We start from the raw sequence: 57,671 nt of genomic DNA on the forward strand, positions 1-57,671 counted from the left end.
GAAAGCACCGGTCTTGAAAACCGGCATACGTTAATAGCGTATCTAGGGTTCAAATCCCTATCTCTCCGCCACTTTTAAAAAAACCGCTGTTCTTACAGCGGTTTTTTTGTATCTGCTGTTTTTTAACCGCTGTTATCGAAACTTCTAATTGATTTTTCTCTAGCTCTTTCTCCAAGTTTTTGCGTACCTACTTTGGGTTTAGTTTACGCAGTAATACCTTCAATCGAAGACATTTCCATACGTCTCATTTGGGCTTCAAATAGAGCTTTCTTAAGTCTCAACGTGGGATGCTTAAACGCATTTTGATAGAGTTCCAGTCTAAATACTGCGGATGCACTTGGAGAAAAAATGAAGCTACTTTACTGGTTAGATGAATGGCAAGCTCTTACTCAACAAGAACAAGAGATGGCTTTACCTATCTCTGGCTACGATTTACTTGATGATGTGTTTGTGAAGTATGAACTCGTCGATCTTAACAAGCCATTGTTGTTTACATTTTCTCCTTCCGGTACTGATGTGCAGGTACAAGATTTAACTCCGGATTTTTCTCCTTGGGGCTACGAGCTCGGAATACAACAACAAGTAAACATTATTGCCTTTCAACATTTAGGACAAAGTAATTGGTTCCGTAGTCGGAATTTGATTTTCTTTCTGGAGCAGCTATCTGAGTTGCTTCATCCCTTCAAATGTCGTTTGGGTTATGGGCAAAGTCGAGGTGGCTTTGCAATTGGCGCGTTCGCTAACTTGCTGAAACTAGAACATCTTTTGTTGTTTTATCCTGTTAGCACTAAAAATAAAGCGTTAGTGCCTTGGGATGATCGGCCGAGTACTGAGCTTGCTCAGCAGTTTGCTTGGGAAAGCGGCTACCATGATCGAGATTTGGGCAATGCCAAAGGTTATATTATTTATGACCCATCCAATCGCATTGATCGTCTTCATGCTGAACGTTATCCAGAGCTTACCCATTTAAAAGTCGTCGGTATGGGACACGGCACTCAATCCACACAATTAGATAAATTAGAATTTTTTAATCTGGTGGCGCAGGAGTTTGTTCGCCATCAAACCTTAGATATTGACCAATTTAATAAGCAAATTCACGCTTTGTTTTAAAAGAGGACTGATATCAGAGTCCCCTGTAACCAGGGGGAGATGATCACACACTAAAAACTAGATTTTTAACACAATTGCTAGGCGCAATTTAGATGGAGGATTAATGAAGTTACTGTACTGGTTGGATGAATGGCTGGCTCTTTCTCGTGAAGAACAGCAAACCAGGCTGCCGATGTCCGGGGAGGACTTACTTGATGATGTATTTGTTAAGTATGAGTTTGTCGACCGCAATAAACCGTTGTTGTTCACCTTTTCCCCTGCTGGTACGAATCTACAAGTACAGGACTTACACTCAGACTTTGCGCCTTGGGGTTATCGCTTAGCCCAGAAACAAAAAGTAAATATTATTTCATTTCAGCATCTTGGGAAAAGTAACTGGTTTCGCAGCCGTAATTTGATTTTCTTTCTAGAGCAGCTATCAACTTTACTTGAGCCTTTTGAATGTCGTTTAGGTTATGGGCTTAGCCGCGGTGGTTTTGCTATTGGTGCCTTTTCTAATCTATTAAAGTTGGATCAAGTATTGATGTTTCACCCGGTCAGCACAAAAAACAAAGTTTTGGTGCCATGGGATGATAGGCCAAGTACTGAACTTGCCCAACAATTTGATTGGGAAGGAAAGTATCACGACCTCGACCTTGGCGATGCAAAAGGCTATATCATTTATGATCCAACTAATGAAATCGACCGCCTTCACGCCAAACGCTACCCAGAGCTCACTCACTTAAGAGTCTTCGGGATGGGACATGGTACCCACGCGACGTATTTGAATAAATTCGGTTTTTATAAGCAAGTGGCCGTAGACTTTATACGTTATCAGAAGATAGATATAGCGCAGTTTCGTCATCAGACCAAAACGCTGCGCTTAAAAGAAGATTACTATCAGTGCCTTAACAAGGCGAATGCGAGCTCACAGCATCGTTTAAACTTACTGAGTACCGCTCATAATGTACTAATTGAAGAAAAGAAAGAACATGTGAAGGAGCATCAAGCGCAAATCGATATTCAGCCACTTGTTGATATTGCACTTAAGCATGAGTATGACAACCCGCAAGATGCAGTACAGCTTTTGGAAGTCGCTCAGCAGCTGGTTCCGAATGATCCCGTTGTGGAGCACAAGTTGCAGCAACTGTCGTAGCGTTGAGGTGTAATGCGGACGATATTGGTCGAAATAGGTCAGTGGCTTTTGTCGCTGGCCTTTTTAATAGCTTATGGATTGATATGTCGATGAAATCTAATGAAGCAGTACAAAATAAAAAGCCCAAGCAAATGCTTGGGCTCCATAAATGTTAATGCGAGTTTTAAAACTCTTTTGGCGCAAAGCCTGTCATCACATCAAGGCGAAGTTCTTTACCAACTTTTGTTAATGGGTGAACGATTACTAAGCCGCGTACGCGTTTTTTCAGTTTGCCGATGTCCGCTTGTTCTGCTTTGGTGATTTCACGAGAGAATGGCATATCAAGTAAGCTTTTACGTTCTTTGTTCAGCTCATAGTTTTGCTTATGCTTTAACTGGTTAAGCTTTTTGGTTAGCTGTTCTACTTCATCCGTGAACTTTGTAATCATTTCGTGATCACCACGAGAACGTGCCGCATCAAGTTTACGTTGGCATGTATCTAAACGGTTGTGCAGCTTTTGAATATCAGTTTTTATGCTCATGGTAATTTGGCTCAAATTTTAAATAGTCGAGAAGTATAGCATAGCTGAGATCACACGCTCTACTATACTTCTCGATTGTCTGGCTTTAGTTAATCAGTTCATTGCCCGATACGTTACCAGAGAAAAAGGCTTCGACGTTATCAAGCGTCACAGAGGCAATATTATTAAGTGCTTCGTGAGTCAAGAATGCTTGGTGGCCAGTAAACAGCACGTTATGACAAGCCGATAAACGGCGGAAAACATCATCTACAATGACATCGTTAGATTTATCTTGGAAGAATAAGTCTTTTTCATTGTCATACACGTCTAGGCCAAGCGCACCAATCTTACCTTGTTTCAACGCTTCTATCGCCGCTAGTGAATCTAGCAACTCGCCTCGACTGGTGTTAATGATCATTACACCATCTTTCATTTGCGCGAAGGCTTTTTCGTTCAATAAGTGATAGTTTTCTTCACTCATTGGACAATGGAGAGAGATAACATCCGCATTAGCGTAGATTTCTTCAAGCGAACAGTAACGGGCTCCCATTTCTAGTGCTAATGGGTTTTCGTAGGGGTCGTAGCAAAGCAGTTCCATGCCAAGCCCTTTGAAGATACGCATCGTCGCGATACCAATCTTACCCGTACCAATAACACCAACGGTTTTTCCGAAAAAGTTAAAGCCAACAAGACCTTCTAGCGAGAAGTTGGCGTCACGTGTCCGTTGGTAGGCCTTGTGAAGACGGCGGTTTAGGCACATCATTAAACCAACCGTGTGCTCTGCCACTGCCTCTGGTGAGTAAGCAGGAACTCGAACCACTTGTAAACCTAGTTCTTTGGCTGCTTGTTGATCAACTTTATCAAATCCCGCGCAGCGCATAGCAATAAGCTTGGTCCCGCCCAGAGAAAGCTGTTTAAGGACAGGAGCTGAAAGATCATCATTAACAAACGCACATACGACATCACTGCCGTGCGCCATCTTGGCTGTTTTTTCGGTTAGTCGGAAGTCGTGATAGTGAAATTCAAAATCGCGGTTATTTTTAATTTTATTAAAAGAGGCTTCGTCGTAGGATTTTGCACTAAAAAAAGCAATGTTAATCATGGTTCCCTCTCAAAAAGTGCGGACTTTATAAATAAATATGCTTATAAAGTAATGCAACTTAGCCGCAATGAATAGAGAAATCTTCTCTTTGACTTTTGTTGTATCAAATAACGATAAGAAGTACGCCTTTCAGCGAGTCTATCTTATGGTTCCGCATTAGATACTGTTTGCTTTACGAGCATTAACTGACTAGCATTATCGCTCTTTTCTTGTTCACTTTATTAGCTTAGGCGTTACAACAATGTCAGTAAAATGGTGCTCTATGTTCTTGTGTTGTGTGTTTGCTTCTGGCACTCACGCAGCTGTTGACCTCGTTAAAGTCGACAAGTCTAAGCGTCGAATGTATTTGATGGAACAAGGAGCAGTGCTAAAAGAATACCGAATTGCTTTAGGAGCGAACCCTCAAGGACATAAACAAGAAGAGGGAGACAATCGCACACCAGAGGGCGAATACACTCTAGATTATGTTATAGAGGACTCTGCTTTTTATCGTTCTGTGCATATCAGTTACCCTGATGCGATTGATACGTTGGAAGCGAAGCGCCGAGGTGTGTCCCCTGGAGGGAACATCAAAATTCATGGCTTAAAAAACGGTGAGAGTCAGTTGCCGATTTACATCCAAAGTTTTGATTGGACTAATGGGTGTATTGCGATTACCAACGAGGAGATGGACGAATTTATCCAGCTTGTCGAGATGGGGACACCAATTCAGATTGAGTGGTAATAAAAGGTCCCCTTTAATGTTCTGGCTCTTATAGGCTATGGCATAAAGCGCTGTGGATGATCACTAAAAATACCGTCTAACTGAGGCAGGTATTTCAGTTTATTTGGATTGTTCACCGTATAGCACATCACTTTGTAACCGGCTTGTTGGAGTTTGTTTATCTGGCGAGAGCGAACCCAGTTAATGTTTAGGTTGCAGCTATAGGCACTAATTTCTTCCAAAAGGCGTTTATCTTTTCTCGTAAAGAATTCACTTAACACACCCAATCGGTAGCCACTACAATATTTGTGCATCGCTCTAATGACGTCATGACTAAAGCTCGATAGGAGTACATTCTCTTGCGGCATTGGACTTTTTGTTAACGCATTGGCGAGAGTCTGCGCCACTTCTTCCGCTGGATGGTTGTCTACTTTAACTTCGATATTCAAGTTAAGCTTATTCTCAGTAGCTAAAGTGAGCAGTTCATCTAGTGTCAAGATCTTCTCGCCTGAAAAGTCTGTGCTAAACCAACTACCGAAATCTAATGCTTTTAACTCTTCCAGGGTGAGCTCATCAACACGGCCTTGTCCATTGCTGCATCGATTGACGGTATGATCATGGCAAACCACTAAAACATTATCTTTGGTAGGCTGTATATCCACTTCCACCCACCTCAACCCCAGGTCAATGGCTGCCTGAATGCTTATTTTTGTATTCTCAGGGTATGAACCTGCCACGCCACGGTGACCAATTAATAACGTTTCCATTCGCTTTATCTTTTGCTTTGCGGTTGCCAGATTGTACTCGTTTTTTCTATGAAGATATATCTAGGTGCATATTGTTAGGAACCTTTAGTAAAAGTGAACATTAAACTCTAATGGTACGTTGCTGCTTCTTGGACTGAGTCCTGTGGACTTAAAGCCTTAGAGTGTGTAGTTGTTTAATTGGTAAATGAGTAATAAAATGCGAACCATTTTTATTTGAATGGTGAGTGGTAATGTCACGAGTTTTGATAGTCGATGATGACGTTCCTTTGTGTGAGCTGTTAGAAGCGGTTTTGCAAGAGGAGGGCTACATCGTCTCTTCTGTGCATTGCGGTGAAAGTGCGCTGCAATATATGGAAAAAACGCCTGTAGATCTTGTATTGCTTGATGTCATGTTACCAAACCTTAACGGCATGCAAGTTGCTCGTAGGATCTGTCAGCGCTTCGCGACACCTATTCTAATGCTTACCGCTCTCAACGATGAAAACTCGATGCTTGATGGTTACCAAGCGGGGGCCGATCAGTATATCGGAAAGCCTTTTAATGTCGCTGAGCTTCTAATGCGCATCAAAGCGATTCTTCGTCGTGTTGGCTTGGAACGTCAACGTCAAACGATGTGTAGTACCGTTCAAACGATCAGTGACCAGCTTAATAGCTTACCCCTCACAAGTACGGAAGCTGAACTATTGAGCTACTTGGTAAAAAACCAAGGAGTCGTGATTTCAAAAGCAGAGCTTCAAACTGAAGTGTTAAAGAAAGAGCTGAGTCCTTTTGATCGCAACCTTGATATGCACATCAGTAACATACGTCGCAAGTTAGTTGAAGCGGGGCTTTCCAAGCAACATATCAAAACCTTCCGTGGCAAAGGTTACAGTTATTTAGAGGCTGTAAACTGTTAATGAAGCTCCGGTGTCCACCTTTTATTGCAAAACGTAAAGACAGCTTAGCGTTCAAGTTATTTAGTTGCATGACCGCAATTGTCATTAGCATTTTGGTCGTGCAATCCTTAGCGGAACAAGCTCTGGTGAAAGCCATGTTGAAAGTGCCCGATAGTGTGCGAGAAGAAATGCTAGACCTTGCACATCAAGCTAACGTATTGATTGAGCACGGAGACATGGACGAACTTGCTGACTGGGCAAATGCGCAAAACTTTTATTTATTTGTGTTGAATGAACATCAGCAACCAGTTACGCACCGTCTGATGCATCCGCACTTCGAGTTCAAACTTCAATTTAAGAGAAGCATCGATGATCAACTTGAGGGGAAAGTGAATCGCCCCATCATCAATATTCCTTTAGTTCATGGCAATACTTTAGTGATTCAGTTGCCACATCGACTGCACCCTGCAAATGACTTCATTCTGTATTTCTCTATTCTCAAAGTCGTGATTGCAGTGGTTATTTTGGCGCTCTTTTCACTGCTAATGGCACGTAACTTACAGCAACCATTGGATCGATTGAGAGAAGCAAGCAAAAAGCTATCTAATGGCGATTTTAATGTCAGTGTCGTGAAAGAGCTGAAGTCGAGCACGCGTGAGTTTAACGAGTTAGCGCAAGATTTCGATCACATGACGCAACAGATTCATTCTCTCGCTGAAAAGCAGCGACTGCTTATAAGAGATGTCTCTCACGAATTGAGAACGCCGTTAGCGAGGCAGAACTTGGTTCTGCATCTTTTGCGAAAGCGTGTTGGAGAAAGTGAGCAAAGTCTAGTGACAAGGTTAGAAGATGAAGCAAAAGAGCTAAACCATTTGATCAGCGATATATTGGAGTTCAGTCGCTTGGAAAATGCGCGCTTCGACAAAGCCACGAAACGCTGTGATTTAGAAGTTTTGCTCTCCCCGCAAGTAGAGCGTTGCAAAATAGATTTGAAGTCAGAACAGACGTTGTCTTTCCGCTCAGAAGCTGTATGTGCTAAAGCTTTTTGTGAAGAAACGCTCGTCATTCGTTGTTTGAACAATCTTATTGGTAATGCCATTAAATATTCAGGACAAGCATCTCAGATAGAAGTTTCTCTGGAAAATTATGTCAAAGAAGGGCAGCAGTTCACCATCATGTCAGTATCTGATGATGGGCCTGGTATTCCAGATAACAAGCTGGTCGATATTTTTGATCCGTTTACGCGCTTAGATGCTTCTAGAGATAAAAAGCTTGGTGGCTACGGTTTAGGTCTTGCGATTGTCAAAGAATCCATGCGTATTATGGGTGGAGCAGTTACGGCGAAAAACCGTGAGCAAGGTGGTCTGAGGGTTACTTTAGTGTTCAAGCAATAAGTATGATTAAGTCGTAATTTTTGCGATTAATATCACATTATCATAGCGCATCATCAGAGAGTACTTTACAAAAGTTTGCAAATGCAAAGAATGTAAATTTAATGCAAATGGTAATACTTATCACTTATATTCACCCGCGAAATAATTAAGAGGGAATCGCATTCAACAAGTATGTGACCCGAAAAATAATAATCGGAGTGAAAGGATATGTTTACTAAGAGCCATTTGGCGTTAGTGATCGGTGCAGTGTTAGCAACACCTGCAGTGGCGGAAGTTCAAACAGACGAACATGTAGTTGTAGAAGGTCGAGAGTTCGGCTACAAGGCAGATACAAACAGTACAGCAATGCGCATGGAAATGACGCAGCTGGAAACGCCGGGACAAGTAGCGGTTATCGATGAAACGGTAATTGATGAGCAGCGTGCAAGTACACTTGGTGAAGTGCTACGTAACGATGCAAGTGTTAGCGCGGGTGGTACAAGCCGTAACCGCGAACGTTTCTCTCTACGTGGTTTTGAACTTAGCAGTTCAGACGGTTTTCTTCGTGATGGTCGTCAACACTGGTCACACTACCGTCAGCCAATTGAGCTTTTAGAGCGTGTTGAAGTGCTTAAAGGTCCATCAGGTCTGCTATACGGTAAATCTGAGCCGGGTGGTTTGGTAAACATGGTTTCGAAAAAACCAACAACTCAAACACAAGCAAGTTTGAGTCAAGATCTAGGTTCGAATGATCACTCACGCACTGTGCTTGATGTGAGTGGCGCGCTAAATGATGCAGAGACACTGCGAGCGCGCGCAATTTTTGCCAAAGAAAGCTACGGCTCTTGGCGCAGGTACGGTGATGGCACTGAGCCTAAAACAGATCGTACGGTAGCTGGCCTAGTGGTTGAGTACGATATCACCGACAACTTTATGGTATCGGCTCATTACGATCGCACGAAAGACGACGGTAGCGTGGACTCTGGCGCATACATTGTTGATGGCAAAGCGGTTCGCGGTGATAAGTACATTTGGGATGCGCAGTGGTCTGAAATTGATAACGAAGTAGAAAACTACGGTGTCGATATTAATGCGCAAGTCACGGATAACGTGAACGTAAAAGCAGGTTACAACCGCCAAGACTTTAAGCGTTTTGATGTAGAGTCTTACCCTAAGTTTGATCAGTATGAAGAGTTAAATACGATTAAGCATCGAGGCAACGATCGCTCCGATAATTGGGTATTTGATACTGCATATATAGATGTGACGACGGACTTTACTTTGTTCGGTACGGAAAACACGTTGTTAGTGGGCGCTAACTACTTAGATTACAGTTATGATCGCTTTATGGCATTTCATAATGAGGCGAGTATTGCGCCAGGAGAAACGGTGCCTAAGCCTAGCTATAGTAGTTCGAGGAAATCACCAACAGCTGAGTACGATACTTGGGGTATCTACGCGCAAAATATGATGACGATTAATGATTACTGGCAAGTGCTTGCAGGTGTTCGTTATGACGAAAAGCGTGATGATGAACTGACCGAAAACCAAGTTTCTCCAAAGTTAGGTGTGATATTCCACCCATCGACGAATGGCTCGGTTTACGTTCAGTATTCTGAAAGCTTCATGCCTCAAGGTGAAGTCAGCAACGGTAGTCGTACCTACATCAATGAAGGTGAGAAACTCGACGCTGAGCGTGGTATCTCTTATGAAATCGGTACGAAGTGGGAACTGTTTGATCAGCGTTTATTTGTATCTGGTGCTGTGTTTGATATCACGTTAGAGAACATCTCGCTGGATGTTGAAAGCGGCAAAGACGCGGGCGGCAATCTCCTACACAAGAAAACGCAAGGTGGTGAGCAAGTTCACAAAGGCGCTGAGTTAATGGCTCAAGGTTTTGTGACCCCAGAGTTGTCGCTAACCGCTTCTGCAATGTATTTGGATGCAGAGCTTAAGAAGGCAGAAAGATATGAAGGTAACCGCCCTGTAGACGTGCCAGAGTTCTCGGCAAGTCTATGGTCTAGCTACAAGGTTCAAGACAACACTAACTTAAACCTTGGTTTGATTTATGAAGGTGATCGCTACGGTGATGCAAAGAACACCTTCAAGAAAGATGGCTACGCTCGCGTTGATATGGGCGTGTCATACAAACATAAGTACGATGAAAACTTGGATATTATTGCTCGATTCAATGTCGAGAATTTATTCGATACCGACTACTTCGCAGGTGGTGGTAGCACGAATGGCGAGCAAAAAGGTGCGAGTGGGGTTGTGGTTGGAGAAGGCCGCAACTACATGGCAACAATCCAGTTCAAGTACTGATAACAATTTGATTATTAAAGGGGAAGGGTAGTCTTCCCCTTTGGTCGTTTTTGGAACACAGAAATATAACTCGTATGAATCTAATGAAATCAAGTATCGCTCTGTTGATATCATCGGTTTTGATTCCCGCTCACGCGGCGAACTTAAACGATGCACAAGCTGTGCAGAGTAAAACAAACCAGTCGTCGGCGGTAAGCCAAAAACGTATTGATGCAAGCGCAGAAAAATCACTTACTCTAGAAGCTGAAATTGAGCAGCTGCAAGAGGAAGTCGGTAACTTGAAGATTTATCGCGATCATCTTGCAAGCCTTGTTGAAAGTCAAAATCAAGAAGTTGATAGCTTGAACGAGCAAATTGAGCAGATTGCTCAAACTCGTCAAGGTGTCGTGCCTTTGATGTATCACATGCTTGAGGGCTTAAAAGTGCTCGTCGCTAACGACAAGCCTATACGCAAAGCGCAACGTGAGGAGCGAATTGCAAAGCTGGATTCCATGATGACGCGTGCAGACGTTGCGGATGCAGAGAAGTTTCGTCGTATTTTAGAAGCGTACCAAATTGAAATGGATTACGGCACCAAGCTTGGCGTTTACCAAGGCAAGATTAACCTAGGTGACAATGAAGCTGTGGAGGCGGACATTCTCTATTTAGGGCGTTTGTCTTTGGTAGCGCGTAGCTTATCTGGTGACACATTTTGGAGCTGGTCACAGCAACAACAAGCATGGCAACAAGTGGGTTCTGAGCAAAAATCAGAGCTAGACAAAGCGTTCGCTATGGCGAATAAACAGATCGCGCCGAGCATGTTAACTCTACCAGTGTCGTTAACCGCTGCGGAGGGCAAATAAATGATGAAAAAATGGTTATCGGTTGCATTAATCTCGACAGCCGCATTAATGCCTTATACAACTTTTGCTAGTGATGCGTTGTTACAAAAGGCGCAGCAAGAAAATCGTCAACAGCAATCGCACAATGTCGCGCGTGAATCAGGTTTTAAGCAAACAGAGCAAGACCTACAGGCTATAAAGAATAAATTGGTGGCAGAGCGTGCTGCTCTTCAAGCAGAGGCGGACTCATTAAGTGTTACCTTCGGTGAAAATGAAGCAGAACTGGCACAGCTAGAAGAAAAGTTGCGTCTAGAAACCGGGAGCCTAGGTGAGTTATTTGGCGTCGTTCGCCAGAACGCAAAAGAGCTAGAGTCTGAGCTAAAAAGCTCAGTAACCGGTGTAGATGCAAACTCATATCAGAAAGATATCGATGCTATTGTTGCGGCTAAATCACTGCCAACGTTGACCCAACTTCAGGCGATGTGGCGCAGCATGGAAGAACAAATCAAAGCAAGCGGTGAAATGGCAAACGTCTCTTTCACACTGCTAAATGGCGAAGGTCGTGAACAAACGGTTAATGGTGTTCGTCTTGGTTCTATGGCGCTGCTGGATGAGACTGGCTACGTTAAGTGGAATGGTCAACGCGGAGACGCGGTAAACTATCTTCGTCAGCCTGAGAACGGTCCAACAGCGAATACTATTTCCTCTGGTGACATTGATGCACTTGTCATTGATCCGTCACGTGGCATTCTTCTTGAACAGCTTGCAAACTCACCGACTTTGGCTGATCGCCTAAATGCGGGTGGCGTTGTCGGCAAAATCATCCTTGGCTTATTGGCTATCGGCCTATTGATTGCGCTCGTACGTGGTGCATCACTGATGATTTCGCGCCAGAAAATCATGAAGCAACTGAAAACCCCAGCGCAGCCAGGAAACAACCCTTTGGGTCGCGTGCTTGCGGTATACCAGAAAGACAAGCATCGCAGCGTAGAAGCGTTAGAACTACGTCTTTTGGAAGCTGTTGTTGATGAGCAAACCCACCTAGAAAAAGGGTTGTCGATGCTTAAGCTTCTTGCTGCTCTAGCTCCTATGCTTGGCCTACTAGGCACGGTAACGGGTATGATCGAAACCTTCCAAGTCATCACTCAATTTGGTAATGGTGATCCGAAAGTAATGGCGGGTGGTATTTCAATGGCACTTGTGACTACCGTACTTGGCCTTGTTTCAGCCATGCCTTTGCTATTAGCGCACAACGTATTGAGCTCTCAAGCAGAAAATATTCGCAGTATCTTAGAAAAACAAGGCATCGGTTTAGTTGCAGAACAAGCTGAGCGTGATATGCCGAGTAACAAAAGTCACTCTAACACCTTAGCGGAGAACGCAGCGTAATGGAGCAGATCCTACTCAGCACATTGGGTTTGATCAGTGAGGATTGGGCCACAACCTTGATGAGCTTTATGCAGCAAGGTGGTCAAATCCTATGGTGGCTGGCCGCCGTCGTGGCGGTGTGCTGGCTGTTGGTTATGGAGCGAGTTATTTATCTCACAACGGTTTTCCCTGGGGTAAAAAAACAGCTTTGTGAGCAGTGGCAAGCAAGATCAGAGCACCACTCTTGGTACGCGCATCAAATCCGTGAAGGATGGATTGCAAAAGCGCAAATCGAACTGCGCCAAAACCTATCGACTATTAAGCTACTTGTGGCGGTTTGCCCAATGCTAGGGTTGTTAGGGACGGTGACAGGCATGATTACGGTGTTTGACGTAATGGCATCGCAAGGCAGCAGCAATCCGAAATTGATGGCTTCTGGTATCTCACTTGCTACGCTGCCAACCATGGCGGGTATGGTAGCAGCGCTTGCGGGCATGTTTATTCATGCTCGCCTTAGCAAAGTGTGTGAACGAAAAGCTATCCAGTTAGAACAATCTTTAAGGAGTCAAAAGTGAGACTCGGACGCAGACCTAACCAACAAGATGAAGCTCAAGTCGATTTAACCTCGATGCTTGATATCGTCTTCATCATGTTGATCTTCTTCATTGTGACCAGTTCGTTTGTACGTGAATCCGGTGTAGAAGTGAATCGCCCTCAGGCTTCTAATGTAGTAAGTCAAAAAGACGCGGGCATTTTTATCGCAGTAACGGCAGCGAATGATGTGTACATTGACAAACGAGTGGTTGATATTGAGCGTGTTGAGGCCTCTATTGAGCACCTGTTACTTGATCAGCCTGATGCTTCGTTAGTTATCCAAGCTGACGAGCATGCTTACAATGGCACTGTCGTGAAAGTGATGGACGCTGCAAAGGCAGCAGGTGTGAAGAACATTGCATTGGCGGCGGAGAAACCTTAATGGGCAGGCTGTTACTTGCACTACCAGCATCACTGTTAATTTCTGTGAGCTTGTTTAGCTTTATGGCGTGGATGGTTGATAAAGGCAACCAGCGTGCACCAGAAGCTTCAGAAGCCGTTCGTTTTGATATGGTGATGGTAGAGAATGAAGCAGACGTGCAGCGTCGTCAACGTTCAGTGCCGAAGCAACCAGAACCACCTCAAGCGCCGGAGCCAATGGATCTGTCTCAAGCTGACACTCAAATGGAACCAATGAGTCAGATGACGCCAGTCAGTGCTTTAGGTTTAAACACTGCCCTTGAAGGCATCGCGATTAGTGCACCAAACTTGAAGGGAACAATGGGCAACCAGCAAGCACTGCCGTTGTATCGTGTTGATCCTCGCTATCCAAGTAAGGCGCTGAAACGTAGAGTGGAAGGTTATGTCATTATGCGTTTCACGATTGATGCAACTGGACGACCAAAAGATATTGAAGTGATCGAGGCTGAGCCCGAGCGCATGTTTGAAAGGGAAGCAATCCGTGCGCTTAAAAAATGGAAGTATCAGCCAAAAGTTGAGGATGGTGTGTCAATTGAGCAGTTCGGACAAACCGCTAAAGTGGAGTTCAAGTTAGCCAAATGATGAAAAAATTCTTAATCGGTACGGTATTAAGCCTGAGTGCACTCTCAACCATTGCCAGTGAGTTAAGCCAATACACCGCAGCGAGAGTTCAACGAGCACATAATTTGGCTCAAGAAGAGAAACTGAAAGAAGCGATTTCATCTCTTGAAGCTATGGAGCTTTCTCGTGGATATGACCAAGCTTATGTCGCTCGAATGTTGGGTATTTTTTACTGGCAGAACGAGCAAACTCAAGCGGCGATTAAGCAACTTGAGTTGGCAGTCAATAGTGGTTTGCTACAAGATGAGCAAGCATGGCAAACCCGAAAAATGTTGGCTGATATACTACTGAACGAGCAACGTTTTTCTAAGGCGTTACCTCATTACTATGCCTTGAGCAAAAACATTCCTAAAGGTCAAAAAGCGCATGAGCTATGGCTGCGTATTTCCCAATCTCATTATCAACTGAGTCAGTGGCAAAAAGTGCTTTCAGCAATGGCTCGTTATGAGAAGTTTGGTCAGCCAGACAAGCTTGGCGCATTGTCGATAAAGCTTTCTGCTGAGCTAGAACTGAAAAAGTGGAAGCCGGCAATCTCGACCATCAAACGCTTAATCGTGATTGAACCTGAGCGAATTGAATGGTGGCGTCAGCTTGTTGCTCTATACCTGCGGGTTGATGACAACAAACGTGCCCTAGACTCTTTGGCGTTGGCAAAACTGAAAGGGTTACAACTTAGCCAAGATGACTTAAAGCTTCTGGCACAATTGTACGCGAAACGAGGTATTCCTGAGAGAGCTGCGTTGGTGATGAACGAGCTAGAGGATGTAAACTCGAATAGTAAGCTAAAAGCTCAGCAAGCAACATATTGGCAAATGGCAAAAGAGTGGGAAGAGTCTATTGATAGCTGGCGTATTGCAGCTCAGCTAGATAGGCAGTATTACTGGAACTATTCTCAACTGTTGGTGCAAGAAGGCCATTATAAAAATGCCATTGCCGCGCTCGATAAGGTCAGAGGTCGTAAAGCGGATGTTGCACTTATCAAAACTCGCGCTTACTACAAACTTAAGCGGTTTGACGATGCGCTCGCTAATGCCAAAAGAGCGAATGAGATTAAGCCATCGAATCAGGCAAAAAGTTGGGTTAAGTATCTATCTCAGCTACGCAAAGTAGAATCGACGCAGAACTCATAGCGAACATTTTTATTAAATACCCGAGCTCAGTCTCGGGTATTTTTTTGTTTAAAGTAAACAATGTAAATTAAATGCCAATACGAATGATTATCACCTAAATTATGTCCCACATTTATTGGTGATGATTGTTTCTATGTTGCTTAAAAGCAAAGGTGTTCAAACTTGGGCTCGCCGCCTACATATCTATATTTCGATGGCTCTTCTCTTAGTTACGCTGTTTTTTGCAGTAACTGGTATTACCCTCAATCGCCCCGAATTGTTTGAACGCAGTGAACCTATCATTCAACAACATACTCTGACGGTTCCGCACTCAGTTCTATTCTCACATTCAGATACCTTTCAACCTAATCGTGAAGGGCTGGTGGCTTTCTTGACTAAAGAAACCGAGCTTCGCGGCACTCCCTCCGCACTAGATGTGTATACCGAAGTTGAGCAAGGTGAGTTGTTACTCGGAGAGCTTTCTATGGATTTTAAAGGCCCGGGTTATAACGCTACGGTCTTTATTGATATGACTACTGGTGCAGCAGACGTCGAAACGACGCACTACGGTATTGTTGCGCTGCTGAACGATCTACATAAAGGACGCAACAGTGGTGGGATTTGGAAGTGGTTTATCGACGTCACTGCGCTTTTGATGGTGTTTTTTGTTCTTACAGGCGTGTGCTTATTACTGCCTAAGAAGAAGACGCTCAGAACGTCAATGCAATGGATGAGCTTTGGTACGTTACTGTCGCTCGTAATTTATTTTGTTGCTGTTCCATAACAGCTTTTTTAGAGAACACTTATGTTGAACACAGGAAGATTTTTCCGCCGTAATCACTTTTGTAAAGCCGCTTTGATCGCGGCTTTTACTCCTTTCTCTCTTTCCGCGGCGCCTCTACCAGATAACGCGAAGGTCGACTTCGAACTCGAACTTCCAAAGATAGATACCTCAATGTATGCACGCCCTTATGTGGCGGTTTGGGTTGAAAACGATCAGCGTAAACCGGTTAAAACCATTCAGTTATGGGTAGGGAAAGACGAATGGTTAAAAGATCTACGCAGCTGGTGGAGAAAAACGGGTCGTTATGATCGTGAACTTGTTGATGCGGTGACTTCTGCAACACGTCCTGCTGGTCAATACCGCTTTGTCTGGGATGGAACCAATGACTCAGGGGAGCGTTTGGAACAAGGAAATTACACGTTGTACGTCGAAGTCGTTCGTGAACACGGTGGGCGAAACTACTTACGTCAAAAAATAACGCTAGCGGACAGTGACGTACGCTATGAGCTTAAACCAACACAAGAGACGGGTGTCATCACCGTCAATTATCAAGTTAAGTGATTAAAGGACACAACAATGAAAACCAAAATGAAAGCAGTGGCATTGGCGAGTGTAATGGCAATGGGATTGGCTGTAACCACCACCGCGCAAGCACATCCACGTTGGGTTCTGCCCTCTCACTTTACGGTTTCTAAAGAAGGCGGTGACTGGCTGACATTTGATGTTACTGCCTCTCACGGAACGTTTGTTTTTGATAAGCCTGCGGGTAGTGATCAGGCATTTGTGGTGATGCCGGATGGCCGCTCTGAGCGTCCTAACTTTGTTGTTCGTGGCAAGCGTCGCTCTATGTTTGATTTCTTTTTTACAGAAGAAGGCACGCACAAAGTTGCGATTAATAATCAGCCGAGCTACTACACACAATACAAAGCGGGCCGTCGTGATACGGTGAAATGGGCGCGAGCAAGCAAAGCTGAGCGTGGTGATGTGCTTCCCGAGCAAGCGCGTGATGTGGTTACTCAACTAAGTTACACCCGAGCAGAAAGCTACATTACGGTTGGTATGCCAACGGACAAAGCGTTGGAGATTGAAGGCAAAATGCTGGAGATGAAACCGATCACGCATCCATCGGACATCATTGAAGGTGAGCCTGTGACTTTCCAGTTTTTCTTTAACGGAGAGCCACAAGAGGGCGTTACTGCTGAGATTACACGTGAAGGTACTATGTACCGAAACCATCAAGAACAAATCGATGTGGTGAGCGATAAAGATGGCAAAGTGATCTTCACGCCAGAGGTCGCAGGGCGCTACTTAATGAAAGCGAACTACAAAGGTGAATTAAAAGATAATCCATTGGCGGATAAAGCGAGTGCCAATGTTCACCTTACGTTTGAAACTCAACTTAACTAATCGAATTAGGCTCAGCAATCGCTGGGCCATTTTGGAATCATCATGAATAACACTTCTCTTCTAAAAGCTGCTTTGCTTTTTTCTGGATTTGCTTCTTTTCACGCTGCTGCACATTTTCCTCTGATGAGCTGTCACTTGGCGCAAGATAAAGTGATTTGTGAAGCGGGCTACTCGGATGGATCGACAGCGGTCGACTACGATGTCGAAATGTACGATTACGACGACAATCTGATCGCCAAAGAAAAAACAGATAAGCGTTCCATCGCAGAATTTACTCACCCTGAAACAGATTTCTATTTGGTATTTGATGCCGGACATGAAAGCCCGGTGGAAGTGGATATCGTTGAGCTGAAAGAGAAATGAGTGTAAAGAAAGTTCGCCCTGATGATGGTAACCGAGAAGGAAAGTGGGTCGCACTGACAATCGCAGCAATTCTCAGTTCAGCAGCCATACTTATGCCCTACCATCAGGTCGCGACTGAAAAGCCAGACATGCAGTCTCATCAAGTGTTAATCACGGATTTACATCAAAATGAGTTGGGGTTGATCGCTGAACTTAAGCTCGCTCATGAAGAGATTCGTGATTTGCAGTTAGATACCGGAACTTGGCCTGAGATCTCTGATATGGAGGCGCTTTGGATTGCTCCATTCGTGAAAGACCAAAATTGGAAGCGTAAAGGTTCTCATCAGTGGCAACGAATTGATGACGGTGTCTACATTGGCGTGAAGACCAGTGCCCAAGGCTCTGCTTCCATGCTGTTGGATAGCCGCAGTTCTCAAGCTGATATTTGGTTTAATGATTCTAGCCGTTCGTTAAATGTGGAGGGACTAAGCGAGCTAGCAAAACGCCACGATTTCGGTTGGAAACAAATCGTTGTGTCAGACTCTTCCTCTCACTCTCACGCCCATTAAGACAACATAATTGATAAGTACTATGATCAAACGCTCTCTTTTACGTCGTATTCTTACAGCCACCGCGTTATTGGCGGTGTCTTCTACAGGCTTTGCTGCCGAAAAACTCAGTATTGGTATTACGCTTCAACCTTATTACAGCTATGTTAAAGCCGTTGTTGGTGAGAAGGCGGACATCGTTCCTTTGGTTGATGCTGGTTTTAATCCTCACAACTATTTGCCACAACCTAATGATCTTAAGCGCTTAAATGAAATGGACGTAATAGTGATCAATGGTATTGGTCATGACGATTTTGCACTGAAAGTGATCAAGGCTTCTCAGCGTGATGATCTCGTGGTTATCGAAGCGAACAAAGAAGTGCCTTTATTGCCCGCTATGGGGCAGTCTGTTGGTCAAGGAGCAGTGAACCCTCACACCTTTGTCGGTCTATCAACAACCATTCAAAAGGTTTACACCATCGCGAGTGAGCTAAGCCAATTGGACCCAGACAATGCTACGTTCTATCGCCAAAATGCTCGTAAATACGCGAAAACATTTCGCCTGATGAAGCGTGATGCAATGTTGTCTCTTGGTGAGTTGGACACGGCTGGTATGAAGGTGGCGACAACCCACAATGCTTACGGATATATCCTTCAGGAGTTTGGTGTTGACGTTGCCGCTGTCATTGAGCCTGCTCATGGTGTAGAACCAAGTGCAAGTCAGCTACAGGAAACGATAGAGAAAATTCGTGAATCGGGCATTGATGTTCTGTTTTATGAGCTCAATATGCCGAATCGCTTTGTTGATACCATCGAAGAGGCGACCGGGGTGCAGCTTTATCGCTTTTCTCACATGACTCACGGTGAGTATGAGGCTGATAAAGTCGAGGTTGAGATGCGAGATAATGTGGAAACACTAATCGAAGCCATGAAATTTGTGGCGAGTAAGCGAGCAGGGGAAAAGGCGTGATGACTGGACCTTCCGTTTCCTTAAGTAACGTGGGCCTAAAATACGCCGACAATATCATTTTGCAGAACATCAGCGCCGAATTCGAGAACGCGAAATGTCACGTTATTATGGGACCGAACGGCGGTGGTAAAACCTCTTTGCTTCGTTCGGTACTTGGACTCACGCCATTTTCGGGAAACATAGCGCTCAATTGGCCAGAACCATCAGCTGCATCGGGGAAGATAGGGTATGTGCCACAAAAAGCGATGTTTGAAGCAAGCCTCCCGTTAACCGTGATGGATTTTGTACTGCTTAACCAAACTCGTATCCCTCTATTTTGGCGACGTAAAACGAAACAAACTCAACATGCCCTGGCCCAGCTGGATCGCGTGGGTATGGCAACGCGTAGCGACCGTCGTATGGGGCAACTCTCTGGCGGTGAGCAACAGCGTGTTTTGTTTGCGCAAGCTTTACTGGATGAGCCCAATTTATTGGTTTTAGACGAACCTACAACTGGCATGGATGAGCAAGGTGTTCGATATCTTGAAGGTTTGATTCATGAAGTTGTTGGAGAAGGCAAAACGGTGGTGGCAGTACATCATGACGTGACCGCCGTGCGCCGTTTAGATGCGCAGGTCCATGTCGTAAATCGTCAAATTGTGGCGTCAGGTCACCATTCAGATGTGCTAAGCCCTGATCGTATAGAAACATTATTCAAGCACTACACAGCAAAAGTGGAGGCTGCATAATGGATTGGTTGCGAGAGTTAGCGGTTAGCGGCGTTGAAGCTGGATGGTTAAGCGATAGCTTTTCTTATGCCTTCATGGTAAACGCAATTGTGGCAGCGCTGATATTAGGACCATTACTTGGTGGTCTTGGTACATTAGTCATCGCCAAGCGACTGGCTTTTTTCTCTGAAGCGGTTGGGCATGCTGCGCTTACCGGAATCGCGATTGGTGTGTTGCTCGGTGAGCCGCCAGAGAATCCGATCATCGGATTGTTTAGCTTTTGTATGATTTTTGCGCTGTTGCTTCACTTTGTTCGTAATCGTACGAATGTACCTTACGACACACTGGTTGGGGTTTTTCTTGCATTAGCGTTAGCGGTTGGTGCTGCGCTGTTAATGTACGTTGCTCGTAAGATCAACATTCACATGTTGGAGAACGTGTTGTTTGGCTCGATCTTGACTGTGACGGACAACGATATCCTTATTTTAGCGATCAGTTGTTTGATCATATTACTGCTTCTTATTCCAACGTTTAACCGCATTTTGCTAACTTGTATCAGCCCGGATATTGCACGTGTACGCGGCTTTAATACCAGCTTTTATGATTACTTATTTGTCATGATGATCACCTTGGTCACCATCGCCGCGGTAAAGATTATTGGCGCGGTATTGGTTGGTGCATTGCTGCTGATTCCTGGTGCAACGGCTAGGTTATTGACTAAACGCATGGGCAGTTTTGTTCTCCTTTCTTCTTTATTGGCAACCATTGCGTGTTTAATAGGAACCATACTGCCGATGGAGCTTGAGCTACCAGTGCCATCAGGCGCATCCATCATCATTGTTTCTGCGGCATTTTTCCTAACAGCAACGGTTTACCGAATTATCCAAAAAGCGTAACCCTTTTTATAAAGTAATGAACATGAAGATAAAAAAATTAGCGATAACTTTTGGTTTGGTTATAGCGACAACACTTCCATCGTTGGCAAGCGCCAAAGACATTTTAACCAGCACTCCCGTCACGTACATGTTGTCTGAGCAACTCATGAAAGGTACAGGGATAGAGACTCAGTATCTGCCTCCAAAGCGTTACGGCGTTGAGCGTCTTGAGAACTGGTTCGCAAATAAAGGTACAGAGCAAGTTAAGCAAGCGGGTCAAGCCGCGACGGTTGCTATTACTCTTGGTGCGATTTGGAAACAAGACCCGACTTATGTTTACGCTCGACAGGGCAACATTCACTTGATTGAAATCGATGCATCGCAGGCCATTTCTCCTAGAGCTCAAGGAGTTGCAGTTCTGACATTGGAAAACGGGTCAACATCGAAGTACGCATGGCTGAACCCTACAAACTTAATCCGAATGGCGGGCATTGTTGGAGAGGATCTACAACGTGTATATCCTGAACACCAAAAGGCGATTCAAACGAATCAACAGGCTCTTATGCTCAATGTGCGTGAACTGATCAACCAACAACAGGCAGAGATCTTCGATAAAGGCATCGATTCAGTGGTACTGATGAGTGAGTCACTAGAGGATTTTGCCTCTGGCAACCAATTGTTTGTGGTTGGGCGCGAATTTAAGCCGGAACTTGAGTGGACAGAAGAAGACAAATTATCTTTAAAAGCTCAGTTTGAACAAGATAAAACGCTATGGTTAGTGACGGATAAACGACCGTCGAAAACCTTGACATCGCTTATTAAACCGAGCCGCATACTGCAAATTGATGTTATTGACCGCTGGGGCAGTAACGGTATCAAAACTGAGAAGCCACTCGCACGTTGGGAGATGTGACACGTAAAAAGCCACAGATTTTATGATGGGGAGTGAAAAGTTCCCTATTTTTTTGTGATTAAGCTCAAAATGTGAGCATTGATACCACTGGTTGCATAAGAAAGTGTTTGTTTCATTTCTATTTCATTACTACTTTGTTATGTGTTCGTTGCGATTGATTCGGATTTAATCTGTTTCTAAGCGAACCGGTACAAACAACTATACGGATGTTAACAATGAAAATGAAAACTCTAGCCGTTGCAGTGGCGGCACTAGCATGTGGTTCACAGGCCTTCGCAGCAGAAGTTTACAACAGCGATGGTACATCTTTATCGATCGGCGGTCACGTTTCAGTTGGCGTGGGTGAGTATTTCGAAGAAGAAGTAAAAGTTCACCAAGTGTCTCCACGTATCAATGTTGCGGGCAAGAAAGACATTGGCAACGGTATCACTATCGACGCTAAAGGCGAATGGGCACTTAACTACCTAAATGGTGGTAGCCAGTCGTTTTCAACTCGTTTGGGCTACATCGGCGCGACCCACCAGCAGTTTGGCCGTTTAGTGGGAGGTACACAGTGGTCTCCGTACTACGATGTCGCTGGCGTTGCGGATCTACCAATCGCGTTCGCGAACGACTTTTTGTACGACAATCACAACAATCTAGGTACTGGTCGTGCTGAAAAAATGATCAGCTACCGTAAAAGCTTTGAGTTTGGCGAAGGTTTTGCTTTCAACCTAGGTCTTGGTTGGCAAGGTGAAAATGATGATAGAGGCCTATCATTACAACAAAACCCTAACACAGGTCTTCCAGAATACGTTTCTAAAGGCAGCAAGTATGACCAACGTGGTCAAATCGCACTGAGCGGCTCTGTTGCGGGCTTTGGTCTAGGCTACGTATACAGCGGCGGTGATGTTGAGAATTCTGGTCTAGGTACTAAAACTGCTGAATCACACCTTGTTTCTGTAAATTACGGTGAGTATGGCTCTGGTCTGTACGCAGCTGTTGTATACGGCATGAACGAATACTTCTACGAGATGCGTGAAGAAACTACTCAGATTGAGGGCCTACTAGCGTACGGAGTCAACAATTGGACGTTCAGCGTTAACTACGAAGGTGTAGAAGACGACAAAGACAACAAGACAGTTTCAAGCGAAACTGCGCTACAAGCAGAGTACGCAGTAACTCCTGCATTCGTTACTTTCGCTGGTTACCAGTTTGACCTAGGTAACGACTACAACAATGAAGAGAACGACTACTGGACTCTAGGTGCTCGTTACTACTTCTAATAAATAGGCCAGTTTCTACTGCCTAAACACATTTATTGTGTTAACGCCTACTCGTTGTGAGTAGGCGTTTTTCTTTCTGCTATCCTTTGGCTATAAGAGACGCTAGTCATTCTGTGCTTAGGTAACCCCACTCTTTGTTTAGAGAGTGCGTCTATAAAAAATGCCCGCAACTTGCGGGCATTTTTGTTGTTAGAAGAGATGCAGTTCTATTAATACGCTTATTTTTTATCGAGTAAATCGAGGAAGAAGGCATACTCTAGCGCATCTTCTTTTAAGCGCTTAAATCGACCAGATGCGCCGCCGTGTCCGGCTTCCATATCGGTTTTGAACAACAAGACGTTATCGTCTGTCTTCATTTCACGAAGTTTGGCGACCCACTTCATTGGTTCAAAGTACTGTACTTGAGAGTCGTGCAAGCCAGTCGTTACCAACATGTTCGGGTAGTTTTGCGCCTTGATGTTGTCGTAAGGCGAGTAACTCAACATATAGTCATAGTATGTTTTGTTATTTGGGTTACCCCATTCATCATACTCATTGGTGGTCAATGGAATCGATTCATCGAGCATGGTGGTTACCACGTCCACAAACGGAACATGTGCACCGATACCGCGGTACAGTTCTGGTGCTTGGTTGATGATAGCCCCCATTAAGAGACCTCCTGCAGAGCCACCAACAGCGAAGACTTTATCTTTCGCGCCGTAGCCTTGTTCAACCAAACCTTTAGTCACATCAATAAAGTCGTTGAATGTGTTTTGCTTGGTTAGTTTTTTACCGTCTTCATACCAAGGGCGGCCAAGCATTTCAGATCCACGAATATGAGCAATGGCGTAAACAAAGCCGCGATCCAATAGACTCAAACGTGTCGAGCGGAAAGTTGGCTCAATGGTTGCGCCATAAGACCCATAACCATATTGGTAGAGTGGATTCGTACCATCTTTCTTAAATAAGTCTTTACGATACACCAAAGAAACGGGTACTTCTTTACCGTCACGGGCTGTGACCATGATGCGTTCTGATTGGTAATTGTCAGGATTAAAATCACCAAGTACAGGTGTTTGCTTCATGATTTCTGACCCGCCCGTTGTTAGATCGAAATCGTAGTAGGTTCCTGGAGTGGTTAAACTGCTGTAATAAATACGAACTTTCTCGTTATCCAGCTCTAGGTTACCTGTCAAATAGGCAGCAAACGCATCGTCATTAAATGTGAGGGGGAATTCTTTTCCTGTTGAAAGCTGACGTACAGTGACGCTTGCTAGGCCGTTAGAGCGCTGCTCATAGACGATGTGATCATCGAATAACTCGAAGTCGACAAGTTGAGTGTTGTCGTCTGCGGCAATCACATCTTGCCATTTAGAGCGGTCATGTATGTCATTTTGATGAACTTTCATCAAACGGAAGTTGACGGCTTGATAGTTAGTATAAATGTAGTACCAATCGCCTAGCTTAGAAATACTGTATTCAATGCCATCTTCGCGAGGATAGAACGGTTTCGCCTTTGCTTTAGGGTTGTTCGCATCAATGATAGAGACCCCACTGGTTTCTGTACTCGAATGCCAGATATAAATATCTTCGCCATCTTTGCTTTTGCTTAGTGAGGTGTAATAGGCGCTGTCGGTTTCCTCAAAAATCAGCTCATCGTTGCTTTGTGGTGTGCCCAATACATGACGATAAACTTGGTAGCCCAATAAGGTCTGTGGATCTTTTTTGATGTAGTAAAAGGCGTTGTTATCGTTCTGCCATGCGACAGCGCTTGAGGCCCCTTCGATTTCATCTTGTAGGTAATTGCCTGTTGTCAGGTCTTTGATCTTAAGGGTGTACACGCGGCGGCTTAATGTGTCTTCGCCATACGCCAATAAGTTTTCATTCGGACTAACGTATAGGCCGCCGATACTGAAAAATTCATGTTCTTTTGCTAGTTCATTGACATCTAAAATGATTTGTTTGTCTTTGCCTGCAAAGTCTTTAGCTCGCAAATGGACTTCGTACTCGTTATCTCCGGTCACTTCACTGGAGTAGAAGTAGTTGCCTTTACGAACCGGTACTGAGTTGTCGTCTTTTGCGATACGCCCTTTAATTTCTTCAAATAGCGTATCTTGAAATGTTTCAGTGTGCTTTAGAACGGTTTCTGCGTACTGATTTTCTTTCTCTAGGTGCTGTAAAATTTCAGGGTCTTTACGTTCGTCGTCACGCATCCAGTAGTAGTTATCAACGCGGGTATCGCCATGAATAGTCATCGCGTGAGGGACTTTTTTCGCAACCGGAGCTTGAGTTTGTTGAGCAACGATCTGTGTTTGGGAGTATTGAGTCATGCTGGGGATTCCTTGATTGCTGCATCCGGCGACAAGCGCGACCGAGACGGCCAACGTAGTTAAAGTGAAACGCATCTGATTTTATCCTTATTGTACACCCAAGTGGCCTCATCCTGAGGGCTGGGCTTTCATTTTGTTAGTGGTTTTCAGTTGTCCATTCTTTGTTATGGGGTATGCCGAAAAAGTGAGAATCCTCAATATTTTCGAGTTGGCTACTCAATTTGAAGGAAGCTGAAAACACATTGTGTAAGCAGCTGTTATTTTTAACAAATATCAATTCGAAAGTTAAATCATTCTCATCGGGAAATCGATATAGTGTGATATGAAAAAAGGGACACACTTGTTGAGTGTGTCCCTTTGGATTTTGAAAGTAAGCTGATAATGATCAGATAACTTGCGGTACTTCGTTTGAGTGATTGTGTGCTCGATTCACCCACATTAACCCAAGCATTGCAATTACCGACATTGCCATCATCATAATGCCCAAAGGCATCTGGTTATGCGCTGGAAATAGTGACGCGAGCAAAGTTGCGACACCTGCCCCCAAGTTTTGCATGCCACCCAATGTCGCGCCTGCTGTTCCTGCATGGTATGGGAATGGCGCAATCGCTCCAGTTGTTGCTGCTGGGAAGAGAATACCCGCACCCAAAAAGTACACGGTTGCGCCTCCAACTAGCGTTAACGCCGTGGTCAAACCAAACAAGCCTGGGATGAGCACAATAGCAGAGCCCACAAAAATAGAGACCAAGCCTACGTTTAAAGCACGACGCTCAGAGCGACGTCTTGCGATGTAGCTAGATAAGCCCGCACCCACCAAGTAACCTGGGATCGGCAATATAAACAGCAAACTTACCGTTGTTGCAGGTAATTCTAATACCCCACCTAACAACACCCCAGCCGCCGCTTCGAATACACCTACACCAGCGAATGTTGCAACCAGGCAAATCAAAAAGCCTTGAAAGCGACGGTCAGACAAAACGTGTTTGTAGCTTTTGGCTACTGGTTCGAATTTGCGTTTCTCTTTTGGTAGCGTCTCCATCATGCTTGTCATCATGGTGATCACAACCGCGATAGCAAATAGCGCTAAGAACAAGTAGCTCGACCGCCATCCGAAAGCTTCTGTTAGGTAACCGCCTAATACTGGTGCCATTAATGGTGAGAAAATCACACACATGCTAATTAAGCTGTTTGCTCTGTGTAGATCAGAGCCTTCAAAGCAATCGCGAGTCAGAGTGCGTGACATCGCACCGCCGCAGCCAATACCTAAGCCTTGGATAAAGCTACCAATCAAGAACCATTCAAATTGATGTGCAAATAATGCCACCAGTGTACCCGCGATGTAGATAAGCAGCCCGACGATGATGATCGGTTTGCGTCCCAAGCGGTCCGATAGTGTGCCATACGCAAATTGCGACAAGCCATATGGGATTAGGTAACAAGCCATCACAGCTTGAAGTGATGACGCAGATACCAAAAACTCGCCCGCCATATGACCGATTGAAGGCACGTACATTGTCTGGGTCATTTGACCCACGGCAGTCAATATAGCGATTAAAAAGGTAAGTTTCGCTAATGGAAACGAAGCAGACATTTGCGTATCTCTCCAAAAAATTTAAGACGTAAAAACCCTTAGCACTCTTTTACAGAGTGCTAACTGAATTCTTGTGTTGCGGGGGGTATTTGCGCGAGATAATAGTGCTTGCTTGTATAATTAGCAATCGAAAAGTGTGAAGTTGAGCAAGATAAAAATCTATGATTTCAATTAGAAAAACTAATCCGATTTTGTTTTCAAAAAGCGGTGCATTTCTTTGTCTAATTACGTTAAATTTTTTTACTTTTCGTGAATAGAATGAGCCTTATAGGTAACTGGTTTTAATGGTTAAAGTGCAAAAATAAAGCGTCTGATCGGTTGAGGTGAGTTCAAGATGAAACGAGTGAATAAAAGGTAGAGGAAAGCATCAGAAAGAAAAGGGAGCCGAAGCTCCCTTAGAAATGATTATGTCTATTCGCGCTCAGATGCGTATGCGTAAAGCATTTCTAGTGCGATGGTTGCTCCCGCTAGTGCGGTAACATCACTGTGGTCGTATGGAGGCGATACTTCGACAACATCCATACCCACGATATTCATGCCGGCTAAACCACGAATAATTTTCAGCGCTTTGTCTGAGTTCAAGCCACCACAAACTGGTGTACCAGTTCCCGGTGCGAAGGCCGGGTCTAAGCAGTCGATGTCAAAAGTGACATATACTGGCTTGTCTGCGACGGTGCGACGAATTTCTTCTAGGATCTCGTTCACCGACATGTCATTCGCTTGCATCGCATTAATCACATTGAAGCCGTGATCTTGCTGTTTGTACTCCGTACGAATGCCGATTTGTATTGAGTTCTTCGCTGAGATCAAACCTTCTTTCGGCGCATGGTAGAACATCGTACCGTGGTCGTATGAACTGCCATTTGCATAGGTGTCCGTATGAGCATCAAAGTGAATCAACGCCATTTGGCCATGATGCTTCGCATAGGCACGCAGGATAGGTAGCGTAATGAAGTGGTCACCGCCCAATCCCAACATGGTTTTACCACTTTTTAGAATTTCACTGGTTGCCGCTTCAAGGCGGTAAGTAAAATCTTCCGCATCACCGCAATCGAACACGAGATCACCTGCGTCGATCACTTTCAGTTTATCCAATACGTTGAAGCTCCAAGGGAACTTCTTACCTTCCCATGCCAAGTTGACTGAGGCACGGCGAATTGCATCTGGACCCATACGCGCACCTGGACGCCCAGATGTTGCCATGTCCAGAGGGACTCCCAACACCACAACGTCTGCGTCTGCCGATACCGGGTTACGAATGTACGGCAGACGTAAAAACGACATAGAGTTGGAGTAAAGCGAATAATCAGTTTTAGTAAACAAATCATTCATATCAGAAGTCCTCTAAATAGGTGTATCCTGCTAGACCTTGTTCTAGTTCTGCTAGGATTTGTGCTTGTTCATTGGCTTCAACTCGCTGTGAAACCAATTGTTTATAATTGTCACGAATCGCATCCACGTCGATATGAACGTAGCGCATCATGTCTTCTACACTATCACCTTCGTTGATGTAACTGATCTCAAATTGACCATGTTCATCAACATTGACTACAGCACTGTGGGTATCACCAAATAGGTTGTGCATGTCACCAAGGATTTCTTGGTATGCGCCTACTAGGAAAAAGCCCATTAAGTACGGTTTGTCTTTGCTCCAAGCTGGTACAGGTAGCGTGCTCTCGATGCCTTGACCATCAACGTAGTGATCGATCGCGCCATCAGAGTCACATGTGATGTCCAACATCACTGCACGACGTTCTTCCGCCTCGCCAAGACCAGAAAGTGGCAGAACAGGGAACACCTGATCAATACCCCAAGCATCTGGTAGAGATTGGAAGAGAGAGAAGTTCACGAAGAACTTATCCGCAAGACGTTCGCTCAACTCGTCCAGAATCGGACGGTGGAAGCGATTCTTAGTGCTCATCTTTCGGCTTAATTCGAAGTAAATGCGCAGTGACAATTGTTCTGCCCACGCACGTTGTTCCAAGTTAAGCACACCTGTAGCAAATTGAGAGTGCACTTCTGCCAAATCACTTTGGGTATCATTGTAAATCTCAATTAACGCACGAGCGTCTGTACCATCTTGCAAGTTTTCCCAGTTTCGCCACATGTTTTGTAGCAAAAGCGGAGCGTCCTCATCAAGCTCATGTACTTCTTCCGGTAGGTACGACTCGGTACCAATTACGTTAGAAATCAATACAGCGTGGTGCGCTGTTAGCGAGCGACCCGATTCCGAAATGATCACTGGCATTGGTTGTTCGTATTGCAGACACACATCGCCCACTGTGTTCACGATATTACGTGCGTATTCTGCAAGGCCGTAGTTCATCGAATTCGATGATTGGCTGCGTGTGCCGTCATAATCCACTGCCAAGCCGCCGCCCACATCGAAGTACTCGATGTTTGCACCGAGTGCGCGTAGTTCGCAGTAGAAACGTGCAGACTCGTTCACACCATTGCGTACATCACGGATGTTTGCCATCTGTGAACCAAGGTGGAAGTGAACCAGTTGCATCGCGTCTAGGTTGCCTTCGCGTTTAAGACGTTCAATAACGCTAAGCACTTGCGATGCTGATAAACCAAACTTCGATTTTTCACCGCCACTTGCTTGCCATTTCCCTGCGCCTTGAGAGGCGAGGCGAATGCGTAAACCAAGGCGCGGTTTTACACCCAAACTTTTCGCTTCTTCTAGTACCAGATCCAGCTCAGAAAGCTTCTCTAGTACGATGAATACCTTGTGACCCAGCTTTTCACCGATCAGTGCAAGACGCACATACTCACGGTCTTTGTAGCCATTACACACGATCACGGAGCTACCTTGTTGAGCCAATGCAAGTACCGCCAACAACTCTGGCTTGCTACCCGCTTCAAGACCAAGCTGCTTGGTTTCTAGTTGAGCTTGGCTCGCTAGAATTTCATCCACCACTTCACGTTGTTGGTTTACTTTAATTGGGTACACCAACAAGTATTTGTTTGGATATTGGTATTCTTCAATTGCTTGGTTGAATGCGTGGCAAATACCATGCACACGTTGGTGCACGATTTGCGGGAAGCGTACTAATACAGGCAGATTTAACTGCTTCGCTTCTAGCTCATTTACAATAGCGCTGAAAGGGATTTGATGTGCACGATCACTACGTGGTGATACATATACTTCGCCTTGGTCATCAATGCCGTAGAAACCTTGGCTCCAGTAGTGAACGTTGTAGTCCGCGCGGATGCGGTCTAATTTAGTTGCTTTTTCCAACTCGATTCTCACAAAAATGTACTTAACTCCTTAATTAATTAGAAGGAAAAGTACAAAAAAGCAAATCATGAGGTATTTACCTCATACCCTGACACGAACTCCGTGTGCGCGCATTAACGGATAAAAGGGCCCTTGAGTCTAATGATTAAAATCTATCATCTCGATTATGATTTGTTGTCGTCGCTACGTGTGAATATTTGTTTACCTAAGCGTCCATTCTGCTGTTATAGTTGGTCTGACCAGTAAGGGTTCGGTCATGAAGCATCTCACTAAAATAAGGACATATTTTGCAGCTGCACAGAATTCAGGGGTACATTCAGACCATGTATCTCGCCGAATATCCCGATAAATTATTGTTGCTTGATGGTGCCAGTCGAGCAGACATCCCTCATCTTAAAGACTTTATTGAACATCAACTCCATCGTCCTTTTTCTGATCTAAAGTTGGTTGTTGTGACCCACATGCATCCAGACCATGCTGGTGGTGCGCACAAACTACGTGATTTAACAGGATGCAAGCTATTGGCCGCAAAGCGAGAGAACCAGTGGTATAGCGGTGTAGACGGTTGGCTAATGCATTTGACCGATTTGATGTTAGCACGCTGGATGGCGAATCGGATGCGTAAACCAAAGCAAAACCTGTGGTATTCCCGCAAGTTAAAGCCAGATATTGAACTTATTGATGGAGAGTTTATTCCTGGATTTGATGATTGGCAGGTGCTAGAAACGCTAGGGCATACTGATCGAGATCTGTCGGTTTATCATTCTGAACAAGATGTGCTGTATGTGGCGGATTTAATGGTGCAGGTGAAAAAGCATCTGATTGCGCCGTTTCCCATATTTCATCCGAATCAATATCGGCAATCATTAAAGCGTGTGTTTGAGATGAATCCGCAATGTTTGCTTCTGGCACATGGGGGAGAGGTGACTTTGGATGAAAAAGCGTATCAGCACATTTTGAATACAGCGCCGACTAAGCCAATGACGCACTGGCGAGTGACAAAAGTTAAAGCGAAGGGATTGTTGTTTGCGTTATTTCGTAGGAAGTAGGCGAAGATAAAGCCAGACGAGTGATGCTCAACAAAAACGTTCGATCACTCATCTGAAGCTACGGGGTTAAGATGCCAATAAGTGAGATTGGCTAGGATCAACGAGCACTTTGTCTGCCATGCCTTGACGACCTAACAACATCATGTAAGTCATTTTTTCACGGTTAGTCAACGTAATGTCGATTGGCCATTGTTGGTCGCCCATACGCAGCATCGTCGTGATCACGCAGCGGTGCTCAAAAGTACCGTTAGAAGATTTAACCTTACGGTTTGCTTTTAGTTTCGCTGTGCAGCGAACCACTTGTTCTAAATGGTATACATCTGGGTGCAGATCGAATGCAACATAAGACTGACCATCTTTTTCAAAGCAATCAATATTGTCTACATGTAATGAAGAGGTTTGAGCGCCTGTATCAATACGCGCTTCAAGGTGAGTAATCCCTAACTCTGGCAAGCAAATAGCTTCGGCATTCCCAATGATCATTTTCTGATTCATAGTGTCATCCTAGCGACGAGTAACAAGAGAGCCGTTTTTTGGCTCTCTTGTGCGTTAAACAAAAATCAACCTTTACCGCGAGTACGGTTTGAATTTGGCTTAGCGTTTTTCTCGATAAAATCGAAGATCATACCTGCAATGTTTTTACCCGTTGCTAGTTCGATGCCTTCTAGACCAGGGGAAGAGTTCACTTCCATTACCACTGGGCCATTTTTAGATTGAAGGATATCCACACCACAAAGGTTCAAGCCCATCACTTTCGCAGCATTTACAGCGGTCGCACGCTCTTCTTTGCTCAAACGTACGAGTTGTGCAGAGCCGCCACGGTGAAGGTTAGAACGGAACTCGCCTTCTTTTGCTTGGCGCTTCATTGCGGCGATTACTTTATTTCCGACAACAAAACAACGGATGTCCGCGCCTTTTGCTTCTTCGATAAATTCTTGCACCATGATGTTAGCTTTCAAACCCATGAAAGCTTCAATCACACTTTCTGCCGCTTTATTTGTTTCAGCAAGTACAACACCAATGCCTTGAGTGCCTTCTAGCAATTTAATCACTAGAGGTGCGCCACCAACGTTTTTGATTACGTCCTGAATGTTGTCAGGATGGTGAGCAAAGCCAGTGCGTGGCAAACCGATGCCTTTACGTGATAGCAATTGCAATGAGCGCAACTTGTCACGAGAGCGGCTGATCGCGACAGATTCGTTGACACAAAATGTACCCATCATTTCAAACTGACGTACAACAGCAGTGCCGTAAAACGTAATAGATGCCCCAATACGCGGAATAACAGCATCGTATTGCGGTAATTCTTCACCCTTGTAGCGGATCTTAGGGTTGTTGCTCGTAATGTCCATATAACAGTGAAGCGTGTCGATCACATCGATTTGATGCCCACGTTCTTCACCCGCCTGTTTTAGGCGCATGGTTGAATATAAATTCTCATTACGAGAGAGAATAGCAATACGCATGGCAATTCCTTAGTAAGTCAGTACCAAATAAAAATATAAGTATAGAGCATAGAATGCAGTAGGCAGGTGATCATGTTATGACATAACCTACTTACTTCAACGATTTAGAATTGTGGTTGAACAACCACGTCGTCAGAGGTGCGCACCTTAGGGCGTTTTTTTGTGAGATGAAAACGAAAAAGCATCGTCGACACGACAAAAATATTTTATCGAACGCTCACGCCTTGCGGTATGAGACTGTCAAGGGTGAGATAAATAAAATTGAGCAAAAATTTCATCGCTTTGTCACGAATTATCGCTTAAAAAAGCGGCCAATTTGACCGCTGTTTTTAGCTGTTTTGATAGTGACTTAAAAAAAGTTCCGCCGTTTGGGTAGCTAACAGCCTAGATTCTTCATTCGACAAAGAGGGGCGAATTCCCATTAACTGCGGCCAGAATGCACTGCCTTTAAGTAAGTTGTGCAATTGAGTGCTCGCTATATGTACATCATCAATTTGCAAAGCGCCACTGTTCGATTTCTCAGTAAGCCAGCGGTACAGGGCGGTTTCCTGTTTCGACATTTGTTCTGCTTGTTCTTTGAGATCTTCCGGCTTAAATAAGAAGTGCCCAAATGCCACTTTTGCCAGCTCAATATAGTTTGGTTCCGTCACCACAATGATCTCGCTGTAGAGTAATTCAATCAATTGATCTTTTAGCGGGAGTGTTGGTAAACGTTCAATGTCGCTATCCATCATTGAAGAACGCCATAGTTCGGTTAGTAACTCTGTCACGATCGCTTCTTTAGAAGGGAAATGGTTGTAGACCGTGCGCTTAGAGACTTGCGCGATAGCAGAGAGCTTATCCATGCTGGTGTTTTGCACCCCAAACTCTTGGAACGCTTGCTTTGCTGCGCACAGGATGGCTTCTCTTTTGGTTTCGCTACGACTTTTTCTTTTTACATTCATAAGCTTGCTAAGTTAAGAAGATCATTTCTTGAACTATTTTACACTAAGTAGTTTACTTTTGATAATTAGAATGTAAACTGCACCGTGTAGTTTACTTTTGTTCGGGTTAACTTTTTATGAAAAAAACTTTGCTAGCCACAGTAGGAGCGTTCGCGATGGGTACATCAATGATTTCTTGTTCTAATGTTGATACTGAAAAAGCGCCAACATACCCGGACAAATTTTCAAACATAGAGTTGGAATACAAAAGCGGTTTGGGCGACATGTTCGAAATCATGAAAGCGTATTTTACGACTGAGCGCCTTAACCCAACACCAACGATTGAAATTCCAGTGCATGCGATCACAGCGCGGCAACTGTTAGAAGAGCAAGATGACGTCATCTATCGTCTGGGTCATTCAAGCGTATTAATGAAGCTCGATGGAAAACTGGTAATGACCGACCCTGTATTCAGTGATCGCGCGTCTCCTGTACAATGGGCAGGGCCAAAACGCTTTCACCAAACCCCCATCACGATAGAAGATTTGCCAACTATCGATGTGGTGGTGATCAGTCATGACCATTACGATCACCTAGATAAAGCTTCTATTAAAGTGCTAGGCGACAAGGTGGGCACTTTCTTGGTGCCGTTAAAAGTTGGCCAATTACTGGTGAATTGGGGTGTGCCGAAGGAGAAAGTGATCGAGCTAGATTGGTGGGAGTCACACTCTGTCGACGGCATTGAATATACATTGACTCCGACTCAGCATTTCTCCGGTCGAGGTTTGACAGACCGCGATACGACGCTGTGGGGCAGTTGGGTTATCAATGCACAACAACACAAAGTGTTCTTCAGTGGTGACTCTGGTTACTTCAATGGCTTTAAAGAGATTGGCGAAAAGTACGGTCCGTTTGACTTCACCATGATTGAAACAGGTGCGTACAATGAACTCTGGTCAGACATTCACATGTTCCCAGAGCAAAGCGTTCAAGCACACATCGATGTGCAGGGCAAAGTGATGATGCCGATCCATAACAGCACGTTTGATTTATCAATGCACGATTGGAATGAGCCAATGCAACGCGCGTTAGATATTAGTGAAGAGCGCGGTGTAACGTTAGTGAGCCCTGAGATTGGTCAACGCTTGGCGATTGCGGAGCCTCAGCCTGCTCAGGCATGGTGGCAATAATTGCTGAGCTAAACAGCCAAACACCAGAATAGTTAAGTCACTTATCAGTAGTTACTATTAGTAGTTATGTGGTCAGGGATAAGGATAAAGGTGCGATGAAAGCAAAGTGGACGTTGTTACTTACATTAAGCATTCTGCCTACCTTTGCACTAGCAGGAGTAGAGCAAGATATCTCGACGTTGATAACACGAGTTGAGCAATCCTCTTGCACCTTTATCCGCAACGGCAAGTCGTACACTAATCAAGAAGCAGCAGAACACATGCGCAATAAATGGGATTACGCCAAAGATGACGTTGATTCCGTGGATGTGTTTATAAAAGAAGTTGCGTCGAAAAATTGGTTATCTGGCAAACCATATTGGGTGGATTGCCAAGAGGAACGCATTACCAGCGAAGAGTGGCTAACATCATTGATGCGCACCACCGATCACATCCAATAACACTTCTTTGATGGTCTGATAGCGCAGAGGTAGAGCACGACTGCGCTTACGAACTAGAAATAGCTCTTCACATACAGTGTTTTTCAATTGAGCAATGTGTAACGTGTCTTTTAGCGGAAAATTGTCGACCGCACTTTGAGGCAGCACGGTGAAGCCAAGTCCTTTGCTGACAGGTAGCAAAATTTGGCTCAATTGATTTACGTAGCCGGATAATGGTAAATCGCTCATCTTAATTTCTTGGAGCTGTGGTTCTTCACACTGGTCAAAAAACAGCGTCATGTAATGCTCGGCATCAGGGTGGCTAATGACACCACAGTCATGCAAGAGTTGTGGCGTTATCTGCTTATTTTGATAATGCTTTGGCAGAACCAAGCACAACCTCTCTTTACCAATTCGCTCACTGTGAAACAGACCTTTGTTGGGAACATCAGTCACGATACCAATATCGATGTGCCCTTGCGTTATGGCGTTGAGAATAGATTGATTTGGCGCGGCTTCTAAATGTAACGATAAGCTCGGGTGCTGTTTTTGCTTCTCCAAAATGGGCCCATACAACATTAACGCCATTGCACCAGAACAAGCCAGTTTACAGTGGCCTGAAAACGCATCATCAAAACTGAGCTCTTCGAGCAGCTTCTTCTCTCTATCTTCTAACTCGAGCGCATATGCGTAGACAATCCTGCCTCGCTCGGTTAATTCGAAGCTTTTGTTTTCGCGCTTGATCAAGGCATGCTGACAACTTTGCTCTAATTTTTTGATGTGTTGGCTGACGCCAGGCTGAGTCATAAAAAGTTTTTCTGCCGTTTGCGTAAAATGACCGACTTCAATCAATGTCTTAAATGTATGTAACCAAACAGGATTAAGCATAGTGTGTGATTTTCTGAGAGCTTTGTTGGGAGACGTAAAGAAAATGATAGCACGGTGTTTTATGAAAACAGAGAAGACTTAAACGATAAAGATGAATCGTTATCAATACATTACAGACAAAATAAAACCCCGCCTGGTTTCCCAGACGGGGCTTATTCTTTTTCGCAGCAATCCAGCTACTAATAGGTGCTCCCTGCATCTATCCTTGATTGTGGCTAAGTCCTTTAACCTAGTTCCTTGTTCATCGCCTTCCTAGCGGTGTCCATTCTTGCCTATCATCCTGACGGGCGAACTCTATCCTAGAGCTTAACTACATCCTTGCTGACAACTCATCCTAAGCTATCAAATCTTCATCCTGAAGATACCCAATCCTTTAGGCTTTTTTCCTGTTCCCGCCAACATCCTGTCGACAAATTGAGTATTGATGTTTTGCTGATTTGACTCAATTAACTTTTCTAAATTATTTTTACTTATTATTTTAAGTGAATTTAAATATTACTTTTAAATCATATATTTAATGTTTTTTCTGGCATTGCTCTTAGAGGTGATTAATCTATTTGCTCACAACTCTTGTAAGAGATCTCGCACAAGTTTGGTGGTGAATGTATTAATGTGCGCTTTTTGTTCCGAGTTCTGTGGATTGAACTGGATCACAATGCGTTAAAAGGGAGACGATAAAGATGAAAGTGAATTGATCTTGAGTAGAGATTTGTTTGAAAAGAAATAAAAATTCTTGCGGTTTTTATAAACAGTATGGTAAATCTGAAATGCCCACCTTGTTAATCCTTATTAAGATTCAATGACAGTATAAGTAGGGAACTTGATTGCCATTTTTCTGTCATATCTGGTGAGTAAGTTAACTGTGTCAGATAGATAATATGCCGTTTGCCAGTAAAAACAGGCTGCAAGAAATCGGTAATTATCATTATGTTGTGAAATTGGTCACGGTTAAATGATTGGTTCCCTTATAGATTGAAGGGGATACGACCTTAGACAATAAGCTCCATGAGGAGCGTTACTTATATAAGATGAGGGACTTTACTATGAAAAAGACTAGAAGAGCTCAGCTACATCGTGTGCGTATTCAATACTGGAAAGACACGAAAGACGCACCAGCTAAAAAATCATAGTTAATTATACCTAAAGGCACGAGCTGGCTGTGGAACGCAGTTTCCCGTTGATTGCCAGCTCAAAAACACCACAATCACATTCACTCCGCGCAACTTCCCAACCCACCTATTTTTACTATCGCATTCTTCAAAAAATAAAAAAGCCAGTCTTAAGACCAGCTTTCTCTACCATTTATTGAGCTCTGCGTATTACAGGTTGCCCTTTAGTTACAGGTAGTTGGCGTCAACTAGTTCGCCCGCTTGCGCGCTTTTCACTTCTGGGCGTGCTTCTAACCATTTGATAACTTGCGCTTTCTGTTCTTCAGTGGCACTGCCGTAACGGTCAGTAGAACATAGGAAGCCTTCAAACAGTTCTAGACCACCGCCACCGAAGCAAAGACCAAGCTCGTCAATGTAGTCGATAAAGTCATCAACGAATGCATCGTAACGGTCGAAGTCGTTAATGTCTGTTTCACAGCTGATCTCGAAACCTAGGATTGCGAACTCACCTAAGAACAGCTTTTTACGGATACGACGGCTCTTGTTATCGATCTTGTCTAATTTCATGATTATCTCTCGTAGATGATTTGATTTCGTACACCTTATACCTTCTATCATACTTTAGCCCAAGTAAAATCAGAATGAAGCGATACAGTTGGTGATTATGTGACCAGAATTTAATTGCTTCGTTAGCTGTGTTGGTTGGTTTGCAGTATTGTTGAAACACAAGTTTCATATGTTTTAAGCACTTTTGTCATTTTTCTTATCCAAACTTCTTGCCGTTCAACTAATCACTTATTTATTAATTAAACTATAAGATCGGGAAAGTAAAAATGAGCAAGGAAACCTTTGACGCGACGCGTTATAACCAAAGTGAAACCAAACCATTTGAAGAAGTATTAGAAGCGAGCCTATCTCGACGCAGCATTCTGAAAGGTGGTTTAGGTATCAGTGCGATGACAGCGTTTGGTGCTTTCGGATTGGCTGGTTGTAACTCGTCTGACTCAGGGAGTACAGTAAGCAGTGGTTCGGGCGCATCTAAAGCCGTTCTTAACTTTGAATCTATCCCTGGCTCACTCACTGACGCAGTTTCAATTCCACAAGGCTACACCGCACAAGTACTAGTACCTTGGGGAACACCACTTAATGCGCAAGGCAGCGCATGGCAAAATGATGGTACCAACACCAGTACCGATCAGTTAAATGCGCTAGGCATGCACCATGACGGCATGCATTTTTTCCCATTGAACGATAGCACTACAGATGGCTTGCTATGTATTAACCACGAGTACATCGACACATCAGCACTGCATCCAAACGGTCCGACGGTTGAAAATGGCGTGCGTACCATTGTAGATGAAGTGCGCAAAGAGATTAACGCGCACGGTGTATCAGTGGTTCGCATTCAACTGGAAGACAACATGTGGAAGTTGGTTGATACCGACCCACTAAACCGTCGTTATACTGGTGCGACAGTCATGGATTTGTCTGGCCCGGTAGCCCACACATCTTTAACTGTCACTCGTTTCTCACCAGATGGCAGCCAAGCGCGTGGTACGTTAAACAACTGTGGCAACGGCTACACGCCGTGGGGCACTTACTTAACGTGTGAAGAGAACTGGCCAGGTTACTTTGTTAACGCCGGGACTCGTACAGAAGAGCAAGATCGCATTGGTGTCGATGACCAAAGCACTCGTTACCTATGGGAGACATTAGCAGGAAATGCAGAAGAGCGTCTTGATGAGTTCTCTCGCTTTAATGTGGCTCCAACAGGAGCAAGTGCGATGGATGATTACCGTAATGAAGCCAATGGTCACGGTTACATTGTCGAGATTGACCCTTACACGCAAAACTCACGTGCGAAGAAACGTACTGCGCTAGGTCGTTTCCGTCACGAGGGCTGTACTTTCGGTAAGCTTGAAGAAGGCAAACCAGTGGTATTTTATTCTGGTCACGATTCTCGCTTTGAATACCTATACAAATTTGAATCTGCGGCAGCGTGGGATCCAGCAGATGCTAACCCTGATAACCGCTTGGCGATGGGTGACAAGTACATGGACGAAGGCACACTGTATGTGGCGCGCTTCAATGAAGACAGCACAGGTACTTGGTTACCATTAACGCTTGATAGCGTAACAACCGCTGGTGGTACATTAGCGGATCACTTTGATTCACTGGCTGAAATTATCATCAATACTGCGGGTGCGGCGGATTTAGTTGGGGCAACACCAATGGATCGACCAGAGTGGTGTACGGTTGATCCATTCACGGGTTCAGTATATTTAACATTGACGAACAATACGCGCCGTACAGATGAAACCAATCCTGCGAATCCACGTTTAAATAATAAGTTTGGTCATGTTATTCGTTGGGATGAAGGTGCTTCAGCAACTGACTTTACTTGGGATATCTTTGTGTTTGGTTCGCCAGCAAATGGTGATGCAGATACCAACCGTTCTGGCTTGAATGAGTTAAACCAGTTTGCGAGCCCAGACGGATTAGCGTTTGATGGCCGTGGTATTTTGTGGATTCAAACGGACAACGGCGCAGATGAAGTCACGTCTTACACCAATGATCAAATGTTGGCTGTTGTGCCATCTAAGCTAACAGATGAGAATGGTGATCAAGCTGTGATTGGTGCGGATAATCAAGCTGAATTGAAACGCTTCTTTGTCGGACCAAATGGTTGTGAAGTAACAGGCTTTACCATCAGCCCTGATTACAAATCATTGTTTGTGAATATTCAGCACCCAGGTAACTGGCCATACAGTGAAGATGCAGCCGAAGAAACGCCTGCTGGTGTTTCTGTGCGCCCACGAGCGGCGACAGTGGTTATTCGCCGTGAAGACGGTGGAGAGATTGCAGTTTAATCTCTAAATGAATAAACACCTTAAAATTCAAGCCCTGCAATTGCAGGGCTTGATGGTTTAGGCGAATGCCTAGTTGCACTTTATACCTAGACAACAGGCTTATCTTTTCAATGAACCGCCTGAAGTACGAATCACGTCTTGATACCAGAAAAAGCTTTTCTTGCGTTTACGTTCTAGCGTTCCTTGCCCATCATCATGACGATCGACATAGATAAAGCCGTAACGTTTGCTCATCTCAGCGGTTGAGTTCGCGACCAAATCGATTGGTCCCCAACTGGTGAAGCCCATCAGCTCAACGCCATCAAGAATCGCTTCGTGTGCTTGCACAAGGTGGTCGTTCAAGTAAGCGATGCGGTAATCATCCTGAATCTCACCGTTTTCATCGATTTCATCACGCGCGCCTAAGCCATTTTCTACGACGAACAGTGGCTTTTGGTAGCGATCGTGAAGGAAGTTCAGCAGAACGCGAAGACCTTTTGGATCGATCAGCCAGCCCCATTGGCTCTTTTCAAGATATGGGTTTGGTACGCTATCGACGATGTTACCCACTTCTTTCTGTTTCGGATCCGCGCTAGCACAGCCACTTGCGTAGTAGCTGAATGAGATGAAGTCGACACTCGCAGACGCAATTTCTTCTAAGTCGCCTGCTTCCATCTGAATTTCAATGCCGTTTTCGCGGAAGTAACGCTTCATGTAGCCAGGGTACTGACCACGTGTTTGCACATCACCGAAGAACAACCACTTGTTGTTTTCATGCATTGCAGCAAGCACGTCATCAGGGTTACAGGTATATGGGTAGTTGATTGCGCCAAGCAGCATGTTACCAATCTTGCCGTTTGGTACGATTTGCTGACACAGTTTTACCGCTTTTGCGTTGGCGACTAGTTGGTGGTGAATCGCTTGGTAAATCTCTTGTTCACTGGCGTCTTCTTGCAAACCAACACCAGTAAATGGTGCGTGCAGTGACATGTTGATTTCGTTGAACGTTAACCACAGCTTCACTTTGTCTTTGTAGCGTTCCAGCACAGTGCGAGCATAACGTTCGAAGAAATCGATGACGCGACGATCGCCCCAACCACCGTAGTTCTCGACCAGTGCGTAAGGCATTTCGTAGTGAGATAATGTCACGAAAGGTTGGATGTTATGCTCGGCAAGTTCGTCAAAAATTTTATCGTAGAACGCCAAACCTTCTTCATTAGGTTCTAGCTCGTCACCGTTCGGGAAGATGCGGCTCCATGCTAAAGATAGGCGCAGACAGTTAAAGCCCATCTCCTTGAATAGCGCGATGTCTTCTGGGTAGCGATTGTAGAAGTCGATCGCCACATCTTTGATACCCGGTGTACGTTCTTCACGGGTTTGATGCGGACTCAAAATACCGTTTGGCAGCATGTCTGATGTCGATAACCCTTTACCCCCAAGGTTGTACGCCCCTTCTACTTGGTTTGCAGCAATGGCACCACCCCAAAGAAAATGTTCAGGAAACTTAATCATGTTTCTCACTCTTTATATTTAGGAAATGTTTGTGGATTTATTGCTTGAGAATAGTGTAGGAGACACCTCGATACTTGTATCGAGATCGTATTTTTCTCAAACAGCGGGGATGCTTAGTTCTAATGATGATTTTGTAATCAATATCAACCTAGGCTGATTTGAACAATAGAGTGAAAGTCAGCCCATTTTGTTCATTCTTATGCACGGTAATTTGTCCGTTCATATCACGCATATTGTTGGCCGTAATCGCTAAACCCAGCCCCAACCCTTCACCAATTTTCTTTGAGGTTTGGAAGGGTTCAAACATGGATTCAAGCATCTCATTCGACACGCCGCAGCCATTATCACTGACGATCAGTTCGACCTGATTGTCGGTTGGATTGACGATCAAGCTGAGCTGCGGGTTGGTGGTATGGTTCATTGCGTCTAGCGCATTCGAGACAAGATTACCGAGTACCTGAAGCAGTCGTTGTTCTTCACCCAAGATGTTAGGTAAGTCATGAGCAACTCGAACACGCACATCCACTTTGTCTAGTTGGGTTTGATAAACGCGTAGGGTCTCTTCGAGTGCGGAAGTAAGAGAAATTGCTTGTAGGCTTTCTGGTTTGTTGTAGGCGAACGTCTTCAGCTGACTGGTCATGCTTGCCATACGATCAATCAGCTTTTGCACCAAAACATTGTTGGCTTTCATCATCTCGGTTTCGCCGCGTTCCGCCAGCAGTTCGTTCGTGGTGAGCAGGGTACGCAAGCCTGTCAGTGGCTGATTGAGCTCATGAGTAATCGCGCTCGACATGCGACCCAAGGCGGCCATTTTGCTCGATTCAATTAATTGGTTTTGCGCTTCTTTTAGCGCTTGAGTTCGCTCTTCTACCCGTTGCGCCAGTTCTTGGTTGACCTGTTGCAGCGATTGCTCGGCTTTTTTCCGCTTGCTGATGTCGATGATCGTTGCAAGGAAATACTGCTCGCCATGCCAAGGGAAACTGGTTAGCGAGAACAGGACAGGGAAGACGCTTCCGTCACTGCGTCTGGCAATGGTTTCGACCGTGCTGATCTCTGCGAGCTCTTTATGTTTAGGTAAGTCTTTCAGTAGCTTAAGTGTGGTGGAATTGGGATTGCCTGCATCGAATAACTCCCAAGCAAAAGCGTGTCGATTGACGCTTTCTGGTAAACAGAACAAACGCTTCGCCATTGGGTTGAGATCGAACAGTTGACCTTGTTCATCAATCAATAGCAAACCAACGTGGGTCTTATTGATCATCTGTTTCAAGCGGCGTTGGGACTCTTCCAACAGGGCTTGAATTCGTTGTTGGTTGATGTGCTTTTGGCGACGTTGTAGACCAATGATGACGAGTAATACAACCAATAAGAGCAACACAGCGACGCTCCAACCAATCACGTTGATGGTTTGTTGAATCGGCTTAGAAGGGGTGAGGTAGCTTACGTACCAATTCAAATCATCCAATTTAACGGTGTGCGCAAAATAGCGTTGCTGGTTGAGCGTCCACACACTGATATTGGTGTTGTCGTATAAGCGTTGCGTTTCTAACTGAACGGTGTTGCTCGGTTCGTTAAACCAGTCAGCGTTATAAAGCGCGCTACTCGATAGGAAAAAGCGTTGTTGACGATTCTGCAACGTGATGATGTCTTGGCTAGTAATGGTCTGTTCGGTCAACAAGCTAAGGTTGATTTGCACCACCACAATGCCAGCGATATCCAGACCATCGTAGATAGGGGCTGCAAGATAATACAATGGGCTCGAACCTTTGGTTTTGTTCACCAAGGAAACACCGCCGCCTTGGTTGTGAATTTGTTCCACAATGGCTTTTCGGTCAGACAGGCTAAAGCGCTCTTCGATTAAACTCGAGACCAATACTTCGCCAGAGTTAGACAGGATTAGCCAACCTTCCGTATTGGCGGCTTTATCTAGCTGAGTCAGTTGGGTTTGCAATGGCTCGTAATAAGTCAGATTCCCTTTCACAAACGCGATGGTTTCTGGGTTATTGGTTACGAGGTAAGGTAAGTGGTAGAAGCGTTTGAGTGCACGGCGAACTTCACCAATATAGTCGAGTAGTTTTTGTTGAGCTTCGGTTTGAGTTTGTACACTCAACCACTGACGGGCAACCTCTCTGCTGGCGCTATAGCAAGACAACATCAGCACTGCCGCAATTGCGACCACAAGCCATGTTTTGCCATTCCTTTTGCGCTGCATACCGACTCCATTCAGCTAGTGCGTTCTCACCAACAGTCATTAAAGAGTGCGCCTAACTGGTTGGATGTTAAAGACTTGTAAGCAAGAAGTGAGATCTAGCTCCTTTTCTCCTCAGTGGTTTTTGCTACCGTTAATAAAGATCGATTTCTTTCCCACCCCACAAAGCAGGCAGTAACTCATGGCTTTTGACGACATCCCTAAAATTGCACTTATCGAAGACGATGACATTGTTCGTCAGGCTACCAGCCAATGGCTGCAACTGGCGGGGTTCGATGTGACCTCATTCAGTTTAGGCGAAGAGGGCAAAGCGGCCATTCTGAGCCAAGAATTTGATGCGATTGTCAGTGACGTTCGCCTGCCAGACACCGATGGTTTGTCGATACTAGAAAGCCTGATTGCCAATCACGTCCCAACGCCAGTTATCTTGATCACCGGACATGGTGACGTCGATATGGCAGTAGGGGCGTTACAAAACGGTGCGTTCGATTTTATTGAGAAACCTTTCCAACCTGAGCGTTTATCCCAACGAGTAACCGAAGCGGTCGAGAGCTATCGCGCACAAACGTCTACTCAAGATCGCCAAGAGTACCTATCTAGCGTTAGCGGCTTAGAAGAGGTGTTGATTGGGCGAAGCCGAGTGATGCAACAGCTTAGAGAACAAGTAGCCAAGTTAGCACGCATTGATACTAACGTGATCATTTACGGCGAAACAGGTTGTGGTAAAGAGCTGGTGGCGACCAGTTTGCATAATGAAAGCCAACGCAGATCCTATCATTTTGTGCCAATCAACTGTGGCGCTATTCCTGAGAACCTGTTTGAAAGTGAGCTGTTTGGGCATGAAGCAGGGGCATTTACCGGAGCGGGTAAAAAGCGCATTGGTAAGTTGGAATACGCGGATAAAGGCACTTTATTCTTTGATGAAATCGAGAGTATGCCGCTGTCCATGCAGGTGAAAGTGTTGCGTTCATTACAGGAACATACGGTAGAGCGCGTTGGGGGCAACCAACAGATCTCAGTTGATTTGAGAGTGATCGCCGCCGCGAAAGAAGATCTCAATGATCATGACGAGTTTCGTCAGGATTTGTACTATCGTCTTAATGTGGCGCAGATCTATTTGCCACCGCTACGTGAGCGAGAAGAAGATGCGTTGATCTTGCTCGAACACTTTGCTCTGAAAAGTAATCCTGAGAGTCGTCTGCTGAGTGAAGCCGATAGAAAGGCCATTCTTGCTTACTCTTGGCCCGGTAACGTACGTGAGCTTAGGAATGTAGCGATGCGTTTTGCATTGGATGAAACCGTCTCCGTGATGGAAATTCTCTCCAGTCGACCATCCTCAACAACCGAAGAGACGCATGCGGGCGTGCCGTTGGCGATTCAGCTACATAACTTTGAACGTAAGGTGCTACATGATTCTTTAGTCAGGCATCATGGACGCATCAATGAGGTGATGCAGGAGTTGGATTTACCACGTCGAACCCTTAACCAAAAGATGCAGAAGTTTGGTTTGAATCGCTCCGACTATACTTAGTGCGATTTCTAGCTAATTCGAAATTACTGGCATAACAAACACGTTATGCGCTTTTGGCTGGAGCTGGGACAAACTTATAATTTAGGTCTTTACCTTCTCCAAACAAGGTAACGAGGTTCCTTCCAGTATGTTTAGAGCTATATAGCGCTTCGTCTGCTTCAGCAAGCGCCTCTTGAAGTGATTGCCCCTCAGATAACTGACTGATACCAAAGCTCATGGTCACTTCAGTTTTAAATGATTGCAAAGCGGTTTCAGTTTCGACCGCAAGGCGAATTTGCTCTGCGACAATTTTGGCTTGCTGTGCTTTTTCGAGCAAAACAATCATGAACTCGTCACCACCAAATCGCACAATGCAGGCGGACTCAGGAAGATGCTTTTTAAAAATAGTGGAGATCGTTGCCATGACGGAGTCGCCAACCGTGTGACCATAGTGATCATTAATCGCTTTGAACTTGTCGACATCAGTCATAATAATGCTGATTGCTTGGCTTTTTTTATGTGCTTTACTAACCAAGTTTGGAACGATTTCTTCCATGGCTCGACGATTATATAGCCCTGTGAGTGCATCTAAATGAGAGAGATCATTAATGGATTGCACCAAGCGTCCGTTAATTAACCACAGCATACTAAAGCTCAAAGCAACGATCAGGCAGATGCTAAATAAGAACGTCAGCTGATGGATAAGGCCTGCGACCATAAAGCTTGGTAACTCACCTGAAAAAGTACTCCAAAGCGCCCTAAATCCCATAAAAAAACTAAATCCAAAGAAAGAGTAAGCCATTGCTTTAACAGGGAGCTTTAAGTCCTTTTGGGTACCTTTAAGCATGGCGACACCACTAAAGAAGGTGACGATACAAATATACATGCTCAGATAAATAATGCGGCTTTTGATAGAAGGGTCATGGAAGGTGAAATAGTAAAATGAACCACTGAAAACAGGTGTTAACAAGGTAAGACAGTGAGCCAATTTTAAAGGGTATTGACGAAAAATGCTTACGCTATATAGCGTAAGCAAGAAGCCGACTAATATGAGAGTGTTGGCTATGACGATGGTCAGCCAGTCTGGCGCAGAGCCTCTAAAGCCAAGTAAAAAAGGGCCTAAACCAATAAACAGTAGTGATATCGAGAAGGTTTTTAAGCCTTTGACTCTACCCTGAGTGTATTGATAACAAAGCAGACTAATAGAGTAAATGCAAGAGAACAGAATAACGATAAAGTTCAGTGTTCTGATGTCTAGATACTGATTATCCATAGGCGACCCATATCAATCTTTCATTCAGGCAACTCCTTTGCCTGATATCAATAAGCGAGCTACATAGTAACGCACTTATTGAGCGATGTCTTATGTTAAACGGCTATTCATTCACCAGCTCGAATTGTTCGGTTTGGTTGGTTTTCGTCGTAAACAGCAGACCAACAATCATCATAAATACGCTAGGCACAATCCAGCTAGCAAAGTCATTGTACAGAGGCATGTAATTACCCATCCACTCATCAGTGGAACTTGGCATGTAACCTAGGATGTGCAGCGCATCAACACAACCAAACGTTAGAGCAGTGAATGCGGTTGCTACCACCATGATTTGCGACATCTTGTTGCGCACTGGTGCCATGATCATCAACGCAATCGCGACTGGGTGAAGCGCCACAACCGCTGGCAATGTGATAGCCAATAGTTGCTCTAGACCTACGTTGGCGATCAAACCAGCCAATACCATGGTCGTGATAACGCAGCCTTTGTAGTTCACTTTGCTGAAAGTGTTGTCGTAAAACTCACTGCCTGCTGTGGTTACGCCGATAGCAGTAGTCAAACACGCCAATACCATCACGGCACCTAGTAATAGTGAGCCAAATGCGCCGAAGTGGCTGAAGGTGAATGCCGTTAAAATGTCGCCACCATTGCTGAACTCAGAACCCAAGTATGAGCTTGTCGAACCAATGTAAGCCAATGAGATGTAAACAAATGCCATGGCAACCGCGTACATCAAAGCTGCAATTAGCGTGTATTTTGCGGTCGCTTTCGGGCAATCTACACCCATGCTGCGAATCGCACGGAAGATGATCCAACCAAAACCGATAGAACCTAGCGCATCCATGGTCATGTAGCCTTGGGTCAAGCCTTCAGCAAATGCGCCAGATACGTATGGTCCCGTTGCGGCAGTTAGCTCGCCTGCAGGAGAAACCAAAGCCGTCACAGACATGATGATTAAGATCGCCATCAATGCAGGCGTTAAGATCTTGCCTAGGTTGTCGACCAATTTACCCGGATATAGGGCAAATAGAATGGTGATAGCACAGAAGGCAATAGTGAAAGGCACCAAAGCTGCATCACCAAACATTGGCGCAAAGCTAAATTGGTAAGCCACGGTAATTGCACGTGGGATCACGAACGCAGGGCCAATCACGATAAACACCATCACCCAAAAACTGGTCGCCAAAGGTTTAGGTAGGGCAGCGGTTAATTTGTCTGAACCGTTTACGATAGCCACCATCACCAGTGCCATCGCAGGCAGACCTACACCCGTCAAGAGGAAGCCAGACATCCCGCTCAGAAAGTTTTCACCTGCTTGGTAACCCAAAAATGGAGGGAAGATCAGGTTACCCGCGCCTAAGTACATGGCGAAAGTCATGAAGCCCAAAGCGGCGATATTGCGTGCGCTTAACATTGTTATTCCTCTTATGTTTCGCTTGGAAGAAACTGAAAGGAATGGGAGGAGTATGTGGTGTTCCCGTCAGCTTCTTCTCAAGCTGACAGAAAGTTTAGATATAGCCTGTCAGCTCTGAATCAGTTTCAGAGAGAGCAGGAGGATCGCAGCAGCAACGCCAGATGGGCGTTTTAAAGCGAATTGTAATTGCGCAGTTGCTGACATGGGTGATCCTTAAAGACGAAAAAATACCAAGGAATACGTTTGCCTTGGCGTGTTGTTACACTAACGAACATAGGGCCATTGGCACAACCCCGAAGTAGAAAATAAGTTGATACGGTCAATGTTTATTTCTGAACTGGTGGATCGAGCTGCTTTTTAAATTAAAAATTAGAATAAATGACTTTTCATTTTTGTAACATGGCTTTCTTTGCTGTATTTTTGTGCTATTTGTAGTCGTTTAGGCTATAAACCTCAGCTGATAAATTGAGCAGTTTAGAATGATGCGCTTTTTCTTCTTATTGTTAAGACGCTCATTAGTTGCAATTCAATCCAAAATTGCATCGGCAAAATATTGCTTATTAGTGAATCGTGCATTTATTTTGTCTTGATCACATTTTATTAACCTTTTGCGATCTAGGCGTGCAACCTTCTCCTCTTCAATGAGCAAGATCTTGCTCATTACTTTGCTATCAAATCAGCATGATTTTGCTCATTTTTGATGTCTTTCAGCTCTTAGTTCAATAAATACAAAGGGTTAAAAGTTGGCATTTCAATTGCTCTAGGGAATGTGTTGTTAATAAAGGTTTAACATGATGTAAATCCCCAATCGTGAAACGACTACACGGAGAGTAATAATGAAAATGAATAAGCTGGTAAAAGCTTTGGCTGTCGCTGTGACTTCTTTTGGTATTGCTGCTAACGCTGCGGCAGAAGATCGTAGCTATATTCTTGCAACGGCATCGACAGGTGGTACTTACTACCCTGTGGGCGTAGCGTTGGCGACGTTAAGCAAAGTGAAGTTGGCACCAAAGCACCACTTCTCCCTTTCTGCAATCAGCTCTGCGGGCTCTGGTGAAAACGTTAAACTGCTGAATGAAAACGAAGCACAGTTCGCGATTCTACAAGGTCTTTACGGTGCGTGGGCTTGGTCTGGTGAAGGTCCTTATGAGAAGAGTGGTCGCCAAGAACAACTGCGCTCAGTCTCTATGCTTTGGCAAAACGTTGAGCACTTTATTGTTCGCTCTGACCTAGCAAAAACGGGCACAGTGACTGATCTGAACAACCTAGATGGCAAGAAGTTCTCTATCGGTAAGAAGAACTCAGGTACTGAGAACTCTGGTCGCCAAATCATGAAAGGTCTGAAGGTCGACCCTGATAAATTCAATCTTGCTTACATGGGTTACGGCGGCAGTGCGAGCGCACTTCAAAACGGCACCATTGACGGCATGAACACGCCTGCGGGTGTACCTGTTGGTGCGGTCACTCAAGCTTTTGCTGCGTTGGGTAAAGACATTTCGATTCTTTCGTTTACTGACGAACAAATCAAAGAGGCGAACGGCAATTACAACCTATGGACGAAGTACGAGATCCCAGCGAACACGTACCCGGGTCTAGATAAGCCGATCACCACCATTGCACAGCCTAACTTCTTGGCAGTTCGTGAAGATATCTCGGAAGAAGACGTTTACCAGCTAACCAAAGCGATCTACGAGAACCTGCCTTTCCTACAAGGCATCCACAAAGCAACAAAAGCAATGGCGATTGAGAAAGCGATCGCTGGCTTGCCAGTGCCTCTTCACCCAGGTGCGGTGCGTTACTACAAAGAAATGGGCATCGAAATCCCATCAGACCTAATGGTGAAATAACGCCAACTTCGCCCCGAGTTTCGGCTCGGGGCATTTTATCCCTACCGATTTCTAAGATGGAAAAAGCCGCCAGAGCTTGGAGTATGAGATGAGCGACTCAATAGAAAAGGAATTGCAGAAGTTTGAGCTGCCCACGCGCACTGATTTTCCGTGGGTAACCACCACAATCACAGTGTTTGGCGTGGTGTTGTCTGCTTTGCACATTTGGTTTAATACCTTATCGACGTTACCAGAGTTATGGATTTCCGCGACCCACTTTGCTGGCTTTGCGGTGATTTGTGCGCTTTGGTATCCGGCTCATATCTCTCTCAAGCAGAGTAAGATTGCACTCGGCATCGATGTGTTGATTGCCATGGGCGCGGTCGCGTGTTTGCTCTACATTCCCTATGCCGAAGATGCGCTATATGAACGCGGTGTGAAGTTCGTGACCAGCGATTGGGTCTTCGCCATCATGGCAATTTTGATTGTTATCGAACTGATTCGACGCACCATGGGCTGGTTTATTCCAGTGTTGATTGTGGTGTGTTTAAGCTACGTTGTGCTTTGGGGTAAGTGGGCGACAGGTATTTTCCACTTCCCGGGTTTGAGCATGGAAACCTTGCTCTACCGCAGCTTCTATTCTTCTGAGGGCATGTTTGGCTCTATCTCACGCATCAGTTGGACTTTCGTATTCATGTTCATTCTGTTCGGTGCGTTTCTTGTTCGCTCTGGTGTCGGTGATTACATCATCAATGTGGCACGTGCTGCGGCTGGCAAAATCATTGGTGGTCCCGGTTTTATCGCAGTGATTGGCTCGGGATTGATGGGCTCAGTATCTGGATCTAGTGTGGCAAATACGGTTTCAACTGGTGTTATCAGTATTCCTTTAATGCAAAAAGCAGGTTTCCCTTCGCGCTTCGCGGCGGGCGTTGAAGCTGCGGCGTCGACAGGTGGTCAGCTGATGCCACCAGTGATGGGCGCGGGCGCTTTCATCATGGCGTCTTACACGCAAATTCCTTATGTCGATATCATCGCGGTTTCTTTCATTCCTGCTCTTATCTATTTCTTGTCCGTGGCGTTCTTTGTGCGTATTGAAGCCAAACGCAGCGGCGTTCAAAAAATCACGACAAGTGATGAATCTCTATTAAAAGTGCTGATCAGCGGTTGGCACAACCTTATCCCACTGGCGGTATTGGTCACTTTGTTGGTTCAAGGTTTTACACCGACTTACGCTGCAGGTTTGTCAATCATTTCTGTGGTGGTGGCTTCTTGGTTCTCGAAAGATCATAAGATGGGACCAAAAGCGATCATCGAAGCGCTATCGCAAGGTGCAAAGAACATGGCGACAACCGCCGTATTGCTGGTGGGTATCGGTTTGGTGATCAACGTGATCAGTACAACTGGCATCGGCAACACCTTCTCACTGATGATCGACGGTTGGGCGAATGGCGACTTGTTCATCATGATCGTTCTGATTGCGCTCGCTTCTCTTGTTTTAGGTATGGGTTTACCTGTGACAGCGGCGTATATTGTATTGGGTACTCTGTCTGCCCCTGCGCTTTACAAGTTAATTGCCGAAAACCAATTGCTTGAATTGATGGTGTCGGGTCAATTGCCTGAACAAGCAAAAGCTATCTTCATGTTGGCGGCGCCAGAAAAGTTGGAACTGCTTAATGCACCAATGGCGTTGGAAACCGCGAAAGAAATGGTGGCGCTAGTACCTGCGGACTTTATGGAAACCCTACTAGAGCAAAGTTTGGGTATGGAAGCGGTAGGCTTGGCATTGCTGGCTGCTCACCTCATCATCTTCTGGTTATCGCAAGACAGTAACGTAACGCCTCCAGTGTGTTTGACCGCATTTGCAGCGGCAACCATCGCGAAAACACCTCCAATGCGTACCGGCCTGATGGCGTGGAAAATCGCTAAAGGTTTGTATCTTGTACCGCTACTTATTGCCTATACAGGCTTGGTCAGTTGGGATGTGACGTCGGTAATTACCGTAGGCTTCTTTGCCATCATCGGTACCTATGCATTGATTGGTGCGATTGAAGGCTACTTGGAAGGTCCTCTAAACATTCTGACGCGTCTCTTGTTGGTAGTGGTGGGTACATTGCTGGTTTGGCACGATATCCCAATGTTGGTTCGTGTGGCAAGCTGCGCGGTATTTGTCGCGGTGTTCATTTACAGTGGTCGCAAGTTCAAATTGCAACAATCTCAACTATCGGTTTTATAAGAGGTCGTATGAAATCAGTCTATGACTACATCATTGTTGGTGGCGGTATCGTTGGTGTGTCGACAGCATGGCAACTACAGCAACGTCATCCAGACAAATCCATTTTATTGGTTGAGAAAGAGTCCGGTTTTGCCCAGCACCAAACCGGACACAATAGCGGCGTGATTCATGCCGGGGTGTACTACGCACCGGGCAGCTTAAAAGCGGATTTTTGTAAGCGTGGGGTAGAGCGAACCATTTCGTTCTGCGCCGAGCACGATATTCCGGTGGAGAACTGTGGCAAGTTACTGGTTGCGACCAATGAGCAAGAAGTCGAACGCATGAATGCCCTCTATGAGCGCTGCCATGTCAACGGCATCGACGTAAAGCTACTCGATGAAGTTCAACTTAAACTGGCTGAACCAAACATCACGGGATTGGGCGCGATTTATGTCAAAACCACCAGTATTGTGGACTATCGTTTGGTCACTGAGCAGATGGCGGAAGAGTTCAAAAAGCTCGGCGGTCAAATCAGCTTGAGAACCAAAGTGGTGGCTGCCGAAGAGAAGGACGAAGAAGTTCAACTGACCTGTATTTCAGACGGTCAAACCATGCAGCTCAATGCTAAGTTCTTGGTTACTTGCAGCGGCTTGATGGCGGATCGCATGACGAAGATGATGTCTATTCCGACCGATTTCCAAATCATCCCTTATCGTGGTGAATACTACCGCTTAGATAGCAAACACGACCAAGTGGTGAATCATCTTATTTATCCAATTCCCGACCCTGATTTGCCATTCTTGGGCGTCCACCTGACTCGCATGATTGATGGCAGTGTGACCGTAGGTCCAAATGCGGTGCAAGGCTGGAAGCGAGAAGGGTACGACAAGGTTAACTTCAGCTTGCAAGATACCATGCAAATGCTGAGCTTCTCCGGTTTCTGGAAGGTGACACAAAAGCATCTAAAAACCGGATTGGATGAGTTTAAGAACTCGTGGTGGAAGCCGGGCTATCTCAAGCTGGTCAATAAATACTGCCCAAGCATCAAGGTAGACGATCTCAAACCATATCCTGCGGGTATTCGTGCGCAAGCGGTGTTATCCGACGGAACCTTGGTTCATGACTTCTTGTTTGCCGAAAGCGCCAGAAGCCTGCACGTTTGCAACGCCCCCTCTCCAGCAGCGACATCTGCAATGCCTATTGGAGAGTACATTTGCGATAAAGTAAATGAGAAGATAGAGGCGAAAACGGTATAAAACAAAGGCGACGTAACTGTCGCCTTTATTGTATTTGAATCTGGGAATTAGGAGTTGCCATCTTTAGGGCAGAGTTCGCCTTTCTTGGCGTGTCTCTCGATCATGTAATCGCCGCGAGCACTGTGCAATACAATTGCATTCCAGACTTGGCCATCTTGCAACTCGAACTCAAACGCATAATGGGTGCCGCCGACCATTTTGGTTCTCACCTCATGAATTGCTTTCAATTTATCATCGGCATTCATTTGATAAAGCACCATGTTGAGTGAGCGTCTGGCGTCAGGAGTTGCCTCAGCAAGTTGCCAATGACCCTGCTCGTTTGTTGCGGAGCAAATAGACCGCATTTTACTTTTCATGGCGGATGACATCTGCTTGTCTACGGCCAATACATTTGGTGAAAACAGTGGAACCGTCAAAGGAATCAAAGTTACCAGAAACCGCTTTAAGGTCATAAAAAACACTCCGTTGTTTTACTCTTGCTTGAGTATAGACCTCAATGGCTTCAGATGTGGTGCAGTCGACTCTGGGCCTACAATATCGCAGTTCGTATCAACGAACTGATGATAAACAAGGCGACCACGCTTGCCAGCCAAATGCCAATGAACCACAAAATGGGCTTTAGTTTCATCAGTGATATCCTTCTCCACGTTTCATCTTGCCGCGGAAAACCCAGTACGAATAAGCCGTGTAGGCTATGATCAGAGGAAGTAATACCACCGCACCGGCAAGTAAAAATGCCAAACTTTTGTCTGGCGCGGCGACGTCTTGATAAGTGAGTGCGAATGGGACCAAGTAAGGGAATGTACTGACACCGAAACCCATCGCGGACACAAGAAACAGGCCGATCGCAAGAACGTAGGCTCGGACGGCTTTGTGGTCGAGTAAGGCTTTGAATAGCTGCCAAATAAGTGCCGCTGTAATAATTGGTAAAATGAAAAACAGTAGCGAGTTTGGTAATGAGAACCAACGTTCAAATACGATATTTTGGCTCAATGGCAGCCACAAACTGGCGATGAATATACAGGCTACCATCGCTAGTCCCCATCGTCGCGCGACTACGTAATAGCGCCCCATCAGCTCTTCTGGAAGCTTGATTAATAACCAGCATGAACCGAGCAGAATATAAGCACAAACAAGCGCCAAGCCACAAAATACGCTAAATGGCGAAAGCCAATCAAACCATCCACCTGCGTATGCTCGTTCACTAACCTCTATACCTTGGAGCAGGGTTCCGAGCATAATGCCTTGCATCAATGCCGCGGTGAGTGAACCAATGAAAAAAGCGCTATCCCATAAAAACTTTCCGCGTTGTGTTCGGAAGCGATACTCAAAAGAAACCCCGCGCAGAATTAACCCGAGCAGCATTAAAATCAGGGGAGCATAGAGTGCTGGCATAATGACCGCGTAGGCGAGGGGGAACACGGCAAAAAGCCCACCACCGCCAAGAACTAGCCAAGTTTCATTCCCATCCCAAACAGGAGCGATGCTGTTCATCATCATGTCGCGCTCTTCATCGTCATTAGCGCTGAGGAATAGGATACCAATACCGAGATCAAAGCCATCTAACACGACATAAATCAGAACGGCGAGCCCAATCAAAGCGTACCAAATTAATGCGTAATCCATGAGTTAGCTCCTAGGTTAGATGGTTAGAATGTGTGATGGCATCAGTTTTCGTGCCATCAGGAAGTCGGCTATCTAGACCTTCTTCATATCGAGTTGGAGACTTGCGCATCAAACGTAGGAGATAGAAGAAGCCAGCTCCAAAAACCACAAAGTAAACCACGATGAACGCCGTCAGGGAGACGCTCACCGCGGCGGCATCAATAGGCGATGCCGAATTGGCTGTGGTTAAAAGACCGTATACGGTGTAAGGCTGTCGACCGACTTCGGTAGTTATCCAGCCTGCTAAAACTGCAATGAACCCCGCTGGGGCAAACAGCACACAAATACGTTGAAGTGCCCTTGAATCAAAAAGTTTGCGACGTTTTCTTAGCCAAAGGCTCCACAAACCAATAACAAGCATGCCAAAACCAAGCGCGACCATTACTCGGAAAGACCAGAAAACGATAGAGACAGGAGGGTGTTCCTCCTCTGGAAAAGCATCTAATCCCTTCACTTCACCGTTGAGGTCATGAGTTAAAATCAAACTACCGAGTTTGGGGATTTCCAGTGCGTATTCCATGCGTTTTTCTTCATCGTTAGGGATACCGAAGAGGATCAATGGCGCGCCTTGGTGAGACTCATAGTGCCCTTCCATCGCGGCGACTTTGGCGGGTTGATGTTCAAGGGTGTTTAAACCATGCATGTCTCCAGCAACGATTTGAATTGGTGTCACGATGGCAGCCATCCACATTGCCATCGAGAACATAATTCTGGCTAGAGGGTTATGGTTTGCTTTTAGTAAGTGATAAGCGGCAACGCCGGCTACAACAAAGGCAGTAGTAAGGTAAGCGGCGAGCAACATATGAACGAGCCGGTAAGGGAAGGAAGGGTTGAAGACAATCGCCCACCAGTCTTCTGGGATAAACTGTCCGGCTTCGTTGATACTGTAGCCCGCTGGTGTTTGCATCCAACTATTAACCGAAAGTATCCAAAACGCAGACAAAAACGTCCCGAATGCAACAATACAAGTCGCGGCGAAGTGAAGCTTCTTACCCACCTTATCCATACCGAAAAGCATCACGCCTAAAAACCCCGCTTCGAGGAAAAACGCAGTAAAAACTTCATAACCCATTAGCGGGCCCAGGATTGGGCCTGTTTTGTCGGCAAACACGCTCCAGTTAGTACCGAATTGATAGCTCAACACGATGCCACTCACCACACCCATACCAAAACTGATGGCAAAGATTTTGAGCCAGTACTTATAGATTTGCATGTACTGTTTGTTGCCCGTTTTTAAGTACAAGCCCTCTAATACAGCGAGATAACTTGCCAAACCAATCGTAAAAGCTGGAAAAATAATGTGGAAAGAGACAGTAAAGGCAAATTGGAATCTAGCTAGGTCAATGGCGAGTGTGTCCATGAGCGGTCCCTTTTTCGTTGGATAAACTGTTCGCCGGATTTAAAGAGGAGACAGAAGAGTGGCGAACAAGGTGAAATACGAAGAAGGAAGACGAAGAGATTAAAAAACGATCGCTTTTTACACATGTGCGTACCATCTTTTAGATAAAGGAGGAGCGTTATGAGCCTTAAACATTACTTTGAGAAAGCGACACCTAAGTTTGGTCCAGGTGGGAAGTATCACAAGTTCTACCCACTTTTCGAAGCTGTCGAAACCATTTTTTACACGCCTGGTAAGGTAAACCAGGGCATGACTCACGTTCGAGATAGCATCGATTTAAAACGTATTATGATCATGGTGTGGCTGGCGGTCTTCCCTGCCATGTTCTGGGGTATGTACAACATAGGCCAGCAAGCGAGTGATGCCTTGTTGTATGGAATGGATCAAGCCTCAGCTCAGCAAGCGCTTGTTTCTTCATGGCAACTGAGTTGGGTATGGGGCTCGTTAGATGCGGTTTCACAAGCGGGGTGGGGAAGTAAAATGTGGCTTGGTGCTACTTACTTTCTTCCAGTTTATGCGACGGTGTTTATCGTTGGTGGTTTCTGGGAAGTTCTGTTTGCTATTGTGCGAAAGCATGAGGTAAATGAAGGCTTTTTTGTCAGCTCTATACTCTTTGCGCTGATCCTTCCTCCGACAATTCCACTATGGCAAGCGGCTTTAGGTATCACTTTCGGTATTGTTGTGGCGAAGGAGATTTTTGGTGGTACTGGACGAAACTTCCTAAATCCAGCTTTAGCAGGGCGCGCGTTCTTATACTTTGCCTATCCTGCCAACATGTCCGGTGGTGCCGTGTGGGTCGCGGCTGATGGTTACTCTGGCGCTACTCCACTCAGCCAATGGTATGAAGGAGGGCAAAGTGCTTTGATAAATAATATGACGGGAGAGCCAATTTCATGGGGAGATGCTTTTGTTGGTAATTTACCAGGCTCGATGGGTGAAGTCTCCACGTTGTTGATCGCACTAACAGGCTTGGTTCTCATCTTTATGAAGATTGCATCGTGGAGAATTGTTGCGGGCGTGTTGGTCGGTTTAATCGGAGCTTCATTACTATTGAATGCGATCGGTTCAGACTCTAACCCCATGTTCTCCATGCCGTTCTACTGGCACTTCGTGATTGGTGGGGTTGCGTTTGGTACCTTCTTCATGGCGACAGACCCTGTCTCGGCAGCTTTTACCAATAACGGGAAATGGGCATACGGACTATTAATCGGCGTGATGACGATTTTTATCCGAGTGCTGAACCCGGCTTATCCAGAAGGCATCATGTTAGCGATTCTATTTGCTAACTTATTCGCGCCACTTTTCGATTACCTAGTCAAAGAAAGTAATATCAAACGCAGAATGAAAAGGGCGAGACCTTCTTAAAATGAGGGTGACCTCACTGAAAATTGATTGAAAACTGCACTATATTGAAAAGGTCAGAGACATGGGGTTTCTGACTTTTTATTTTTATCAGGAGGACGAAGACGATGAGAATAAAGGATATTCTCGATAGCCGTTTGGTGCTGTCGTTCTGGTATAACCTAGACTACTGCTTGTCTCTTCTTAGTAAAATCTCTTCTCGTTGATTTCCTCAATGCAATCGCATTGAAAAGCATTCTATCTATTTGTTTTTTAGTCTTACGTGAAACTGCGTAGGGCAATGCGTATAAGGAAATTAACAATGAAACGTATTCCAGAACCTTTCCGTATCAAAATGGTTGAGCCAATCAAAATGACGACTTTGGCAGA

At 45.1% G+C, this 57,671-nt stretch carries 51 protein-coding genes (1 of these 51 running past the window's edge); 32 read left to right on the forward strand and 19 right to left on the reverse strand.

Annotation, left to right across the window (positions count from 1 at the left end; translation table 11 throughout):
* Positions 1–348 precede the first annotated feature (348 nt).
* Both R7Q11_RS00005 and R7Q11_RS00010 read left to right on the forward strand, forming a co-directional pair.
* Positions 349–1,110, forward strand: coding sequence for a hypothetical protein (locus R7Q11_RS00005; protein ID WP_005374276.1), 762 nt, complete (start codon positions 349–351; stop codon positions 1,108–1,110).
* A gap of 103 nt (positions 1,111–1,213) precedes the next feature.
* Complete coding sequence (locus R7Q11_RS00010) at positions 1,214–2,245, forward strand: hypothetical protein (protein ID WP_005374275.1); 1,032 nt, start codon at positions 1,214–1,216, stop codon at positions 2,243–2,245.
* A gap of 163 nt (positions 2,246–2,408) precedes the next feature.
* On the opposite strand, the gene R7Q11_RS00015 is transcribed toward R7Q11_RS00010, so the two are convergent.
* Positions 2,409–2,765: a YibL family ribosome-associated protein gene (locus R7Q11_RS00015; protein ID WP_005374274.1), complete on the reverse strand. Its 357-nt coding sequence runs from the start codon at positions 2,763–2,765 to the stop codon at positions 2,409–2,411.
* An 85-nt stretch (positions 2,766–2,850) separates the two neighbouring features.
* Positions 2,851–3,846 carry a 2-hydroxyacid dehydrogenase gene (locus R7Q11_RS00020; RefSeq protein WP_033906222.1) on the reverse strand — a complete coding sequence of 332 codons (996 nt, stop codon included), beginning with the start codon at positions 3,844–3,846 and terminating at the stop codon, positions 2,851–2,853.
* A 241-nt stretch (positions 3,847–4,087) separates the two neighbouring features.
* Here R7Q11_RS00020 and R7Q11_RS00025 point away from each other — a divergent pair, with 241 nt between their 5' ends.
* Positions 4,088–4,570 carry a murein L,D-transpeptidase family protein gene (locus R7Q11_RS00025; RefSeq protein WP_017819702.1) on the forward strand — a complete coding sequence of 161 codons (483 nt, stop codon included), beginning with the start codon at positions 4,088–4,090 and terminating at the stop codon, positions 4,568–4,570.
* Positions 4,571–4,605: 35 nt separating this feature from the next.
* On the opposite strand, the gene R7Q11_RS00030 is transcribed toward R7Q11_RS00025, so the two are convergent.
* The gene (locus tag R7Q11_RS00030; protein ID WP_225466060.1) at positions 4,606–5,316 is read right to left on the reverse strand and encodes a glycerophosphodiester phosphodiesterase family protein; all 711 of its coding nucleotides are present in this window, start codon (positions 5,314–5,316) and stop codon (positions 4,606–4,608) included.
* 230 nt (positions 5,317–5,546) lie between these two features.
* On the opposite strand from R7Q11_RS00030, the gene R7Q11_RS00035 reads away from it, so the two are divergent.
* From R7Q11_RS00035 to R7Q11_RS00125, 19 genes are all read left to right on the forward strand, one after another.
* Entirely contained in the window at positions 5,547–6,212 is a 666-nt protein-coding gene (locus R7Q11_RS00035; RefSeq protein ID WP_017635544.1) for a response regulator transcription factor, read from the forward strand.
* Positions 6,212–7,585 carry a sensor histidine kinase gene (locus R7Q11_RS00040; protein ID WP_005374264.1) on the forward strand — a complete coding sequence of 458 codons (1,374 nt, stop codon included), beginning with the start codon at positions 6,212–6,214 and terminating at the stop codon, positions 7,583–7,585. The genes R7Q11_RS00035 and R7Q11_RS00040 overlap by 1 nt, the downstream gene beginning before the upstream one ends.
* 207 nt (positions 7,586–7,792) lie before the next feature.
* On the forward strand, positions 7,793–9,886 hold the full coding sequence (locus tag R7Q11_RS00045; protein ID WP_054729623.1) for a TonB-dependent siderophore receptor: 2,094 nt from the start codon (positions 7,793–7,795) through the stop codon (positions 9,884–9,886).
* Positions 9,887–9,960: 74 nt separating this feature from the next.
* Positions 9,961–10,728 (forward strand): DUF3450 domain-containing protein, encoded by a 768-nt coding sequence (locus R7Q11_RS00050; RefSeq protein ID WP_005374260.1) that lies wholly within the window; start codon positions 9,961–9,963, stop codon positions 10,726–10,728.
* Positions 10,729–12,096, forward strand: coding sequence for a MotA/TolQ/ExbB proton channel family protein (locus tag R7Q11_RS00055; protein ID WP_025768072.1), 1,368 nt, complete (start codon positions 10,729–10,731; stop codon positions 12,094–12,096).
* Positions 12,096–12,650 carry a MotA/TolQ/ExbB proton channel family protein gene (locus tag R7Q11_RS00060; protein WP_017635540.1) on the forward strand — a complete coding sequence of 185 codons (555 nt, stop codon included), beginning with the start codon at positions 12,096–12,098 and terminating at the stop codon, positions 12,648–12,650. The genes R7Q11_RS00055 and R7Q11_RS00060 overlap by 1 nt, the downstream gene beginning before the upstream one ends.
* The gene (locus R7Q11_RS00065) at positions 12,647–13,051 is read left to right on the forward strand and encodes an ExbD/TolR family protein (RefSeq protein ID WP_005374257.1); all 405 of its coding nucleotides are present in this window, start codon (positions 12,647–12,649) and stop codon (positions 13,049–13,051) included. The genes R7Q11_RS00060 and R7Q11_RS00065 overlap by 4 nt, the downstream gene beginning before the upstream one ends.
* Positions 13,051–13,671 (forward strand): energy transducer TonB, encoded by a 621-nt coding sequence (locus R7Q11_RS00070; protein WP_225466061.1) that lies wholly within the window; start codon positions 13,051–13,053, stop codon positions 13,669–13,671. The genes R7Q11_RS00065 and R7Q11_RS00070 overlap by 1 nt, the downstream gene beginning before the upstream one ends.
* On the forward strand, positions 13,668–14,840 hold the full coding sequence (locus R7Q11_RS00075) for a tetratricopeptide repeat protein (protein WP_225466062.1): 1,173 nt from the start codon (positions 13,668–13,670) through the stop codon (positions 14,838–14,840). The genes R7Q11_RS00070 and R7Q11_RS00075 overlap by 4 nt, the downstream gene beginning before the upstream one ends.
* A 133-nt stretch (positions 14,841–14,973) precedes the next feature.
* Positions 14,974–15,603, forward strand: a complete 630-nt coding sequence (locus R7Q11_RS00080) for a PepSY-associated TM helix domain-containing protein (RefSeq protein WP_005374254.1) — start codon at positions 14,974–14,976, stop codon at positions 15,601–15,603.
* A gap of 21 nt (positions 15,604–15,624) precedes the next feature.
* Positions 15,625–16,164 (forward strand): DUF2271 domain-containing protein, encoded by a 540-nt coding sequence (locus tag R7Q11_RS00085; protein ID WP_025768071.1) that lies wholly within the window; start codon positions 15,625–15,627, stop codon positions 16,162–16,164.
* A gap of 15 nt (positions 16,165–16,179) precedes the next feature.
* Positions 16,180–17,010 carry a DUF4198 domain-containing protein gene (locus R7Q11_RS00090; RefSeq protein ID WP_025768070.1) on the forward strand — a complete coding sequence of 277 codons (831 nt, stop codon included), beginning with the start codon at positions 16,180–16,182 and terminating at the stop codon, positions 17,008–17,010.
* Between the two features lie 42 nt (positions 17,011–17,052).
* Positions 17,053–17,373, forward strand: a complete 321-nt coding sequence (locus tag R7Q11_RS00095) for a hypothetical protein (protein ID WP_046873904.1) — start codon at positions 17,053–17,055, stop codon at positions 17,371–17,373.
* Complete coding sequence (locus R7Q11_RS00100; protein WP_053349399.1) at positions 17,370–17,921, forward strand: DUF6162 family protein; 552 nt, start codon at positions 17,370–17,372, stop codon at positions 17,919–17,921. The genes R7Q11_RS00095 and R7Q11_RS00100 overlap by 4 nt, the downstream gene beginning before the upstream one ends.
* Positions 17,922–17,943: 22 nt before the next feature.
* Complete coding sequence (locus R7Q11_RS00105) at positions 17,944–18,870, forward strand: metal ABC transporter solute-binding protein, Zn/Mn family (RefSeq protein ID WP_225466063.1); 927 nt, start codon at positions 17,944–17,946, stop codon at positions 18,868–18,870.
* The gene (locus tag R7Q11_RS00110) at positions 18,870–19,598 is read left to right on the forward strand and encodes a metal ABC transporter ATP-binding protein (RefSeq protein ID WP_005374248.1); all 729 of its coding nucleotides are present in this window, start codon (positions 18,870–18,872) and stop codon (positions 19,596–19,598) included. The genes R7Q11_RS00105 and R7Q11_RS00110 overlap by 1 nt, the downstream gene beginning before the upstream one ends.
* Complete coding sequence (locus R7Q11_RS00115; protein WP_005374244.1) at positions 19,598–20,473, forward strand: metal ABC transporter permease; 876 nt, start codon at positions 19,598–19,600, stop codon at positions 20,471–20,473. The genes R7Q11_RS00110 and R7Q11_RS00115 overlap by 1 nt, the downstream gene beginning before the upstream one ends.
* A 22-nt stretch (positions 20,474–20,495) precedes the next feature.
* The gene (locus R7Q11_RS00120; RefSeq protein ID WP_005374240.1) at positions 20,496–21,365 is read left to right on the forward strand and encodes a metal ABC transporter solute-binding protein, Zn/Mn family; all 870 of its coding nucleotides are present in this window, start codon (positions 20,496–20,498) and stop codon (positions 21,363–21,365) included.
* Between the two features lie 215 nt (positions 21,366–21,580).
* Entirely contained in the window at positions 21,581–22,630 is a 1,050-nt protein-coding gene (locus R7Q11_RS00125) for a porin (protein ID WP_005374238.1), read from the forward strand.
* Positions 22,631–22,848: 218 nt separating this feature from the next.
* On the opposite strand, the gene R7Q11_RS00130 is transcribed toward R7Q11_RS00125, so the two are convergent.
* The 4 genes from R7Q11_RS00130 to speA form a co-directional block, all read right to left on the reverse strand.
* On the reverse strand, positions 22,849–25,014 hold the full coding sequence (locus R7Q11_RS00130; protein ID WP_082240176.1) for a S9 family peptidase: 2,166 nt from the start codon (positions 25,012–25,014) through the stop codon (positions 22,849–22,851).
* A gap of 310 nt (positions 25,015–25,324) precedes the next feature.
* Positions 25,325–26,530 (reverse strand): multidrug efflux MFS transporter EmrD, encoded by a 1,206-nt coding sequence (gene emrD, locus R7Q11_RS00135; RefSeq protein WP_138939801.1) that lies wholly within the window; start codon positions 26,528–26,530, stop codon positions 25,325–25,327.
* Between the two features lie 411 nt (positions 26,531–26,941).
* Positions 26,942–27,862 (reverse strand): agmatinase, encoded by a 921-nt coding sequence (gene speB / locus R7Q11_RS00140; RefSeq protein WP_005374233.1) that lies wholly within the window; start codon positions 27,860–27,862, stop codon positions 26,942–26,944.
* 1 nt (position 27,863) lies between these two features.
* Positions 27,864–29,774, reverse strand: coding sequence for an arginine decarboxylase (gene speA / locus R7Q11_RS00145; RefSeq protein ID WP_031778854.1), 1,911 nt, complete (start codon positions 29,772–29,774; stop codon positions 27,864–27,866).
* A gap of 323 nt (positions 29,775–30,097) precedes the next feature.
* Between speA and R7Q11_RS00150 the strand changes: the two genes are divergently transcribed.
* Positions 30,098–30,823: an MBL fold metallo-hydrolase gene (locus tag R7Q11_RS00150; RefSeq protein ID WP_053304689.1), complete on the forward strand. Its 726-nt coding sequence runs from the start codon at positions 30,098–30,100 to the stop codon at positions 30,821–30,823.
* A gap of 66 nt (positions 30,824–30,889) precedes the next feature.
* On the opposite strand, the gene R7Q11_RS00155 is transcribed toward R7Q11_RS00150, so the two are convergent.
* From R7Q11_RS00155 to R7Q11_RS00165, 3 genes are all read right to left on the reverse strand, one after another.
* The gene (locus tag R7Q11_RS00155) at positions 30,890–31,318 is read right to left on the reverse strand and encodes an ATP-dependent zinc protease (RefSeq protein WP_005384193.1); all 429 of its coding nucleotides are present in this window, start codon (positions 31,316–31,318) and stop codon (positions 30,890–30,892) included.
* A gap of 65 nt (positions 31,319–31,383) precedes the next feature.
* On the reverse strand, positions 31,384–32,289 hold the full coding sequence (gene rimK, locus R7Q11_RS00160) for a 30S ribosomal protein S6--L-glutamate ligase (RefSeq protein WP_005374224.1): 906 nt from the start codon (positions 32,287–32,289) through the stop codon (positions 31,384–31,386).
* Positions 32,290–32,618: 329 nt separating this feature from the next.
* Positions 32,619–33,233: a TetR/AcrR family transcriptional regulator gene (locus R7Q11_RS00165; protein WP_005374222.1), complete on the reverse strand. Its 615-nt coding sequence runs from the start codon at positions 33,231–33,233 to the stop codon at positions 32,619–32,621.
* 155 nt (positions 33,234–33,388) lie between these two features.
* Here R7Q11_RS00165 and R7Q11_RS00170 point away from each other — a divergent pair, with 155 nt between their 5' ends.
* Positions 33,389–34,402, forward strand: coding sequence for an MBL fold metallo-hydrolase (locus tag R7Q11_RS00170; protein ID WP_225466064.1), 1,014 nt, complete (start codon positions 33,389–33,391; stop codon positions 34,400–34,402).
* A 95-nt stretch (positions 34,403–34,497) separates the two neighbouring features.
* Entirely contained in the window at positions 34,498–34,842 is a 345-nt protein-coding gene (locus R7Q11_RS00175) for a DUF5329 family protein (RefSeq protein ID WP_225466065.1), read from the forward strand.
* Here R7Q11_RS00175 and R7Q11_RS00180 read toward each other — a convergent pair.
* Together R7Q11_RS00180 and R7Q11_RS00185 are read right to left on the reverse strand one after the other, a co-directional pair.
* Positions 34,810–35,709, reverse strand: a complete 900-nt coding sequence (locus R7Q11_RS00180; protein ID WP_170890232.1) for a LysR family transcriptional regulator — start codon at positions 35,707–35,709, stop codon at positions 34,810–34,812. The genes R7Q11_RS00175 and R7Q11_RS00180 overlap by 33 nt on opposite strands.
* Positions 35,710–37,046: 1,337 nt before the next feature.
* Positions 37,047–37,385 carry a YggL family protein gene (locus R7Q11_RS00185; protein ID WP_005374208.1) on the reverse strand — a complete coding sequence of 113 codons (339 nt, stop codon included), beginning with the start codon at positions 37,383–37,385 and terminating at the stop codon, positions 37,047–37,049.
* A gap of 266 nt (positions 37,386–37,651) precedes the next feature.
* Here R7Q11_RS00185 and R7Q11_RS00190 point away from each other — a divergent pair, with 266 nt between their 5' ends.
* A complete protein-coding gene (locus R7Q11_RS00190) occupies positions 37,652–39,688 on the forward strand; it encodes a PhoX family protein (RefSeq protein WP_225466066.1) in 2,037 nt (678 codons plus the stop codon).
* A 99-nt stretch (positions 39,689–39,787) separates the two neighbouring features.
* Here R7Q11_RS00190 and R7Q11_RS00195 read toward each other — a convergent pair whose 3' ends face one another.
* Together R7Q11_RS00195 and R7Q11_RS00200 are read right to left on the reverse strand one after the other, a co-directional pair.
* Positions 39,788–41,179, reverse strand: a complete 1,392-nt coding sequence (locus R7Q11_RS00195) for a glycoside hydrolase family 1 protein (RefSeq protein WP_170890231.1) — start codon at positions 41,177–41,179, stop codon at positions 39,788–39,790.
* Between the two features lie 148 nt (positions 41,180–41,327).
* On the reverse strand, positions 41,328–43,388 hold the full coding sequence (locus tag R7Q11_RS00200; protein WP_225466067.1) for a sensor histidine kinase: 2,061 nt from the start codon (positions 43,386–43,388) through the stop codon (positions 41,328–41,330).
* Positions 43,389–43,566: 178 nt separating this feature from the next.
* On the opposite strand from R7Q11_RS00200, the gene R7Q11_RS00205 reads away from it, so the two are divergent.
* Positions 43,567–44,916 (forward strand): sigma-54-dependent transcriptional regulator, encoded by a 1,350-nt coding sequence (locus R7Q11_RS00205; RefSeq protein WP_225466068.1) that lies wholly within the window; start codon positions 43,567–43,569, stop codon positions 44,914–44,916.
* 43 nt (positions 44,917–44,959) lie between these two features.
* On the opposite strand, the gene R7Q11_RS00210 is transcribed toward R7Q11_RS00205, so the two are convergent.
* A complete protein-coding gene (locus R7Q11_RS00210) occupies positions 44,960–46,168 on the reverse strand; it encodes a GGDEF domain-containing protein (RefSeq protein WP_005374203.1) in 1,209 nt (402 codons plus the stop codon).
* A gap of 103 nt (positions 46,169–46,271) precedes the next feature.
* Positions 46,272–47,582, reverse strand: a complete 1,311-nt coding sequence (gene brnQ, locus R7Q11_RS00215; RefSeq protein WP_025768055.1) for a branched-chain amino acid transport system II carrier protein — start codon at positions 47,580–47,582, stop codon at positions 46,272–46,274.
* 836 nt (positions 47,583–48,418) lie between these two features.
* Between brnQ and R7Q11_RS00220 the strand changes: the two genes are divergently transcribed.
* The 3 genes from R7Q11_RS00220 (at position 48,419) to lhgO (ending at position 52,876) form a co-directional block, all read left to right on the forward strand.
* Positions 48,419–49,429 (forward strand): TAXI family TRAP transporter solute-binding subunit, encoded by a 1,011-nt coding sequence (locus tag R7Q11_RS00220; protein ID WP_053307129.1) that lies wholly within the window; start codon positions 48,419–48,421, stop codon positions 49,427–49,429.
* Between the two features lie 88 nt (positions 49,430–49,517).
* Positions 49,518–51,641, forward strand: a complete 2,124-nt coding sequence (locus R7Q11_RS00225) for a TRAP transporter permease (protein ID WP_009705104.1) — start codon at positions 49,518–49,520, stop codon at positions 51,639–51,641.
* An 8-nt stretch (positions 51,642–51,649) separates the two neighbouring features.
* Entirely contained in the window at positions 51,650–52,876 is a 1,227-nt protein-coding gene (lhgO, locus tag R7Q11_RS00230) for an L-2-hydroxyglutarate oxidase (RefSeq protein WP_053304664.1), read from the forward strand.
* A 47-nt stretch (positions 52,877–52,923) separates the two neighbouring features.
* Here the strand turns inward: lhgO and R7Q11_RS00235 are convergent, their stop codons facing one another.
* The 3 genes from R7Q11_RS00235 to R7Q11_RS00245 all read right to left on the reverse strand — a co-directional run bounded on the left by R7Q11_RS00235 (position 52,924) and on the right by R7Q11_RS00245 (position 55,901).
* Complete coding sequence (locus tag R7Q11_RS00235) at positions 52,924–53,328, reverse strand: hypothetical protein (protein ID WP_025768052.1); 405 nt, start codon at positions 53,326–53,328, stop codon at positions 52,924–52,926.
* A gap of 175 nt (positions 53,329–53,503) precedes the next feature.
* Complete coding sequence (gene cydB / locus R7Q11_RS00240) at positions 53,504–54,502, reverse strand: cytochrome d ubiquinol oxidase subunit II (protein ID WP_054574502.1); 999 nt, start codon at positions 54,500–54,502, stop codon at positions 53,504–53,506.
* A gap of 10 nt (positions 54,503–54,512) precedes the next feature.
* Entirely contained in the window at positions 54,513–55,901 is a 1,389-nt protein-coding gene (locus R7Q11_RS00245) for a cytochrome ubiquinol oxidase subunit I (protein ID WP_017635517.1), read from the reverse strand.
* Between the two features lie 159 nt (positions 55,902–56,060).
* On the opposite strand from R7Q11_RS00245, the gene R7Q11_RS00250 reads away from it, so the two are divergent.
* A complete protein-coding gene (locus R7Q11_RS00250) occupies positions 56,061–57,305 on the forward strand; it encodes an NADH:ubiquinone reductase (Na(+)-transporting) subunit B (protein ID WP_047102825.1) in 1,245 nt (414 codons plus the stop codon).
* A gap of 298 nt (positions 57,306–57,603) precedes the next feature.
* Positions 57,604–57,671, forward strand: the 5' portion of a protein-coding gene (locus R7Q11_RS00255; protein WP_158155685.1) for a tryptophanase. Its footprint extends 1,333 nt past the window's final position; the window shows 68 of its 1,401 coding nt (coding positions 1–68); the start codon lies at positions 57,604–57,606; the stop codon falls past the right edge of the window.

Source organism: Vibrio sp. 970, from assembly GCF_033339075.1.

Bases quoted from the DNA above. Each gene is read 5' to 3' on its own strand.
- R7Q11_RS00235 (WP_025768052.1), bottom strand. From the start codon at position 53,328: ATGACCTTAAAGCGGTTTCTGGTAACTTTGATTCCTTTGACGGTTCCA.
- speB (WP_005374233.1), bottom strand. From the start codon at position 27,862: ATGAATGATTTGTTTACTAAAACTGATTATTCGCTTTACTCCAACTCT.
- R7Q11_RS00090 (WP_025768070.1), top strand. From the start codon at position 16,180: ATGAAAACCAAAATGAAAGCAGTGGCATTGGCGAGTGTAATGGCAATG.
- R7Q11_RS00155 (WP_005384193.1), bottom strand. From the start codon at position 31,318: ATGAATCAGAAAATGATCATTGGGAATGCCGAAGCTATTTGCTTGCCA.
- R7Q11_RS00075 (WP_225466062.1), top strand. From the start codon at position 13,668: ATGATGAAAAAATTCTTAATCGGTACGGTATTAAGCCTGAGTGCACTC.
- cydB (WP_054574502.1), bottom strand. From the start codon at position 54,502: ATGGATTACGCATTAATTTGGTACGCTTTGATTGGGCTCGCCGTTCTG.
- R7Q11_RS00080 (WP_005374254.1), top strand. From the start codon at position 14,974: ATGTTGCTTAAAAGCAAAGGTGTTCAAACTTGGGCTCGCCGCCTACAT.
- R7Q11_RS00010 (WP_005374275.1), top strand. From the start codon at position 1,214: ATGAAGTTACTGTACTGGTTGGATGAATGGCTGGCTCTTTCTCGTGAA.
- R7Q11_RS00060 (WP_017635540.1), top strand. From the start codon at position 12,096: ATGGAGCAGATCCTACTCAGCACATTGGGTTTGATCAGTGAGGATTGG.
- brnQ (WP_025768055.1), bottom strand. From the start codon at position 47,582: ATGTTAAGCGCACGCAATATCGCCGCTTTGGGCTTCATGACTTTCGCC.
- R7Q11_RS00070 (WP_225466061.1), top strand. From the start codon at position 13,051: ATGGGCAGGCTGTTACTTGCACTACCAGCATCACTGTTAATTTCTGTG.
- R7Q11_RS00180 (WP_170890232.1), bottom strand. From the start codon at position 35,709: ATGCTTAATCCTGTTTGGTTACATACATTTAAGACATTGATTGAAGTC.
- rimK (WP_005374224.1), bottom strand. From the start codon at position 32,289: ATGCGTATTGCTATTCTCTCTCGTAATGAGAATTTATATTCAACCATG.
- R7Q11_RS00150 (WP_053304689.1), top strand. From the start codon at position 30,098: ATGTATCTCGCCGAATATCCCGATAAATTATTGTTGCTTGATGGTGCC.
- R7Q11_RS00095 (WP_046873904.1), top strand. From the start codon at position 17,053: ATGAATAACACTTCTCTTCTAAAAGCTGCTTTGCTTTTTTCTGGATTT.
- R7Q11_RS00025 (WP_017819702.1), top strand. From the start codon at position 4,088: ATGTCAGTAAAATGGTGCTCTATGTTCTTGTGTTGTGTGTTTGCTTCT.
- R7Q11_RS00225 (WP_009705104.1), top strand. From the start codon at position 49,518: ATGAGCGACTCAATAGAAAAGGAATTGCAGAAGTTTGAGCTGCCCACG.
- R7Q11_RS00185 (WP_005374208.1), bottom strand. From the start codon at position 37,385: ATGAAATTAGACAAGATCGATAACAAGAGCCGTCGTATCCGTAAAAAG.
- R7Q11_RS00220 (WP_053307129.1), top strand. From the start codon at position 48,419: ATGAAAATGAATAAGCTGGTAAAAGCTTTGGCTGTCGCTGTGACTTCT.
- R7Q11_RS00165 (WP_005374222.1), bottom strand. From the start codon at position 33,233: ATGAATGTAAAAAGAAAAAGTCGTAGCGAAACCAAAAGAGAAGCCATC.
- R7Q11_RS00130 (WP_082240176.1), bottom strand. From the start codon at position 25,014: ATGCGTTTCACTTTAACTACGTTGGCCGTCTCGGTCGCGCTTGTCGCC.
- lhgO (WP_053304664.1), top strand. From the start codon at position 51,650: ATGAAATCAGTCTATGACTACATCATTGTTGGTGGCGGTATCGTTGGT.
- R7Q11_RS00170 (WP_225466064.1), top strand. From the start codon at position 33,389: ATGGGTACATCAATGATTTCTTGTTCTAATGTTGATACTGAAAAAGCG.
- R7Q11_RS00200 (WP_225466067.1), bottom strand. From the start codon at position 43,388: ATGCAGCGCAAAAGGAATGGCAAAACATGGCTTGTGGTCGCAATTGCG.
- R7Q11_RS00085 (WP_025768071.1), top strand. From the start codon at position 15,625: ATGTTGAACACAGGAAGATTTTTCCGCCGTAATCACTTTTGTAAAGCC.
- R7Q11_RS00205 (WP_225466068.1), top strand. From the start codon at position 43,567: ATGGCTTTTGACGACATCCCTAAAATTGCACTTATCGAAGACGATGAC.
- R7Q11_RS00030 (WP_225466060.1), bottom strand. From the start codon at position 5,316: ATGGAAACGTTATTAATTGGTCACCGTGGCGTGGCAGGTTCATACCCT.
- R7Q11_RS00035 (WP_017635544.1), top strand. From the start codon at position 5,547: ATGTCACGAGTTTTGATAGTCGATGATGACGTTCCTTTGTGTGAGCTG.
- R7Q11_RS00105 (WP_225466063.1), top strand. From the start codon at position 17,944: ATGATCAAACGCTCTCTTTTACGTCGTATTCTTACAGCCACCGCGTTA.
- R7Q11_RS00120 (WP_005374240.1), top strand. From the start codon at position 20,496: ATGAAGATAAAAAAATTAGCGATAACTTTTGGTTTGGTTATAGCGACA.
- R7Q11_RS00040 (WP_005374264.1), top strand. From the start codon at position 6,212: ATGAAGCTCCGGTGTCCACCTTTTATTGCAAAACGTAAAGACAGCTTA.
- R7Q11_RS00125 (WP_005374238.1), top strand. From the start codon at position 21,581: ATGAAAATGAAAACTCTAGCCGTTGCAGTGGCGGCACTAGCATGTGGT.
- R7Q11_RS00115 (WP_005374244.1), top strand. From the start codon at position 19,598: ATGGATTGGTTGCGAGAGTTAGCGGTTAGCGGCGTTGAAGCTGGATGG.
- R7Q11_RS00050 (WP_005374260.1), top strand. From the start codon at position 9,961: ATGAATCTAATGAAATCAAGTATCGCTCTGTTGATATCATCGGTTTTG.
- R7Q11_RS00190 (WP_225466066.1), top strand. From the start codon at position 37,652: ATGAGCAAGGAAACCTTTGACGCGACGCGTTATAACCAAAGTGAAACC.
- R7Q11_RS00210 (WP_005374203.1), bottom strand. From the start codon at position 46,168: ATGGATAATCAGTATCTAGACATCAGAACACTGAACTTTATCGTTATT.
- R7Q11_RS00005 (WP_005374276.1), top strand. From the start codon at position 349: ATGAAGCTACTTTACTGGTTAGATGAATGGCAAGCTCTTACTCAACAA.
- R7Q11_RS00015 (WP_005374274.1), bottom strand. From the start codon at position 2,765: ATGAGCATAAAAACTGATATTCAAAAGCTGCACAACCGTTTAGATACA.
- R7Q11_RS00055 (WP_025768072.1), top strand. From the start codon at position 10,729: ATGATGAAAAAATGGTTATCGGTTGCATTAATCTCGACAGCCGCATTA.
- R7Q11_RS00045 (WP_054729623.1), top strand. From the start codon at position 7,793: ATGTTTACTAAGAGCCATTTGGCGTTAGTGATCGGTGCAGTGTTAGCA.
- R7Q11_RS00100 (WP_053349399.1), top strand. From the start codon at position 17,370: ATGAGTGTAAAGAAAGTTCGCCCTGATGATGGTAACCGAGAAGGAAAG.
- emrD (WP_138939801.1), bottom strand. From the start codon at position 26,530: ATGTCTGCTTCGTTTCCATTAGCGAAACTTACCTTTTTAATCGCTATA.
- R7Q11_RS00195 (WP_170890231.1), bottom strand. From the start codon at position 41,179: ATGATTAAGTTTCCTGAACATTTTCTTTGGGGTGGTGCCATTGCTGCA.
- R7Q11_RS00110 (WP_005374248.1), top strand. From the start codon at position 18,870: ATGACTGGACCTTCCGTTTCCTTAAGTAACGTGGGCCTAAAATACGCC.
- R7Q11_RS00250 (WP_047102825.1), top strand. From the start codon at position 56,061: ATGAGCCTTAAACATTACTTTGAGAAAGCGACACCTAAGTTTGGTCCA.
- R7Q11_RS00020 (WP_033906222.1), bottom strand. From the start codon at position 3,846: ATGATTAACATTGCTTTTTTTAGTGCAAAATCCTACGACGAAGCCTCT.
- R7Q11_RS00245 (WP_017635517.1), bottom strand. From the start codon at position 55,901: ATGGACACACTCGCCATTGACCTAGCTAGATTCCAATTTGCCTTTACT.
- R7Q11_RS00175 (WP_225466065.1), top strand. From the start codon at position 34,498: ATGAAAGCAAAGTGGACGTTGTTACTTACATTAAGCATTCTGCCTACC.